Origin of the sequence: Hymenobacter translucens (genome assembly GCF_020685205.1) — a bacterium.
GTDB lineage: Bacteria > Bacteroidota > Bacteroidia > Cytophagales > Hymenobacteraceae > Hymenobacter > Hymenobacter translucens.
Map to the genome: position 1 here is coordinate 1 of NZ_JAJERB010000004.1, position 56,750 is coordinate 56,750.

Consider the following 56,750-nt stretch of genomic DNA (forward strand, 5'->3'; position numbering starts at 1 on the left):
AGACCTAAGACCTAAGACCTAAGACCTAAGACCTAAGACCTAAGACCTAAGACCTAAGACCTAAGACCTAAGACCTAAGACCTACCTCACCGTAAAGTTGCGGGAGATGTTGAAGCCGAAGTAGATGTCACCTTTGCTCCAGCGGCCGGTGGTCTGAGGAATAAAGTAGGGCTCAATCATTTCCTGGGCGTTGGCGAAGTGCAGCTGAAACACGTGCCCCCCGGTTTCGATGTCGAAGCCCAGGGCCAGGGAATTGCGGTAGTTGTCGGCGGTGTGGCCCGGCAGGAGGTAGAAGTAGTCGGCCGTGAGGGCCACGCGCTTGGTGAGCTTTTGCCGGGCCGCAAAGCCCAGGGCATACACGTCGTTTTCCTCCGGTCGGGTGCTGACCAGGTTGCGGTGAATAAGCGTGGGCGCCAGCTGCACCGATAGCGCCGGGCTGAACTTACGGGCAATCAGAGCCTGGTAGGTGTAGGTGAGGCGGTTGCCGAAGCTGCGCTCCTGGTCGGGGTAGCGCAGCGTGTTCAGCGCCGAAGAGGCCAGCAGCGTTACCGTTACGGGCATGGCGCGCGGGCCGGTGCCCTGGCGTACGGCCTTGTACTTGACAAACCCGTCGTAGGTCTTCTGGAACGAGCTGCGCCCGATGCCCACCGTTACGCGGTCCGTGATGCCGTACTCCAGCCCCAGGCGCAGCGCGGCCTGATCGAGCCCGAAGAAGTTGTAGGCCCCGCTGTTCAGGGCTCCGAACCGGTGCGAAATCAGAAAGATCATGGTGCCGCGGCCGGCCGTTTCCACCGACTGGGCGTTGATAACCCGGGTGCCTTTGAAGGTGGCGAAGGTGTAGTCGGTGCGGGTGCTGTCGACGGTTTGCTTGTCCAGATCAGCCAGCAGGTCGTCCTGGGCGTAGGCGGCGGAGCTGAAAAGCAGGCCAGCGGCTAGAAAAGCGGCCCGGAGCCACGAAGAAGCAGACTGGGGTAGAGGTAGCATCACGGAGCGGTGGTTTTAGCGGGAACGGGGCTGCACGACAGGTTCACAGTCACGTCGACCGTCTTGGCAATATTGTCGCGGACCAGGGCGGGAATCTCGATGTTGTAGTCGGCCGGGGCCACGCCGAATCTGGCCTGCACCAGCAGCTGGTTGTTTTTCAATTCCAGAGTGCCGGGCACTTTCACCCGGCGCTTTACGCCATGGATGGTCAGGTCGCCTTCCACCTGCACGCTCTGCGGACCGGCCGCCGTCAGCAGGGCGGGGCTGAAGTTGACGACCTTGCCGGCAAACGAGGCCCGGGGGTACTTTTCCGACTCCACGTAGTTCTCGTTGAAGTGCTCCTGCATCAGGCTGCGCTTGAACACGAAGCTTTTCATGGGCACCGTAAAGGCTACCTGCCCGGAGCTCAGGTCCAGCAGGGCCGCTACCTGGGTGTTCCGGGCCTCGATGTCCTCAACAGGCGTGGCTGAGAAAAACGTAATCAGGCCGCTGCGGGTGGAGTAGCGCGCCTGGGCCGAAGCCGGCACGACCAGCAGCAGCAGAGAGGCAAACAGGAAAAGCTGTTTCATGAAGGAACGACGTGAGAACCGGACGCGGAAGGCCACCCGCAGCGGGCTAGTTATTCTGGGCGCCGTTGCGGGCCCAGGTCCGGATAATGGCCACGTCGCAGGCGTTGATGCGGGGCGCGCCTACCGGCATAGGGTTGAAGCCGTTGCGGTGGGCTACTGTGCCGGCCAGCGTGCCGCTTAGGGCGTTGCGCTGCAGGGAGGCAAAGGTTTCCAGGTCAATGTTGCCGCCCAGGGAGTTGCCGCGGGTGTGGCAGCGGTAGCAGTTGGCCTGCAGGATCGGCAGCACGTTGGCAGAAAACAGGACCGCGGTGGTGTCGCAGGGCCCAATATTCGGCTTGGGCGGAAAAAGGTCCTCCTCGTTGTCGTAGGAACAGCCCGAAAGGGCCGAAAGCACGCTAAAGAACAGAGCACTCAGAAGCAGTAGGTAACGCATGGGGAAATGGGAGGGTAGGAACAGGAGGGCACCGCCGTAAACTAAATAAGAAAAGGCACTGAATTGTTAGAGCCGGACCGCAGCCCGGAGAAAAGCTACTGAATATTCCGCAGCCGGGGCGCAAGCTCCGGGCCAGGCTGCAGCAAAAAGGCCCGGCTGCAGCGCAGCCGGGCCTTTTTCAAAGCGTGTAAGCCGAAGCTTATACCGTCGTGGTCGACAGTTTCGGCGCGTCGGTGCCGGTCAGGTCGGTCGAGGTAGTCGTGCCCCGCTCCCGGGCCTCCTTGCGGCCGTAGGTATCGAGGATGATAGGCGTGGCGATGAACAACGACGAGTAGGTGCCGAAGATGATACCCACGATCATCGTGAACGAGAACGAGCGCAGCGTCTCGCCGCCGAAGATGAACAGCACGACTACTACCAGCAGTACCGTGGTGAACGTAATCATCGTGCGGGAGAAGGTGCTGTTCAGGGCCGGGTTTACCACCTGCGCAAACGTCAGGTTGGGGTTTTCCCGCAGGTATTCCCGGATCCGGTCGTAGATAACTACCGTGTCGTTCATCGAGAAGCCGATGATGGTGAGCACGGCGGCCACGAAGATCTGGTCCATCTCGTAGTTCAGGCCAAACAGGCGGGCGAAGGGGAAAGCGGCAATTACGAGCAGAGCGTCGTGGAACAGCGCGATTACGGCCGCCATCGAATACTGCCACTTCTCGAAGCGGAACAGCACGTACACGAAGATGCCCAGCAGAGTCAGGCCCAGGCTCAGCACCGAGGTGCGCTTGATGTCGTCGGCGATGGTAGCGCCTACTTTCGAGGTGCTCTGCACCACGGGTCGGTCGGCACCGTACTGCTGCAGGCCCTTGTCGAGGGCGGCGCGGACTTTCTGGTCGGCCGCTACGCTTTCATCGGCCGAGAGGTAGCTCGTGGTGATGCGCAGGCGGTTTTCGGCGCCAAACGTCTTCACCTCCGTGCCGGCGTTCTGGAAGTCATCGGCCAGGGCCTCGCGCACTTCGGAAGCTACTTCCGGCTTGGCGAAGTCAACCACAAAGCTGCGGCCGCCGCGGAAGTCGACGCCCAGGTTAGGGCCACCCTGCACGGCCATCAGCGCGAAGCCGGCCACGATAACCACGGCCGAGGCGATGTAGGCAATCTTGCGCTTGCCCACGATGTCGAAGTTTACATTCTTGAACAGGTTGCGGGAAAGGAACGTGCTGAACGTGATGTTCGACGTTTCCTTGCCGCGGGTCAGCCACTCGATGATGAGGCGCGATACGTACACGGCCGACAGGAACGAGGTCAGTACGCCGATGCCCAGGGTGATGGCGAAGTTCTGCACCGGACCCGTGCCGAAGAAGCCCAGGATCACGGCAATCAGCATCGTGGTCACGTTGGAGTCGAAGATGGCCGTAAAGGCGCGGGAGTAGCCCTTGTTGATGGCATCCTTTAAACTCAGACCGTGGTCGAGCTCTTCCCGGATCCGCTCAAAGATCAGTACGTTGGCATCTACCGAGGAGGCAATTACCAGGATCAGACCGGCAATACCGGGCAGGGTGAGGGCGGTGCCGAACTGGGCGAGCACGCCCATAATCAGGAACATGTTGAACAGCAGGGCCAGGTCGGCTACCAGACCGGCGCGGCCGTAGTAGATAGCCATGAACACCATGATGATGACCAGACCAGCCAGCGACGAGTAAAGGCCCTGGTTGATGGCCTCACGGCCGAGCGAAGGACCTACGACGGCCTCTTCCACGATGCGGGTAGGGGCGGGCAGCTTGCCCGACTTCAGCTTGGTAGCAAGGTCCTGGGCTTCCTCGATGTCGAAGCTGCCGGAGATGCTGGAGTTGCCGCCGGCAATTTCCGACTGCACCACGGGGGCCGACTGCACCAGGTCATCGAGTACAATGGCTACCTGGCGCTTGGGCGTCTCGGAAGCGGCAGCGGCGGTGATTTTCTCCCACTTGCGGGCACCAGCCGGGTTCATCTGCATCGATACCTCGGGGTGGCCGGTCTGGTCGTAGTCCTGGCGGGCGTCCGAAACGGCATCACCACCAAGCGGGGCCACCGCGTCCTTCGACTTGCGGATGGGGTAGAGCACGAGGAACTCCTTGCCGTCGATTACATCGGGCTTGAAGGCCCACAGGAAGGTCAGGTTGGCGGGCAGCGAGGCGCGTACTTCGGGCAGGGCCAGCAGGTCGTTTACCTTGGCCGTGTCGCGCAGGTTGGCGGCAATGGTGCCGGGGCCGGTGGCGGTCAGGTACTTGAACAGGCCCTGGCCCTGGTTGGCCGCAGCGGCAGCCGTGTCCTGGGCAGGAGTCTTCTTTTTAGCCAGCTGGCTGGCCAGGGAGGTGCTGTCGCCTTGGGCAGCGGCGCTGTCGGTTGCGGCGGTAGTGGTAGCGGGCGTGGCCGAGGTTCCGTTGGCTTTCTCACGGGCTACGATCAGCTCGTTAGCGGCGCTCAGGTAGGGCGAGAACTCGGCGGGCTGCCATACTTCCCAGAACTCGAGCTTGGCCTGGCCCTGGAGCAGCTTGCGGATACGGTCGGGGTTGTCGACGCCGGGGAGCTCGATCTGGATGCGGCCGGTGCCCTTTACCCGCTGGATGTTGGGCTGGTTTACGCCGAACTTGTCGACGCGGGTACGCAGGATGGTGAAGGCGCGCTCAATGGCTTCCTCTACTTCCTTGTTGATGGCGCCGATGATTTTCTCGTTCGACGAGTTGTAGTCGATGCCGCGGCTCTTGTTGGTGGTGTTGGCGAAGATGCGCGACAGCTTGTCGCCGGGCGCTACTTCCTGGTAAGCCTGGGCAAACAGGGCCGTGAAGGGCGTCGACGCGTTGGTCTGCTGCCGCTGCTGGGCCAACGCCAGCGCCTTGTTGAAGTTCGGGTCCTTGGAGTTGCCGGCCATAGCCCGCACAATCTCCACCGGCGACACTTCCAGCGTCACGTGCATGCCGCCTTTCAGATCGAGGCCGAGGCCCAGCTCGCTCTGGCGAACATCCTTATAGGTGTAGTCGACGCCGAGCACGCTTACTACGGGGGCGCGCCACACCGAATCAAGGTAGTGCTGACGCTTAGCCTGGTCGATCTGACCGTTACGGGTGGCATAATCCGCCGCCTGCTTCTGCACTCGCCGCGACACCATCGTGAACGAGAGGAAGTAAATGCACAGCACCGATACCACGGCCGCTAGTGCGATAATAAGACCTTTATTACGCATTGAAAAAATGAAATGAGGTACTCTGAAAAATGCAGGGAAAGGGGCTGAGCAAGGTCAGCCGCGGGGTGCGCCGGGGGCGCGAAGCCAGGAAAAGGCGCGGGGTGCCCCGCCGTTACGGAGCGTGGGGCGAAAGAGCGGCTATCAGGAGCCGGGTCCGGAACAGGTTGGGCAGGGCGCACGGCCGGGCCCGGGCAACGGAAAAAGCCAGCACCCGGCGGGGCAGCAGTCCGGCCAGAAAATCAGTTTCGGGCAGCCAGGCCTGGGCGGCCGGTGCCACCCACAGCGCCAGGGAAGCCGTGGCCTCCAGCATCACCTTCTGCTTTACCACGGCCACCTTGGGGGCCTGGCCCACCCGCGTCACCTTGCCCGAAGGCAGGCGGAGCGTAGCCACGGCCTGGTGGTTCAACGACAGCACGAACAGCAGGGTAGCCGTCAGCAGTGTGAAGCGCAAGCGAGGCAAAAACGTGGTCAGGGAAAGCAACATTCTCAGAGCAATGGCTACAAATATAGCCAAATTGGCTGCCCAACGCAAAACCGTCGGCGCGGCAATTGCTGGGCGGCCGCAGGTGCCCGTAAGAAAGAACGCCCGGCTGCGGGGCCGGGCGTTCTTTCTTACTATATAAGGAGTGGTAAGCGTGCCTGAACTAGCCGGCCTGGTTGCCGGTAAGGACTTTGCTGCGCAGAAAGGTGGTCAGCACGTCCAGGCCCTTGTCGAAGTGGTGGTTGTTGGGAATGATGATGTCGGCGTCGTGCTTGAAGGGCTTAATGTACTTCTCGTAGGTGGGGGCCACGTGGTTGGTGTAGCGGTACAGTACGTCTTCCATGTCATAGCCCCGCTCGTCCCGGTCGCGCACGATGCGGCGCATCACTTTCACGTGCTCCTGGGCATCGATGTATACTTTCAGGTCGAGCAGCCGGGCCACTTCCTCGAAGTAAAACACGAAGATGCCTTCCACCACCACGATGGGTGCGGGACGGAACACGAGGTCCTTGGGCTCCACGTTGGGGTTGTTGAAGGTGTACTCCTTGCGGCGCACCTCTAGGCCTTTGCTGATTTGCAGCACGTCGGCGGCGTAGGCAGCCGAGTCGATGGAAGCGGGCAGGTCGAAATTGGTGACGCCGTTGTGGTCCACCTGCTGGGTTTCGCGCGGGTGGTAGTAGTTGTCCTGGGAAATCAGACAAATCTGCTCCTCGGGGAAAGAAGCCAGCAGGCGGCGCAGGAAGGTAGTCTTGCCGGAGGCGCTGCCGCCCGTGATACCGACGATGAAAGGATGTTGCATGGAGTAGAATCTGGCCCGTACCGGCAGGGCAATCGTGCAAATTTAGAAAAATAGCCGGTGCGGCAGGCAGTAAAACTCCCGGGTCCGGGGCCCGGACCGGAATTTTCGGCAGCCGGTGCCTACGAGCCCGGTGCCGCCTGTCGGAGAAAGGCCACCAGCCCGGCCACGGCGCGGGCCCGGTGGCTGAGCGTGTTCTTCTGAGCCAGGGACATTTCCGCAAACGTGACGTCGTGCCCGGCCGGCTGGAAGATAGGATCGTAGCCGAAGCCTTCGGCGCCGTGGGCAGTTTCCGTGATGCGGCCGTCAACGGCGCCTTCGAACTCGTGCTGCTGCCCGTCGGGCAGAATAAGGGCTACCACGGTCCGGAACCGGGCGCGGCGGTTGCCCTGGCCCTGCAGCTCGGTCAGGATGCGGGTCATGTTGTCGGCGGCGCTGCGCTGGGGGCCGGCGTAGCGGGCCGAATACACACCCGGCGCCCCGTTCAGCGCTTCCACTTCGAGGCCGGTGTCGTCGGCAAAGCAGGCGGTGTGGTAGTGCTCCCACACGTATTCGGCCTTCTGCCGGGCGTTGCCCTCCAGGGTGTCCCGGGTTTCGGGCAGCTCCTCGGTGCAGCCGATGTCGCGCAAACTCAGCAGCTCGATGCCGGCGGGCAGCAGGGCCCTTACCTCGGTCAGCTTGTGGTCATTGTTGGTAGCAAAGCAAAGGCGCATGGATGGTAAAGTTAGGAGGTAGTAGACGAGTGAAAAGGCGGGCCTGGTCTTGCCCCTGCCAGGGCACGCAGGCCGGAAACCGGGGCAAAGGTAACGGCACAAAAAAACCGGCGCTGCCCGCCGGTCTGCTTCAATTAAGCTTATAAAACGGTTCCCGCTACCGGAACATCGATTTGATGCTGCCCCAGGAGCGCTGCACGGCGCTGGGCGTCTGGGAGAGAACCGTGGTGTAGCTCTGGTCGCCGGTGGAGGTCCGCACCAGCAGGCGGTAGGTGAATGGCCCGCCTCCGGCGCCGGGCGTGCCGCGGTACACATTCGCGTCCACGTACTGGTAGCGGCGCTGCCCGTTGGGCGAAATGGCGGAAAGCCGGGAGTACGTTGATTCGCTGCTGGCTTTGCGGTAGATTTCAAAACCCTGCACGCCGGCTTCATTGGCCAGCTCCCACTCCACGCGCACGTTGGTGCCGTCGTAAGATGTCTGGAAGAATGTGACGGTGGCCGCCAGGGCCAGGGTGGTGCACAGTCCGAGCAGGAGCAACAGGAGCGTAGCTTTTCGGGTCATGTGGCGGTGAAAAAAGGCACTTTAGGGTGGGGAGGGCCTAGTCAGGTATCAAAAATAACGAAATTCCGATAAGATGTTCTTTCTAGCAGAGAAATATACAAAACTAGGGGCCGGGTTTTTGAAATTCCGGCGTAACGTGTACTTTTGCAGTCCCTTCCGCAAAACCGGCAGGAAACGAAGGTATTAACCGGCAGCCCCGACCATGAAAAAAGACACTCATCCTCAGTATCGCGAAGTTGTATTCCAGGATACCTCCAGCGACTTCAAGTTCGTGACCCGCTCTACGATGAGCTCGAACGAAACCATCACGATGGAAGACGGTAAGACCTACCCCGTCATCAAAGTGGAAGTTAGCAGCGCTTCGCACCCCTTCTACACCGGCAAAAACGTGTTCATCGACACCGCCGGCCGCGTGGAGAAGTTCCGCACCCGCTACCAGAAGAAGTAATTTCCGAGCCGCAAGCTGTAAGCCTCAAGCTGCAAGCTGCTGTTCTACAAGCTCCCGCCAGCAGCAACGCTGGCGGGAGTTTTTGTTAGCAGCGCCGAACTTTTCCTTTGCGGCCTTCCGTGTTGGCTTGCAGCTTGTAGCTTGCAGCCTGAAGCCTTTTCCGCCATGAACATCCTGCTTTTCGACGACCCGGCCATTCGCCCCAACCTGCTGCCCTTCACCTTTACCCGCCCGGTAGCCGCGTTGCGCTGCGGCATTCTCACTATTGCCGAAAAATGGGAGCATTGGCTTGGGGAGCCGGCCAACTACCTGACCGAAGCGTACTTGCAGGCCAAGTACCCGGCCGGCCCCACCAGCGGCCCCGCCCTGGTCATCAACGGCGCCGTGTGCCCCGACGAGCCCCTGGTCCGGCAGATTCAGGCCCTGGCCCCCGGCCACGCGCTGGTCGACGGCAGCCTGCTGGTGGCGGCCCGCATCGAAGACGCCGCCCAGGTGGCCGAGCTGATTCAGAACGGCTTCTCTGCCGTAGAGGAAGTGGTGGAGCCGGTCGTCGCCATCAGGGAGGTATGGCACCTGTTTCTGCAGAACGGCGCCCAGATCCGGCAGGACTTTGCCCGCCTCACCGAAGGCCGTACGTCTCAGCCGGTCGGCGACGCGCATACCATCGTGTATGCCCCCGAAAACATCTTTATCGAGGAAGGCGTCAAGATTCGCGCGGCCATCCTGAATGCGGAGGACGGCCCGATTTACCTGGGCAGGAACTCCCAGGTGCACGAGGGCGCTATCATCAAAGGCCCCCTGGCGCTGGGCGAAGGCGCCCACATCAACGCCGGAGCCAAGATGCGCGGCGACAACACCATAGGACCCCACTGCAAAGTGGGCGGCGAAGTCGGCAACAGCATCCTGATGGGCTTTTCCAACAAGGGCCACGACGGCTATCTTGGCAATTCCGTCATCGGAGAGTGGTGCAACCTGGGCGCCGACACCAACACGTCGAACCTGAAAAACAACTACGCCCCGGTTAAGATCTGGAGCCACACCGCCGGGCGCTTCGTAAACACCGGGCAGCAGTTCTGCGGCCTGATGATGGGCGACCACAGCAAGTGCGGCATCAACACGATGTTCAACACCGGCACGGTGGTGGGCGTGGCGGCCAACATCTTCGGAGCGGGCTTTCCGCGCACCTTTATTCCCTCGTTCAGCTGGGGCGGCCCGGCCGGCTTCGAAACCTTCCGCCTGCCCAAAGTGGCGGAGGTGGCCGAGCGGGTGATGGCCCGGCGCAAGCTGGCCTACGACGAAACCGAGCAGGCCATCATGCGCCACGTGTACGAGCAGACCGCCAAAGACCGGGCCTGGGAGCGGACCGCCGGAGCGGCCGAAGCCAAGCCTACCACCGAGCAGTAGCCATGAGCAACCCGCAGCCTCTGCAGGGCCCGAGCCTGGCGCTGGCCGTCTTCCTGACGGCGGCTTTGTTTGGGGGCGCCTTTTTCGCCTTTTATCAGTCCGTTACCGCCGGTATCGTGGCCGAGATAGTAACGGCCGCCGGGGTCTGGGCCCTGCTGCAGTTTCTGCGCCGCCCGCTGCCCACCGGTACCAAAGTTTTTGGGGCCCTGCTGATTGCCGGTTTAACGCTGGCCGTGCGGGTCGGCCTGCTGTTTGTTTTGCGCACTTACTGGGCCTAGCGTATGCGTTTTGTTCATATTCCCGGGCAGGTGGAGGTAAAGCGGGTGCTGGTGCAGAGTGTGGAGCGCAACCACGTGGCCCACGCCCAGCTGTTTCGCGGGGCCGAAGGCTCGGCGGCCCTGGCGCTGGCGCTGGCCTACGCCACGTTTCTGAACTGTGAAAGTCGGGAGCCGGGCGACCAGGATTCCTGCGGCCGCTGTCCGGCCTGCCAGAAAACCGACAAGCTCGTTCATCCCGACCTCAACTTTATCCTGCCCGTCACGACCACCAAGGCCGTGCCTAAGGATGCCGTCAGCAGCAAGTTCGCGGCCGACTGGCGTGCGTTCGTGCTGGAAAACCCCTATCGGGGCCTCAACGACTGGATGCAGCACATCGGGGCCGAGAACAAGCAGGGCAGCATCTCCAAAGAAGAAAGTCTGCAGCTGCTGCGGCTGGTGTCGCTCAAGGCCTTTGAGGGACAGTTCAAGATCGTGGTTATCTGGTTGCCCGAGCTGATGCACCCGGCCGCGTCCAACGCCGTGCTTAAGCTACTGGAAGAGCCCCCGGCGGCTACCGTGTTCCTGCTGGTTAGCTACGCGCCCGAGCAGCTGCTGCCAACCATTATCAGCCGGGTCCAGCCCGTAGTGGTGCGTCCGCTGTCGGAGCCTGAAATCACCGATTTCCTGCATGACGAGCACCAGGTGCCCGAGGTAAAGGCCCGGCAGATTGCCCAGATTGCCGACGGCAACCTGGGAGCAGCCCTGGCCGCCCGCGAGACGTCCGCCGCCGACAACAACTACTTCGACTTTTTCACGGAATGGATGCGCCTGTGCTTTCAGGACAACTTCAAGGTGGTACTGGAGAAAAGTGACGAGTTCCAGAAGATGGGCCGGGAAAACCAGAAGGAGTTTCTGCACTACTCGCTGAGCCTGCTGCGCAAGGTGCTCCTCTTCGGCATCGACACCCAGTTGGTGCCCCATTTGCCCGCCAACGAGCAGCAATTTGTAAGCCGCTTCAGCCGGTTCGTAACCATGCGCAACGCCGATCAGCTGACCAAGGAGCTCAACGACGCGCACTACCACGTGGAGCGCAACGCCAACCCGAGGATGGTATTCGTGGATACCTCGCTGCGCGTGGCTGAACTGCTGAAAATGGCCTCCTGAGGCTGAAAGCGCTGAAAAAGTATAGTTGCTAAACAACTATAGCCCACGCTAAACACCGTATAGCCACTCCCCCCGCGCTGCCCTTCGTAACTTTGCCCGGGCCAACGCCGGGACAAGAAACAAAATCGGCGGAGCCCGGCCAAAAGCTGCTTCCGGCTCGGTCCTGATCTGAATCCCGCTACCTGACTTTACCTATGAGACCTATTCGTATCGGTACCCGCGGCAGCCGCCTGGCTTTGTGGCAGGCCCACCACGTGGCCGCCTGCCTGGAGCGGGAGCAGCTGAGCACCGAAATCGTCATCATTACCACCAAGGGCGACGTCGTGCTCGACCGCAGCCTCGACAAGATCGGGGCGAAGGGCGTGTTCACCGAAGAGCTGGAAATAAGCCTGCGCACCGGCGCCATCGATATAGCCGTGCACAGCGCCAAGGACGTGCAGAGCTCTATCCCCGACGACCTGGAGCTGCTGGCGTTTATGGAGCGGGAAAAGGTAAACGACGTGGTCGTGAGCTACGACCCAAACTTCTCCCTGGACCAGCCGGACATCATCTTGGGCACGAGCAGCACCCGCCGCAAGGCCATGCTGCGCCGCTATTACCCGCAGGCGACGGCCGCTGAAGCCCGCGGCAACCTGCAGACCCGCCTGCGCAAGCTTGAAGAGGGGCAGTACCACGCCCTGGTGCTGGCCTACGCCGGAGTGCACCGCATGGAGTACGACTCGCTGATAACCCACGTGCTGCCTGAAACCCAGTTCATTCCCGCCACCGGGCAGGGCAGCGTAGCGGTAGAGTGCGCCCGCAGCCTGCGTCCGGAGCTGAAGGCGACGCTGCAGCGCATCCTCGACCATCCCGCTACCCATACCTGCCTGCGGGCCGAGCGGGCGTTTCTGCGCACCATGGAAGGCGGCTGCAGCATTCCGTCTTTTGCCCTGGCTACGCTTGACGTCACCGGCACGCTGGCCTTGCGCGGCGGCCTGATCAGCCTCGACGGGCAGGAGTATATCGAAGAGCAGTTCAGCACTTCCGAGCTAACGGAGGGCCCCGAAGCAATGGGCGTGGCTCTGGCCGAAAAGGTGCTGGGCCGCGGCGGACGCCAGATTCTGGACGCCATCCGGGCCGAGCGGGCCGTGTAACTTAGCGCCGGGTAAGGGCTGCCTCGTCAGCAGGCCGGGCCGGACCCTTGACTTTCTCGCGAATCCAGTACAGCAGCAAAGCCAGCACGGCTCCGCTGGTGTCGGCCAGCATGTCTTTCTGGGCATCCCAGATGTCGCCCTGGCTGCCCAGGAAAGCTGCGCCGGCGGAAGGGTCGCTCAGGTCGGCGTAAATCCACTCAATCAGCTCGTAGGCCATGGCCACCGTGCAGATGGCAAACAGGGCAAACAGGTAGGCAATGCTCCGCACCCGGATGGCCCGGTACCGGTCAAGCAGCTCCAGGATGGCAAAAGCATAAAAGCCCACGCTCACGTGCGCCACCCGGTCGTACATATTGCGCTTAAAGCCGAAGAGCTGGTTAAACCAGTCAAACGGCACCCGCTCGAAAGTATAGTGCCCCCCAATGGTGTGCAGGAAAATCAGCACGCTCATCAGCCCGTAAGCCAGATTGGAGAACCGGATTCCCCGCCGGTACAGCACGGCCAGCCCCACCACAATGGCGACAATAGGTGCGTTTTCGGCAACCCAGGTGCCCCGCTCGTACGGATTGATGGCCAGCGCGACGAAGAGCACCAGGTAAGCCAGCAGCAGGAGTTTGGGAAGCCAGGGCGAAGAAGCCGGAGTAGGAGCGGACGGTGACATCAGGCGGGGATAGGTAAGCTGGTCGGCCTGAGTACGGCAATTCAGCGAAAACGCTATGTTGTATCCCAAAAAAACCGTCCTGACTGCGGGCGTACTTTCGTGTGAGCCGTAGTGTACAGACCCTATTTTCAGCTGAGCTACGCGCCCGGCCGGGGAAACCCGCTAATTTCGCGGCCAGCCTTACCTAAATACGTCGTCCTTATGAAATTCATTTTTCGCCTGTCGGTACTGCTCAGCGTGTTCGTGCTGCTGGCTGCCTCTGTCGCCGTGGCCGCTAAAAAGCCGAAAAAAAGCCGGAAGGACCAGGTCGTTACCATCAGCACATCACAGGGCGACATCCGGCTGATTCTGTTCGACCAGACGCCTCTGCACAAGGCCAACTTCCTGAAGCTGGCGGAAAGCGGCTTTTACACCGGCACCACGTTTCACCGCATCATCCCGGAGTTTATGATTCAGGGCGGGGATGCCAACTCCAAGGACGCCGAGCCCGGCAACGACGGCATGGGCAGTCCGGGCGAGGCCACGATTCCGGCCGAGATTCTGCCCGAGCTCAAGCACAAGTATGGCGCGGTGGCGGCTGCCCGGCAGGGCGACTTTGTGAATCCGCAGCGGGCCAGCAGCGGCTCCCAGTTCTACATCGTGCAGAACCATAACGGCGTGCCCCACCTCGACGGTCAGTACACCGTATTCGGGCAGGTTATCAGCGGCCTCGACGTTATCGACAAAATTGCCACCCAGCCCAAAGGCGCCCGGGACCGGCCCACGACCGACATCAAGATGACGGTGAAAGTCGAGAAGCTGAAAAAGAAGAAAATCACCCAGCTCTACGGCTACACCTACGAATAGCGACCAATGAGCTTCCGTATCCTGATAACGGGCTCCAACGGCCTGCTGGGCCAGAAGCTCGTGTACCTGCTACATCAGCAGCCCGGGGTCGGGCTGATTGCCTCTTCCCGGGGAGTTAATAAGCTGGCCCACCTGCTCCCGGACGTGCGCTTCGTGCCGCTCGACGTAGCCGACCGCACCCAGGTACTGCAGGTGCTGGCGGAGCTCAAGCCCACCCACGTCATCCACACAGCCGCCATGACCAACGTGGACGAGTGTGAGCTGAACCATGAGGGCTGCTGGATGCAGAACGTGACGGCCGTAGAAAACCTGGTGGCGGCTTGTGAGCAGCACCAAATTCACCTCATCCACCTCAGCACCGACTTTATCTTCAGCGGGGAGCATGGGCCCCTGGCGGAAAACGACGAGCCGGCACCGGTGAATTTCTACGGGGAAAGCAAGCTGGCTGCTGAACGGGTTATCCAGGCCTGCACCGCGCCCTGGGCCATTCTGCGCACCGTGCTGGTCTATGGCACCGCCCACGACTATGGCCGCACCAACATCGTAACCTGGGTGCGCGACTCGCTCCGGGCCACCAAGCCGATCAAAGTGGTGGATGACCAGTTCCGGACCCCCACCCTGGCGGAGGATCTGGCCCTAGGCTGCTGGCTGGCGGTGCAGCAGCACGCTACCGGCATTTTTCATATCAGCAGCAGCGAAGTTCTTACTCCCTACCAGATGGCGCTGCGGGTAGCCGACTATTTTCAGCTGGACGGCCGCCTGATCGAGCGGGTTGATGCCGGCAGCTTCACTCAGCCCGCCCGGCGACCTTTGCGCACCGGGTTCATTATCGACAAGGCAAAGCGGGAGCTGGGGTTTCAGCCCCGGACGTTTGAGGAAGGAATTGCCCTGGTGGCGCGCCAGATGGAGCCCTAGGTAGCCGGCTGAACCCTTCGAAATGGGTATGACGCAAAAAAACCGCTGGCAAAACCAGCGGTTTTTTTACACACCTATTGCAACAATAAAAAATCTTAATAACCCTTCACTGTAATTGGTCACCAGTAGGTTTCAGGTTACTGGCGTGAGCTTTTGGGGCTCCTAATTCTGTCTGCTAATCAGTTAATCGTCTTTCTCTTTTTCGTTTGATTCAGCCTGAATGGTGCCGACCAGAAAGCCGTCAACCAGCATGGCGGTACCATTGCGCAAAGCCGCTGCCCCCACCAGGTAGGAGACGATTTCTCCATCCAGCGTCTGGAACCCTTCCGGTACGGGCAGAACAACCGTCTTTTGCAGCGTCGCCATTTCTAGCACGAGGCAATAGAGCGCTAAGCCCTGGTAGTACTTGGTGAGTAAGGTTGCCATACAAGCTCCGGTTGAGCGTCAGCAGAACAGTGGCGGCCGATAAGCTGTAACTCCCTGTTGACATGACAATATTACGGCAGTCCCTGGCCGAGAGAAAGGATGATATTCCCTGAATCGTGACTAGGATAATCCTGGTTTTAATATGAAAAAATCAATCTTGTCGGACGGGGTATCTGCTATATAGGTAGTGTAAAATCCAACTCTGGCTTATAAACACCACGGATTGACCCCCTCATCCTGTGCTGGGAGAAAAGGCAGTTATACCGGTTCAGACCCTTAGCTGTGACATATACCCTACCCTCGGGGCCGGCTGGCCAGCTGCTGTAGGGCCAGAGTTGTGAGCAGGATCAGGAGCACCGGGAACACCACCAGCCACCAAGCCGTGGGGGTCAGCCGCACCAACGCCAGCGTCCGGCCCCAACTGGGCACCTCGGGTGGCAGCCCTACGCCCAGAAAGGATAACGTGGTTTCCAGCCCGATAAGGCCTGCAATACTTAATGGGAAGCTTGTTTTGACCGGCCGTAAGGCATTGGGCAGCACATGTCGGACCAGAAGCCGAAGCTCCGGAATACCGGCCGCCCGGGCAGCCTCCAGGTAGGGGAGCTGTCGAACCCGGGCTACCTCAGCCCGCACCAGCCGCGCCGTACCCACCCACGACGACAACGCCAGTACCAGGACTAGTGTGGGCAGGGAGGGCTCAACCACGGCAGCCAGCGCCAGCACCAAAACCAGCCGGGGTATGGACGACACAAGGGTTATGCATGCCTGCAGCAGGGAATCAAGCGGGATAGGGACCGGAGCGGACAGCCGTTTGACCTGCAGAAGAATTCCACCAACCATGAAAAAGCCAGTGGGGATAGCCAGCAGATACAGCATGCGGTAGGAACCCCAGTAGCAAGGCAGCGCAGCCAGAGTAAAAAGTACAGCCGCTCCCGCCGCCACCAGCCAGCCGGTCTTTACCCGTAAGCCACTGTTGCCCCAGAAACCTGCGCTGCTTCCGCTGCTGATACCGGCCAGGGCCGCAAGCAGGGCGGCGGGCAGACTGACCAGCAGTGCCGTGCGGGTGCCGTACAACAATGCCGTCAGCACGTCCCGGCCATACGGATCGGTGCCGAGCAGGTGGCCCGGGTGGCTAAACTGACTTACCTGGGGCGGCATGGCAATGTTGGTCAGGTCAACGGTATCAGGAGAGAAAGCCAGCGGCAGGTAGGGTACGGTCAGGGCCACGGCCAGCAGAAGCAGCAGCCAGGTTAGCGCCAGCCCGGCCCCCCAGCGTCGAGCCCTGGTCATGAAGCGGGGCGCAGACGAGGGTCTGCCAGCTGATAAAGCCAGTCGGTAAGGATATAGGCTGCCAGCCGGATTGTGGCCAGAAGCAGCACGCCAGCCAGCAGCACGGGAAAGTCGCGGGCAGCAGCTGCCTCGGCCAGCGCCCGGCCCATTCCCGGTCGGGCAAAAACGGTTTCTACGACCACCGTCCCGGCAACCAGCGCCGGCAATAGCTCGGCCAGAACCGTCAGAAACGGCAGCCAGGCATTGCGCAGAGCATGTTTTTGCTGGACCCGGGAAGTCGAAAGTCCCTTCGCCCGGGCCGTTGTAGCGTAGGCCTGACCAAGCTCGTGCTGCAGGGCTGCATCCAGCTGAAGAGCCAGCCCGGGCGTGGTTACCAAGACCAGGCAGGCCAGCGGAAGCGCAAGATAGTACAGGTAGGTGCCGAGCTGCTGCCACCAGACCGCTTCCGTAGCAATCCGCCCCTCCCCATACGCCGGAAACCAGGCCAGCACGTCGGGGTTAGCCAGCAGCAGGAGCAGGAGCAGCGCCACTACGAATAGCGGAAGGATATCCAGGAGGGAAAGAATACTGCGCAGAGCCGCCTGCCAGCGGGGGCGGGTAAACACGCCCAGGGCCAGGGCCAGCGTAGTAGCCAGAACCGCAGCGCCAACTGTCAGGGGTAGGGTGTGCCGCAGCGAATCAAGCAGCACGGAGGTAACCGGCTTACTGTCGCGGTAAGAAAAGCCGAAGTCGCCCCGGCTTAACTGCTTCACCCAGCTGTGATACTGGTTGGCCGTTCCATGCCACTGCCAGCGGCGGGCAGCGTTCGGGTTCAGGTAGCTCCGCTCAAGCGTAATATAAAACAGGGGAGCATCAAGTCCGTAGCGGTGCCGCATCCGCTGCTCGGTCGCGCGGCGCTGGCTGGTCGGGTCGGTAAGGCCGATGGCATCAGCCTCCAAAGAGGGCAGCGGGGGAGCGGCGCCCAAACCCCGGCTCAGCAGAAAGATGAGGGACAGAACCAGCCACGCGGTGGGCACCAGTACAACTACGCGCCGCCACAGGTAGATACCCATATTAGTGGCTGTCGTCCGGCCGGCTGGTAATAGCCATTACGTTATACCCGGGCGGCAGCCCGGAAATCTGCAGGTTGGCTAGCCGGCTGGCCGCCACAATCTGGTAGCGGTTAAAGTACAGCACGGTCAGCGGACATTCAGCCTGCAGCAGTGCCTGAAGCCGGCGCAGCAGCCGGGCCTTGCGCTGCGGGTTCTGCTCGGTAGTAATCGACTTAATCAGCCGGTCGGAATCCGGGGTGCCAAACCGCGTGAAATTGCCGCTGCCAATGCTTTCCGTGTGCAGAATTGGCGCAAAGTTGTAAACGAAGGGGTTTCCCGTCATGCTCCGTAGATACAGATCATACTCCCCGGCCCGGAGCCGGCCCGATAGCACCGAAGACTCCGTCGGATGCAGGGTTATCGGAATACCAAGCTGGGCTGCAGCCGCGCGTAATTGTAAGCCAATTGCCTCGTAGGTGGGCTCGCCGGCCCGGTAGCTTAGTCGCAGGGCCAGCCGCTGCGGGCTCTGACCGGGCCGCTGCCGCTCCCAGCCCGTAGCAGTGCGCTGCCAGCCGGCGCGTACCAGCAAGCGGCTGGCCTCCGTTGGGTCGAAGGCAAAAGGGCGCAGGCTGTCGTTGTAGAAGGCTTTATTTTCCGGATTGATCAGTCCGACGCTCCGATAGGCATGCCCCTGCTGCGTGGCCTGGATAAGCTGGGGGACGTCAAATAGGTGGCTGATGGCCTGGCGGGTAAGTCGGTGTGCCAGCAAGGAGCTGCGGGTATTAAATCCGGCCACCGTCATGTCGTAGGAAGGAGCCGTGTAAAAGGACAGCTCCGGGTGCCGGGCCGAGTCGGCCTGCAGGCGGCCAAACTCCCGGGCCGGCATACGCGGGTACAGGTCAACATCTGCCCGCCGCATGGCCAGCAGGGCCGTAGCGTCATCCGGGATAACGTGAAACTCGATTTGCTCGGGACGCGCCTGGAGCTGGGGGGCGGTTTGCTGCAGGGCCTGACCCCACCACCGGGGCTTGCGCCGGAATTCCAGCTGCTGCCCGGTTTTCCAGCTCGCCAGACGGTAAGGCCCGGAGCCCGGCAGCGCATCCGGGTGTTGCCCGATCTGCGCCGCTTTATAGCGCTGCACGAATGGGGCAACGTCAGGGTAGTGGCGTAGGGCGAGGCTGTCTTGTTGCAGAGCGGCGAGCGGAACCGCACCCAGCTTGTTCTGCGGGTCGAGATAGTGAGCCGGCAAGATGGGGAAATCACCGGAAGCCAGCACCAGCTCTGGGGCGGCTCCTTCGCACACCAGCGTAAACCGGCGGGAGTCGAGCGGGTCGGGTTGCAGGGCAGTAATAAACCCAAACTGGGCGCGGACTTCCTCGTTGGGAAGGTCGGGGCAGTTCATTACCTTGAGGGTAAACTCCACATCCCGCGCCAGAACAGGCTGACCATCGTCCCAGCGGGCAGAGTCGCGCAGGCGGTAGGTAATCAGCGTCCGGGCGCCCTGGTGCCGAACGCTTGGCATGGACTCAGCCAGCAGGGGAACAAAGCGCTGCTGTTCGTAGTCGACCGTTAGCAGGCTTTGGTAGAGCAGGTTTACGCCCTGTCGGGCATTTTCATTAGGCTGAGTGAGCGGGTCAAGCGTTTCGGGGTCCCGAATCCAGCGTACCCGAAGGGGAAGCTCCCGGCTGGCCGGGGAAGAGCTGCACGAACTTGCTTCCGCAAAAACAACCAGCAAAAAAAGGCTTGTAAAGAGTCGAATCATAGGCTCGGGAGGCTGCGGAGGCCGGGCAAGTTAGCCAAGATTCATTTTCGCTGGCTTAGCTACAGGTAGGGCTAGCCCCGGTCACCCCAACCAGTGTTACCGCTGTCGGTTGGCGGAGTCGTTGGGGGGACAACGATAGGGGGGGTATCACCATCAATCTGACTGGGGGACGTAGTCGGCGACCCTGTCAGCGTGGCAATCTGGAGAATAATGATGGTTAGGAGCTCGAACATGATGCAGTGGTGGAGGTCAGGTGATTGAACTACACAAAGTTGCGGTTAGTGCTCCCGGGCAGAAAGGACAAAGCTACCCAAAAAAAGACAAGGACTTAACTTGTAAATATTTATAACTTATAAAGATATTTTTATAAAAACCAAACAGGCTGGTTCACAAAGGGGTTAGTATGAATTTATATCTATGAAATATGTGTACAATTGTGACATTAAATAAAGTATTAAGGTGTAACCGTCCAGTTTGCAAAGAACTATAGTCGTGCAGCGCCTAACAAGGAAGAAATTCCTTTTTGGGTGACATCGATTTTAGCGCTTGTATTGCCTCTATTACTAGTTATAAAGCAGGATTTGCGTAGTTTGATATGGAAGAACTGAGAAATTTAGCTCGAATTGTGACAGGGCGCCGCTTACAGACTCTCCCCCTGGTTGACTTTAATATAAAGGCCGCCAACAAGGAGCTGCAGCTGCTGAACCTGCTTAAGGAAGACGACACCAGCACCCAAAACCAGATCAGCAAACAGCTTTACAACAAGAAGCAGGGCGACAGTGTCGCGTTCCGGAAGCTGAAGTCGCGGGTCGAGCATAAGCTCCTTAACCACCTGTACTTTCTAGACCATACCGACCCCCGGCACAGCGTGTCGCGGCGCTTCGAGCTCCAGTGCCTGGAATTGTTTCACCAGAGCAGCGTGCTGCAGTGGGAAAGTGAATATTCCCTGGCCGAGCGGCTGCTGCGCAAATGCCTGCGCCTGGCCCAGGAAGGCGAGTTTACCCGCTATATCGTGCTGGCTTTAAACGAGCTGCGGGACCTGTACGCCGAGAAGCGGGAGCCGGCCCGTTACCGCGCCACCATGGAACAGCTCAAGCACTACCGGCAGGTGCAGGAGTGGGAGGAAGAAGCCTCGCAATTGTACTGGGACACCAAGATGATTATGATCCGGTCGGTAAAGCTGCGCTCAACCCTGCTCGACGATCTGCCCGGGTACATTCAGAAGCTGCAGCACCTGCACGAAAAGGCCCGGACCTTTTCAACCTTCTACTATCACTACCGGATGCAAATAACCCGGGAGGAGATGGTCGGCAACTTCGACGAGATTATCCGCATTACCAGCGCGGTTGAAGAGCAACTGGCGGCGGGGAAGATCAACAAAAAGCGGTTTGACAGCCGTTACAACAAGTTCATGAACATTTACGCCCTGCTCCGGAACCGGCAGGCGCAGAAAGGGCTGGAACTGGCCGAAGGATACTTCAAGGACTTTCACCCTTCATCGGGCAACTGGTTTTACTTCCTGGAGCATTACCTGCTGCTGGCTTTGCACGCGGGGCAGTATTCGCAGGCCCACGAATTGATGCGCCTGGCCCACAAGAACACCTACTACTCCAAGCAGCGCGTGGCGGCTCTGCAGCGCTGGGACCTGTACGAAGCCTATCTGCATTTTATCTCGCCCGAAGCTTCGTCGCTGCGCCTGATGCACTTTGCCCAGTTCGTGCAGACCGTCCCGGACTATAGCCGCGACAAGCAGGGCTACAACGTGGCCATCCTGATTCTACAGTTTCTGTATTATCTGCGTCGCAACGACGAGGAAGCCCTGCTGATGCGTCTGGAAAGCCTGCGCAAGTACGAGCAACGGTGGCTGCGCGACCCGGCTACGCTGCGGAGTCAGCTGTTTTTGCGGCTGCTGGTGCTTACGGTGAAGGAAAATTTCCGGGCCGAGGTCTGCGAGAAAAAGGGCCAAACGTTACTCGCCCGGTTGCAGGGAGCCCCACAACCGGGCGAGGCGTATGCCGAGACCGAGATTATTCCGTATGAAGATCTGTGGGCTCTCACCCTAACAATCCTGCGTAATCATACAGCCGAGCCGGCTGGTGCTAGAAATAAGCTTAACGGAGAGTAACGTACCGATATAGATTAGGGACGGGCGGCCTGGGCACCGGGCGTGGAGGCGGGAGCAACGCCGGCAATGGTCATGTAGCGCTGAAACTGGACCTCGGTGAGGACCGTCTTGAGCTTCTCCGTGTATTCTTCTTGTACGACGCGCAGCTTGTCCTGCTGCATTTTTGGATCATCACTGTACATGGTGGCAATTTCCTGTTCCTGCACCAGGCGCTCGTAAGTGAAGCGGCGAACCTGCGCCGTACGGGCATCATCAAGCGAAATCTGCGAAGCCAGCTTACGAGTGGCCTCGGTGGCCTGGGCGCGCAGGTCACCGGCGAAGGAGGGGACGGCCTGCAGCGTCTGGAAGCTAACGGCCAGCATTACGAGGAGTACGAGCTTTTTCATAGCGAAGAAGATTGATTGGGTTATTGTGTTTCGATGAGGCAAATAAAGCTATTAATTATTAGACTAGTTCAATTCCGATAAAAATTATTTTCTTAATAAAAGAACCATTATAATTATTTTTATAAAAATGTAAGCACATCAATATGAATCATTGAAACAGATAAACCCCAGCTTACCAAGATGTAAATTCTTGACAAACTGGGGTTTATGTAGAAATGAGGCGCCGATTTGCTACAATAGCGCTTGCATCGGTGAAACAGGGTGTAACTGGACTACACCGGTCTACTTGCCGGTCACTTTAAATTCTGTTCTACGGTTCAGCTGCCGTCCTCCTTTCGTAGAGTTGGGGGCTACAGGCTGCGTATCGCCGTAGCCAGCGAAGGAAAGCCGGCCCTGGGCGACACCTTTCTGGAGTAGATAGTCGACGACGGCCTTGGCCCGGCGCTGGGAGAGGTCCTTGTTGTAGGCGGACTGGCCCACGTTGTCGGTGTGGCCGGAGATTTCCAGCCGGAGGTTGGGTGTTTCCGCCAGTAGCTTCTGCAGCCGCTCGAGCTCGGCCGTGCTTTCCTTGCGCAGCGTAGCCTTGTCGAAGTCAAAGAAAATATTGTTGAGTACCACCTTGACGCCCACATCCAGCTTTTTTAGGGCAATGTCCTTCGTGACCTGAGCATAGGCTGCCCCCTCGGGCAGGTCGAAGTTCTCGGAGTGAAACAGGTAGCCCTCCTGCCGCACCACGATGCCGTAGTTGATGCCCGAGGGCAACGACACCAAATAGCGACCCGACTGGGCATTGGATCGGAAAGACGCAATAATGGCATTGCGGGAGTTGTCGACCACGTCGATAGTGGCTTCCAGGGGCTGCTTGGAGGCTTCGTCGGTGACCACGCCTTTCAGGATAGTAACCTGAGCCGTGGCAATGGCGACGGGCGGAGCCAGCAGCGTTTCCTTTACCGGCTGGGCGCGGGAAGCCAGAAGTTGATCTTCCTGGGAAAGCAGCGGCTGTTTCTCCGGACCAAGAAACGTTACCTGGTAGATGTCCTTGCTGCCTTCGCCGGCGTCGCGGAACGAGGAATAGTAGCCGTGCCGACCCGAGGCCGATATTACAAAGAACACGTCATCGTCGGGAGTGTTGATCGGCCAGCCCAGGTTCTCGGGCACGCTCCAGCGGCCGTTCTCGAACACTGACTTAAAGATGTCGTAGCCCCCCATGGAGTTGTGGCCTTCAGAACTGAAGTACATGGTTTTGCCGTCGGGGTGCATGAACACGCCTTCCTCGCCGTAGGGCGTATTGATAACGGAGCCCAGGTTTTGTGCCTTGCCCTTGCCTTCAATCTCAATGCGGTAGATGTCCCGGCCCCCGAGCCCGTCTTCCTTTTTGTCGCTTACGAAAAACAGGAAGCGCCCATCCGGCGAGTACGAGGCCGACGACTCGTGGGCGTTGCTGTTGATGCGGGAGCCCAGCTTTTGCGGCTTGCCCCACTTGGCCCCGCGCAGCTCAGCCTGGTTCAGGTCACCCCCATTGTCTTCCACGTACACGAGCATGCGCTGTCCGTCGGGCGAGAGGCCCACGGTAGCATCGTGGCCTTCGGTATTGATTGGAGCACCCAGGTTGGTCGCCGGGTTCCAGCCGCGGGCGGAGCGGGTGCTTTGGTAGACATCTTCAAAAAAGCCACCTGTTTGAGGGTCCGACAGGCCTCCGCTGGAGTTGTCGCGGCGGGAGGTAAACAGAATAACGGATTCATCCGCCGTAATAACCGGGCTGTACTCGGGGTAGGGCGAGTTGATGGTGGCGCCAATATTATCGATAAACACCCGCACCGGCTTTTGCATAAGCTTACGGCCGTTTTCGCACTCGTGTATCTTCTTGGTGATGTCGCCCTGGTCGTAGCCGGCTGCTTTGCCGGCAGAAGGCTGAGCGGCCTTGTACTCGGCAATGGCCTCGTCCCACTTGGCATTCAGATGCAGACCGTCGGCCAGCAGGTAGTGAATGCGCGGGTCCCCGGTAGGATTCAGCTGGTAGGCTTTCTGCAGGTAGGGCAGGGCCCGGCTCTTGTACTCCGAGTGCAGGTAGCTGTCGCCAATGCGCAGGTTGAGGCGGAAGTTGTCGGGGTTAAACTTCTGGGCCACCAGGTAGTGCTGCAACGCTACCTCGTAGCGGCCCGGGTCCGACTCGTAGGCTTCGTCACCGAGCTTGAGCTCCCGTTGGGCATTCTTAAGTCCTTCTTTGTCGCTGCCAAAACGGTCCTTGCTGAACTCCACGCTCTGGGCGTGGACGGCCGCTGCCAGCAGCAGGGCCCCACAGGTAGAAAGAAATCGGAAAGCTAAACGCATAGATAAGGGAAAAGCGCAGGTAGGATCAAAAAAGAAAAAGCTGACGACAGGATCAGGAAAGACTTACCGGGTTACTCACAGCCAGCAGCGGCAGCGTAGTTGGTGGCCGTCTGGAGACCCAGGTCGGAGGCTTTGCGCCAGTCGGCGCAGGCCCCGTTGGCGTCGCGCAGCATTTCGCGGGCATTGGCCCGGTTGAGGTAGGCTTCGGCGTAGTCCGGGTTCAGGGCAATGGCCTTGTCGGCGTCGGCAATGGCTTTTTTGTAGTCCTCGAGCTTGAAGTAGGCGGCGGAGCGGTTGTTCCAGGCGAAGGCGTAGCTCCCGTTCAGGTCCACGGCCTTGCTGAAGTCCTCAACGGCCCCTTTGAAATCTCCACTCTCAAAGCGGGTGCTGCCACGGTTGGTGTACGCCGTGGCGTTGTCGGACTTCTTCTGCAGGTAGTCGTTGTAATCGGCCAGGGCTCCTTTGAGGTCTCCGGCCCGGCGGCGGGCGGCAGCGCGGTTGAGCAAGGCCGGCAGCAGGTCGGGCTGGAGGCTGAGGGCCTTGGAGTAGTCCTGCACGGCGGCCGAGAAATTGCCCAGCTGCCGCTGGGCGCTGCCCCGGTCATGGTAGGCGTAGGCGTAGCCGGCATCGGCTTTCAGGGCCTGGTCGAAGTCGGCCTTGGCGGCCTGGTACTCGCCCTTTTCGAAGCGCAGCGCTCCCCGGTAGTACCAGGCGGGGGCATAGTCGGGTTTTACCTCAGCGGCTTTGCTGTAGTCCTGCTCGGCTTCGGGGCGCTGGCCCAGGGCTTCGCGGGCCTGACCCCGGCCAAAGTAAGACCCGAACCCGGCCGGGTCGAGCTTAATGGCCTGGTCGTAGTCCTGCACGGCCGGGGCATACTCCTTGAGCTCGTAGCGGGTGGTAGCACGGTTGTAGTAGGCCTTGGCAAAGTCGGGACGTACTTTCAGGGCCTGGTCGAAGTCCGCCAGCGCAGCCCGGTAGCTTTTCTGGTTGTACTTGGCTACTCCGCTGTTATAGAGCTTTTCGGCCAGCTGGGCGGGGGGCAGGGTGCTGGCACGCACCGTATCGACCTGAGCCTGCACGGCGGCTCCGGAAAGGCCGAAGGCAGCCGTAAGAAAGATGGTTCTGAGCATAGCGCAAAGGCGGCATGTGCCGGCCGTCGCTAAATGTAATTTATTTGCGCGAAGACCGCACGGCGAACAAGCCTTTTATCGGTGAACTGGGACTTTCCGGTTGCTGCTGGTTCGGGTTGAGACAGGTCGGTTCGGCCCCATGTGAGATTTCCCGCGGCCAGCATCGAGTGTCCGTAAGCACTTACAGCATGGGAGAGGACGCAGAAACCTTTCCCGCGCATTGGCACTTATACATTGCGTATTTTTGTGCGGCCCCCGGGCTTACCTCTTATTTTTCACCTTTCACGTTTATATACCAATGGCCACCTACCCTGAATATATGGTAGCTCCTATCCGGCAGGACCTCGTGGAGGCCGGCTTCGAGCAGCTCATGACCCCTGAAGAAGTTAGCTCTGTACTCGAGAACACCAGCGGCACCGTGCTGCTGGCCGTGAACTCGGTGTGCGGCTGCGCCGCTTCCAAGGCCCGCCCGGCCCTTAAGCTGGCCGTTTCCAGCGCCGAGAAAAAGCCTGCCAAGCTGGTAACGGTTTTTGCCGGCATGGAAACCGACGCCGTTGCCGAGGCCCGGCAGCACCTGCTGCCTTACCCGCCTTCCTCGCCCTGCATTGCCCTGTTCAAAGACGGCGAGCTGGTGCACATGATTGAGCGGTACCACATCGAAGGCAACGACATGATGCGCATCGTGGACAACCTGCACGGTGCCTTCGAGGAGTATTGCTAGCGTTTTTAGGTCTTAGGGACTTAGGGCTTAGGTCTTAGTGCAGACGCCCAATGAGAAAAAGAAAAGGGCCCGCAACCGAAGTTGTGGGCCCTTTTCTGTAACCTGACGTCAGCAGGGCAGTAGCACCCTAAGACCCTAAGACCCTAAGACCCTAAGACCCTAAGACCCTAAGACCCTAAGACCCTAAGACCCTAAGACCCTAAGACCTACAGCCCCAGCGACTTGAAGAAGGCTTCCTGGTTGGGCTCCCGGCCGAGAAACTCCTTGACGAGATTGTACTCCTCGTCGGTGCCGCCCCGGGCCAGGATCATATCCCGGTAGCGCAGGCCGGTTTTCTTGTCCATTACGCCGTTCTTCTCGAACACGGAGAACATGTCTTCGGCGTACACTTTCGACCACATGTAGCCGTAGTAGCCGGCGCCGTAGCCGGTGAGGTGGCCAAACGAAGCCTGCATGTTCGTGCCTTCCACGTAAGCGAAGGGCGTCAGCTGGTTTTGCAGGCGCTTCATCACGTCGGTAGTGGTTTCGGTGCCGTTCGGGTCAAACTTGTCGTGCAGGGTCATGTCGAGCGTGCCGTACAGGATCTGCTGCGAGGCGCCCAGGCCCGAGCCCACGTTGCGGGCGGCCCACATCTTGTCGTAAAGCGGCTTGGGCAGCACCTCGCCGGTCTGGTAGTGCTTGGCAAACGTCTTCAGGGCGTCGTAGTTCCAGGCCCAGTTTTCCAGAATCTGGGAGGGGGCCTCTACGAAGTCGCGCTTTACGCTCGTGCCCGACTGGCTCGACAGCTCGGCGGTGGTGAGCAGGTTGTGCATCACGTGGCCAAACTCGTGGAAGAACGTTACCACCTGGCCGTGGCTCATCAGCGCGGGCTTGCCGGCCGTGGGCGGGTTGAAGTTGCAAAGCAGCACAGCCTGGGGAAGCTGGTAGCCCTTGGGCGTAGCCTTGCCGCTGCTCACGCCAAAGCAGGCGGCGTGGGTGTACTTGTTGTCGCGCGGGAACAGGTCAATGTAGAATCGGCCGATAAGCTTGCCGTCGCGCTGCACTTCGAACATACGGGCGTCGGGGTGCCACACCTTCGGGTCCTTCACTTCGTTGAACTTCAGCCCGAACAAAGACTGGGTGGTCTGGAACAGGCCGTCAATAACCTTGTTTGCCTCGAAGTACTCCTTGATCTTCTCCCCGTCGAGCTGGTACTTGTCCTTCATCAGCAGGTTGCTGTAGAACGAGGTTTCCCAGGGGTTAATGGTCTTGGCGCCGGGGTCCTTAGTATAGGCGCGCTTCACCGTCAGCAGCTCCTCGAGGTCCTGCTGGCTTTTCTGCTTGACGCGGTCCACGAGCTTGGTTTCGAAGGCCCACACCGTTTCCGGGTTCTTGGCCATGCGGCTGCTGGTCTGGTACGCGGCGTAGGTTTTAAAGCCCAGCAGCTGCGCCTTTTTCTGGCGCTCAATCAGCAGCTTTTTCAGCACGTCCAGGTTTTTGTCGGCCGCGCGGTTGTTGTAGAGCGTGTAAAGCTGCTTGCGCTGCAGGTCCGACTCGGCGTAGCGCATAAACGTGCTGTAAGCCGGACCGTCGAGGCCGATGCGGTAGGCGTCGCCGGCGCGGGGGCGGCTTTTCTTATAGTCCTCGGGCAGGCCTTTCATGTCGGCCTCGTTCACGAGCAGGAAGCCCTGGTCTTTGGCGATGTTGCCGCCGAATTCCAGGCTCAGGTCACCGATCCGGTCGTTGATGGCCTGCAATTCCTTGCGCTTCTCGGGCGTCAGGGCAAAGCCGTTGCGCTCGTAGTCCTCGATGGTCTCCCGCAGGAACTTCTTCCGCGGGCCGGTCAGGGCCTGGGCTTCCTTGGTTTTGGAGTAGTCCTTGACGGCCTTGTAAAGCTGCTCGTCCAGCTCCAACTCATTGCCATACTTACTGATAATGGCCAGGCTTTTCTGGGCCTGGTTGCGGATGGCCGAGTCGGGGCTGGCGTTGTAGAGGATGCTGATGGGCCCGGCCACCCGGCCAATGTTGTCGCCCAGGTCGTCGAGGGCAAGCATCGTGTTGGTGAACGTCCGCTTGCCGGTCGGAACCTTGTAGATGGCATTCAGGGCCGACTTCGTGGAGCCGATGATGCCGGTGGTAGCCTGGGCAATGTCGGCCTTGGTGGCTTTCTGAAAGTCGATAACCTGGTTGAAGCCCGGCGTGAGCGGGTTGGCTGCGGGGGCCTGCGGACCGGCGGCAACCGCCGTAAAGCCGCTACCCAGCGCTGCGGCCAGAGTCAGGGCAACCCAGGCAGTAGAGTACGTCATACTCATAAGATGAAGTGGGAAAAAAGAAAGAAGGTCGGGCAAGGTAGCCACAATTCGAAAGACGCGCTGCCCGGCCGAAAGCTGCAAACCTGAAAAGCAAAAAAGCTGTTCCCGACGGGCGGGAACAGCTTCTAAGGCTTGGAGCAAGTGGCGTTTAGTTGGCGTACTCGCTCAGGAACTTGATGCGCATCAGCCGCACGTCTTCCTCGGTGTAGTCGTCGGTGCCCAGCTCACCCAGCGCTACCGCAATGTTGTCGGTGCTGGCCTGCAGGAAGTAATCGGTGATTTCGTCCTGCCGGTCCTGGTCGAGCACTTCGTTGATGTAGTAGTCGAGGTTGAGCTTGGTGCCGGAGTAGCAGATGTGCTCAATCTCCTCCATCAGCTCCCGCATGTCGATGCCCTTGGAAGAGGCAATTTCCTCCAGGTCCATCTTCTTGTCGATCTGCTGAATGATGTAGATCTTGATCTTGGACTTGTTGACGGCAGACTTCACCACCACGTCGGCGGCGGTCACGATGTCGTTTTCCTCGACGTACTTCTGAATCAAGCTCAGGAAGGGCTGGCCAAACTTCTGCGCCTTGCCCTGGCCGACCCCGCCCACGTGGGACAGATCTTCCATCTTGATGGGGAAGGTAGTCGCCATTTCCTTAAGGCTGGGGTCCTGGAACAAGACGTACGGCGGCAGGTTTTTCTCCTTGGCCATCTTCTTGCGCAGGCTCTTGAGCATCTCGAACAGCGTGGCGTCGTGCCCGGCGGCCTGCTGCACCTCTTCCTGCTCCTGCTCCTGCTGCACTTCCTCGTCGAAGTTGTGGTCCTTGGTGAGCTTGATGGAGTGGGGACTTTCGATAAAGTCCAGGCCCTTCCGGGTGATTTTCACCACCCCGAAGTTGTCGATGTCCTTTTCCAGGAAGCCGTTGAGCAGGGTCTGCCGGAGCAGGGAGTGCCAGAAAGCGGCGTCGTGGTCTTTGCCCTGCCCGTACACCGGCAGCTCGTTGTGGCCGTAGCTTTCGACGTGGGCATTGTTCATGCCCATCAGCACGGTACCGATGTGCTCGAGGCCGAAGCGCTGCTCGGTGGCAACCACCGCCTGCAGCGCCATCAGCACCTCATCCTTGGCCTCAAACCGCTCCTTGGGGTGGCGGCAGTTGTCGCAGAAGCCGCAGTCCTTCTCGAAATGCTCGCCGAAGTAGTGCAGCAGCTGCTTGCGCCGGCACACGGCCGAGTCGGCGTAGTTGGCCATTTCCTGAAGCAGCAGCTTGGAGTTGTCGCGCTCGGTCACGGGCTTGTCCTTGTTGAACTTCTCCAGCTTCACGATGTCGTCGTAGCTGTAGAACATCAGGCAGTTGCCCTCCAGGCCGTCGCGGCCGCCGCGGCCGGTTTCCTGGTAGTAACCCTCAATGCTCTTGGGCGTGTCGTAGTGAATCACGAAGCGCACGTCGGGTTTGTCGATGCCCATGCCGAAGGCAATGGTGGCCACAATCACGTCGGCTTCCTCATTCAGAAACGAGTCCTGGTTCTGCATCCGCACCTGGGGGTCGAGGCCGGCGTGGTAGGGCAGGGCCTTCACGTCGTTGACGCGCAGCAGCTCGGCAATTTCCTCCACCTTCTTGCGCGACAGGCAGTACACGATGCCGGCCTTGCCCTTGTGCTGCTTCACGTACTGAATCAGCTGCTTTTTGGTGTTGTGCTTGGGCCGCACCTCGTAGTAGAGGTTGGTGCGGTTAAACGAGGTTTTGAACACCGACGCATCGTCCATCTGCAGGTTCTTCTGGATGTCGAGCTGCACCTTGGGCGTGGCCGTGGCGGTGAGGGCAATGATGGGCACGTGGCCGATATTGTCGATGATGCCGCGAATCTTACGGTATTCAGGACGGAAGTCGTGACCCCACTCCGAGATGCAGTGGGCCTCGTCGATAGCGACAAAGGAAATAGTGGCCTTCTGCAGAAAGTCGATGGTTTCGTCTTTGGTCAGGCTTTCCGGGGCCACGTAGAGCAGCTTGATGTCGCCGCTGATAACGTCCTTCTTGACGCGGTTTACTTCCGACTTGGACAGCGTGGAGTTCAGGAACTGGGCATTGACCCCGAACGCGTTAAGCTGATCCACCTGATTCTTCATCAGGGCAATGAGGGGGGAGATGATGATGGCGGTGCCGGGCAGTACCAACGCTGGCAGCTGGTAGCACAGGCTTTTACCGGCGCCGGTGGGCATGATGACGAAGGTGTTGCGGCCCTCGATAACGTTCTGGATGATGGCCTCCTGGGTTCCCCGGAACTGACCGTACCCAAAAACTTCTTTTAACTTGCCTTTCAGATCGGCTACCGGCTTCACTGCTTCTTTGACGGCTGGAATGGAATTGCTCACTTGCTCGTAGAGGATTGAGATTCGAGAAACGCCCCAGTGCGTTGCAATCTCAATCTATACAAATTTAGATTGAAAGCACAGAACGACCTCAACCTTATTGCAAAAAAAGTGCTTTTCGAAGAAGCCGAGGCCATTCAGGGCGTGGCGGCTGCTTTGGATAGCACTCCCGACTTCGCCAACTGCGTAAAGGCCATTCTGGCGCTGCGGGGCCGGGTCGTCGTAACCGGGGTAGGCAAGAGCGCCCACATTGCCGGCAAGATGGTGGCCACGCTGAACTCGACGGGTACGCCGGCCCTGTTCATGCACGCCGCCGACGCCATTCACGGCGACCTGGGCATGATTCAGCCCGAGGACTTCGTCATTGCCATCAGCAAAAGCGGCGACACGCCCGAAATCAAGGTGCTGGTACCCCTGCTCAAGCGCAAAGGCGTGCCGCTGGCAGCCCTGGTGAGCAACGCCGACTCCTACCTGGCCGTGCAGGCTACCTACGTACTGCACGCCCCCGTAACCCGCGAGGCCTGCCCGCACAACCTGGCGCCTACCACCAGCACCACCGCGGCCCTCGCCCTGGGCGACGCGCTGGCCGTGTGTCTGCTCGAGGCCCGGGAGTTTACCACCGCCGACTTTGCCCGCCTGCACCCCGGCGGTACGCTGGGCAAGAAGCTCTACCTGAAAGTAGGCGACCTGAGCCGGCAGAACCAGGCCCCGCAGGTCACGGAAAACGCCCCGCTGCGCGACATTATCCTGGAGATATCCGGCAAGCGCCTGGGCGCCACCGCAGTGCTCACTGAGCCCGCCGGTGCCCTGCTCGGCATCATCACCGATGGGGACCTGCGGCGCATGCTCACCAACTTCACCCGGCTCGAAGACATCCGGGCCCGCGACATTCTCACGGCCGGGCCCGTCACCATCGATGTGGAGGACTTTGCAGCCGAGGCCCTGGCCCGGATGCAGGAGCGCAACATCACCCAGCTTATTGTGCTCGAAGACGGCCGTTTCAGCGGCTTTATTCACCTGCACGACCTGCTGCGCGAAGGACTGGTATGAGAAGCTGCGGCGAGGCCAGCCGGCGTTTACGTTTTGAATGCGCCAGCCTGCGTCAGCTGAACCGCTGCTTCTTGGCTACTCATCCGGAGGCTTCCTGTCCACCTCAGTACTTCCCGCTACCTTTGTCTTTCTTCCGGGTCCGGTATCCCTTCCGTCCAGGCTTTTGAAGTACTCTGCTATGCAAGAAAATACCTACCTCGTGGTCATGGCCGGTGGCATTGGCAGCCGCTTCTGGCCTTTTAGCCGGACGCACAATCCCAAGCAGTTTCACGACGTGCTCGGCGTAGGACGCTCGATGCTGCAGCTGACCGTGGACCGTTTCGAGGGCATCTGCCCGCCCGAAAACGTGTTCATCGTGACGCACCGCGACTACCGCGAGCAGGTGCAGCAGCACCTGCCCCAGCTGGCCCCCGAGCAGATTCTGATTGAGCCAATCGGCCGCAACACGGCGCCCTGCATTGCCTACGCCAGCTACCGGATAGCCCAGCACGACCCGAAGGGCGTCATCATCGTGTCACCGGCCGATCATGCGGTGCTGCACGAAGACGAGTTCCGGCGCGTGATAACCCAGGCCGTAGCCGGCGCCCGCACCAACGATATCCTGCTGACCCTGGGCATCCAGCCCTCCCGCCCCGACACCGGCTACGGCTACATTCAGTACCTCGACCAGGATGAGGCCGGCCATGCCTTCCCGGCCGGCTTTAAAAAGGTGAAGACCTTTACCGAAAAGCCGAATCTGGAGCTGGCCCGCATGTTTGTCGACAGCGGGGATTTTCTGTGGAACTCCGGGCTGTTCGTATGGCGGGCCGACGTTATCATTCAGGCCTTCCATCAGTACCTGGGCGACATTGCCGAGGTATTCGACGAAGGCGTGGAGCTGCTGGGAACTCCGGCCGAAGAGGAGTTTATTGCCGAAGCCTACTCCCGCTGCCGCAACATCAGCATCGACTACGGGGTGATGGAAAAGGCCGACAACGTGTTTGTGCTGCCCGCCGACTTCGGCTGGAGCGACCTGGGCACCTGGGACTCGCTGCACCGCATCGGGGAGCGGGACGAGCACGGCAACGTAGTCGACGGCGACGCCTTACTTTATGACACCCAAAACTGCGTGGTGAAAACTCCGTCGGAGCGGCTGGTCGTGCTGCAGGGCCTGGATGGCTACATCGTGGCCGAGTACGACAACGTGCTGCTGATCTGCAAGCGCAGTGAGGAGCAGCGCGTCAAGGACTTCGTGGCCGACGTGCGGACGAAGAAGGGGAACGGGTACAATTAAGAATTCGCTTTTGGCGAGTTCCGCTCGTTGGGCGGTATCTGATTCGGTTTGAAACAAAAAGGCCGTTCAACTCCCGGGTGGAGTAGTTGAACGGCCTTTTCAATTCTTAATTGCTAATTGTTAATTCTTAATTGGCGCAGCCGAAAGCCGCTGGCGAAGGACTTCAAACAACATGATTCCGCTGGCGACGGACACGTTCAGGCTCTGAATCTGGCCGGCCATGGGAATGCGCAGCTTGGCATCGGCCAGCTTGAGGTACTCGGGCGAGATGCCGTCCTCTTCAGATCCCATCAGAATGGCGACCGGACCGGTCATGTCCACGGCGCCGGCTTCGAGGCTGGCATCCGCCTTCTCGGTGCAGGCTACTACCGTCACGCCCGACTGCTGCAGAAACGTGATGGTGTCCTTTAGGTTGGGCTCCCGGCAGACCGGAATCAGGTTGAGGGCGCCGGCCGAGGTTTTCAGCGCGTCGCCGTTGATCTGGGCTGCGCCCCGGCTGGGTACCACGATGGCATGCACGCCCAGGCACTCGGCATTACGGGCAATGGAACCGAAGTTGCGCACGTCGGTAATCCGGTCGAGCAGCAGGAGCAGGGGCGTTTTGCCCTCCTCGTACAAGCCGGCCAGAATGCTGTCGAGCGGCTGATAGTCGATGGGCGACACGAAGGCCACGGCACCCTGGTGATTTTTACGGGTCAGGTCGTTGAGCTTCTCGATGGGCACCAGCGACATGGGAATGTTGGCCGCTTTGGCCAGCTCACCAATCTCCTGGGTCATGCTGTTCTTGGTGGCGCGCAGCAGGTAGATCTTCTCCAGTGTGCGGCCGGCCGTCAGGGCTTCCAGGATAGGACGCAGGCCAAACAGCATCTCAATGCTGCGGTCGGCGGCCGGGCGGTGCGGGTAGCGGGGCTTGTAGTCGCCCCGCGGCTCCCGCCGGTCGTCGCCCCGGCCTTCGCTACGGTTGCCACCCCGGTCATCCCGGCGGGGCTCGGCCCCCCGGTCGTCGCGGCTTACCGGGCGGTTTTCGTTGTCGTAGTATTGACGGCGCTCATTCAGCGGGCGGTCGGGGCGGTCTGTCCTTTTCTCCATTGCTCCACAGTGGCATACCAGAGCTGTTCGTACTCGGGCCGGCGCACCAGTTCATAGTGTTCGGGAGCAAAGGTACTGGGTTTGGGCCGGAACGTATAGGTGCCGGTTCCCACGGCCGGGGTGCGGTAAACCCAGCGCTCCTCCCCACCGCCGCGGTACACCACGTCAGGCGGACCCAGCACAATGTAGAGCATGCCCCGGTCGGTCATCCAGCCGGCCTTGTGCGCAGTGAACAGGCGGTTGGCTTCGGCCACGCGGGCGTAGTATGTGCGAATCAGCTGTCGGGCAATGGTCTGCTGGCCGGTGGCCGTTTTCAGCCAGAACTGGTCTACCGCCCGCTTGGTTTCGGCCGCTTCCCGCATGCTGCGCCGCTCGGTGGAGGTCGTAATGTAGATCAGAGGTTGCAGCAGGTCGTTGGGGGTGCTGACCTCGGGATACTGGCTGTCCTCCACCAGAAGTCCCAGCGCCGGGTTTTCGGAGCCCACGCGCAGGCTATAGACCCCGGCGGCAGCAAGGCGGGCCAGCTGCCCGGGGCGTAGCAGCAGGGAGTCGCGCACGGTCAGCGTGCGGGAAGTAGGCGGCTGAGTGGCCGGGTTGGTCATGGGCGGCAGGGCCGGGGCAAAGATGGCCGCCAGCTGCTTGAGGCTGGCGGGCAGCTCGGGGCCAAACGAATTCACCCCGAAGGATTCTCCGGTCCGCACGTAGCGCCGCAGCAGCGGCTCACCCAGGGAGTCGGTCAGAATAAACGAGCGGCGCAGATGGTCGGTGGTTATAGTGAGCCAGGCTTCCCCATCGGTTTCGCCCCCGGGCTGTTCTCCCCCCGGCTGGATGCTGATCACCTGTCCGGGAGCCAGGCGGCTGGCCGGCAGGCTGAACTCCACCCAGGCGGCTTCCCCGTCGCGCCGGGTGCGACGGCCCAGGCGGCGCACCGAATCCTGCCAGACAGGGCGGCGGGCATCATAATCAGGCCATACAGTAAGCCAGAGCGCCTGCCCGGGCCGGAGCACCGTGGCCTGCGGAAAGCGCAGGTACACCCGCACGCTGTCGGCCTCCCGGCGGGTATCGGCCAGCACGCGCCGCGCCGACTGGTACTGGGCGGAAAAGTCGCGGCGGGGTGCCGCCCCGGCCTCGGGTGCCAGGCTTACTTCCCAGAACAGCAGTGCCAGTAGAAGTAAAAAACGTTGTTGCAGAGGCATTGCGCCGAATAAGTTAATTGGATGGGCCAGAGCGAAGGTAACCGGAGAACCCGACTAACGCTCTCAGTGCCCTATTCATACGCAGCCGATCTGAAGGGACGCAAAAAAGCCGGTCTTCTGTTGAAAGAAGCCGGCTTTTTTGCTGCCAGAGCCAGGGAAGCTCTAGCGCGGATAGTACTTATTGAGCAGCTCCGCGGCCTTGGAAGCCCGCTGCTGGTCGTTAAGCTGGGAAGCCGCCTGGTACACGCTCTGCAACGCCAGCAGGTTGGTTTGCACCTCCGTGTCGAACAGGGTACTGTTGTGCGAGTAGTAATAGGCCAGGGACTGCTCGGCCCGGTTGACCATCGTATCCATCAGCTCATTTGCCTTTTTCGTTTCGCCCACTGCCACCAGCGGCAGCACGAACTGAGGCGAGTAGTAGTCGTAAGGAATGCTCTTGTCGGGCATCACGGCAAAGCACCGGTCAATAACCTCCTTGGCCTTGGCCGTGTCGCCTTCGGCGAGGTAGGCATTGGCCAGACGGGAAAACTTGTCGCGGTAGTTGGCCGGGAAGCGCAGGTTGTTTTCGTCGTAGAAGATGTTCGGGTCATTCAGGCCCCGGAAGCTGAACGTGCGCATCATATTCTGATACATCAGGTCCTTGGCCACGTAGCCCTCGGCGTTGCCGCGGGGCTCGTAGTTCGGGTCGCGGGCCGGCAGGATGCGGTAGGCAAGGCCTTCGAGCTGAAAGTAGGGCTGCAGGTTCATGAAGTCGGCCGTGTTCACCGTGCTCGAGAAGTAGATGGGCCGCTTCCAGTTGTTGGTCGCCAGCATATCCAGAATCACGAGGTTCTTTTTCTCGATGGCACCTTTGCCCATGTCCCACTCCATGCGCGACACCAGCTGGCCCTTGCGGTCGGGCGCCAGCAGGTTCATGGCCTTCACCGCCGTCGTATCCACGTTGAGGTAGAACTTGCGGGTAGGATACGACAGCAAGGGGCGGCCGCTCTGGGTCTGCACCTGCAGCAGGGGGCTGTTCTGCTGTACCAGCTGCACAAACTCCTGCAGGTTCACTTCGTTTACCGCCGGGTTTTCCACGTAGGGCAGGTAGTCGTTCGTGCCCTGGGCGTAGTGCTGGTTCTGCATCGAAATCGGCAGAGGCTCCGACTTATAGGAGCGGCGCTTCATCTGGTCGATGTACCAGTCGGTATTCAGGTAGCTGAGCACAGCCACCCGCACGTCGGTCCGGACGCCTTCCACTTCCTGGGCGTACCAGAGCGGGAAGGTGTCGTTGTCGCCGTTGGTGAACAGGATGGCGTTCGGAGCGCAGGAGTTGAGCAGGTTGCGGGCCGAGTCCACCGAGTTGTAGCGGTCCGACCGGTCGTGGTCATCCCAGCCCTGGGCTACCATCAGGCCGGGGGCCAGCAAACCCAGCAGCGTCACCACGCCCGCCCGCAGGCCATCTGACTTCAGCACCGGACGCAGCAGGTCGGCCAGCGCCAGCACGCCCAGTCCGATCCAGATGGCAAAGGCAAACGTGGCCCCCGTGAAGGTGTAGTCCCGCTCCCGGGGCTCGATGGGCGGCTGGTTGAGGTAGAATACAATGGCCAGGCCGGTAAACAAAAACAGCAAGCCTACGATGAGGGCGTTGCGTCCGTCGCGGCGGGCGTGGTAAAACAAGCCCAGCAAACCCAGGATCAGGGGAATGGCGAAGAAGTTGTTGCGGGCTTCACTGTCGGCAATCCGTTCGGGCAGGCCGTTCTTGCCGCTTTCCCAGGGAGCCAGTACGCCGGAGTTCTGCACGTCGCCTTCACGGCCCACGTAGTTCCACAGGAAGTAGCGCCAGAACATATGACCCATCTGGTAGCGGAACATGAAACTCAGGTTCTGGCCCATCGACGGCTTGACGCCCTCCTGAATGTCAACCCACTTCTTGTAGTTGTAGATGTGCTCCGGAGCCGGGCTGTAGATGCGGGGCAGCAGCATCTTGTCCTCGTCGCGGTAAATGGTTTCAAGGCGGTTTTCAGCTACCACGTACTTGTCGCCCTTGCGCACGTAGCGCGGGGCACCTTCCTTCTGGTCGATGGCCTCGGCGTTGAACTGGGGACCGTAGAGCAGGGGCCGGTCGCCGTACTGTTCGCGCTTGAGGTAGCTCACGAAGCTGAGCACGTCCTCGGGGTTGTTTTCGTTGATGGTGGGGTGGTAGCTCGACCGGATCGGGATGATCAGGTACGACGAGTAGCCGATCAGGATGAAGACCAGACTCAGCAGGGCCGTGTTCAGGACCCGGCTGCGCTGCCGGATGGAATAGCGAAAGCCCAGCCACAGCAGCGTGCCGAAGACCAGCACGAAAAAGATAATGCCGGAGTTGAACGGCAGGCCGAAGCTGTTTACGAACATGACCTCGAGGCTACCAGCCAGGGAAGGAAGTCCGGGTATAATGCCGACCATAATCACGCCCACAATGACGCTGCTCACCAGAAGCGTCAGCACGGCGCCCCACAGCGTGGGAGTATTGGTGCGACGGTAGTAGTAGACCAGGCCCAGGGCCGGCAGGGTGAGCAGGTTCAGCAGGTGCACCCCGATGCTCAGGCCTACCACGTAGGCAATCAGGATCAGCCATTTGTCGGAATCAGCTTCGTCGGCGCGGTTGTCCCACTTCAGCATAATCCAGACGACCACGGCCGTGCATAAGGACGACATGGCGTATACCTCGCCTTCCTCGGCATTAAACCAGAACGAGTCGGAGAAGGCGAAGGCCAGGGCCCCAACGGCGCCGGCACCCAGAATCAGCAGGCTCTGCCCGAAGGTGGGCTCCAGCAGCCGGTCGTCGCCGGGAGTTGTGCGGGCCAGCACCATCTTCTTGGCCAGCATCGTGATAATCCAGAACAGGAACAGCACCGAAAACGAGCTGCTCAGCGCCGACAGGGCGTTCACCAGCACTGAGACCTTCGTCACGTCGCCAAAGGAGAGCAGCGACATCAGGCGGCCCAGCAGCAGGAAGGTAGGCGCCCCGGGAGGGTGGGGAACCAGCAGTTTGTAGGAGCAGGCAATGAACTCGCCGCAGTCCCAGAAGGAGGCCGTGGGCTCCAGGGTAAGCAGATACGTGAGCGTGGCAATGGCAAACACAAGCCAACCCACCAGATTATTCAGGCTTTTGTAACTCCGCATATTTACTTTTTCAAAGAAGGGCCAAAAGTAGGCAATAAATCCGGCCGTACCGCACCGGCACGGGCACCGCGGCTGTCGAAGAATCCCGGGGTCCCCGGGCTGCGGGCCTTGCCTTTCGCAACGCTTCCGCATGGCCCGCTGGTATGGCCGCCAACCTGGGCCGGCTTGCGTATCCGCAATGGGCAGGCAGCAAAAAAGGCAGCCAGGGTCTCCGGCTGCCTTTCGAATACATCGGCTGAAGCCGGAGGTTAGTTCTGAAGAATCAGGCGCTTGGTGCTCATTACTTTGTCGCCGACGACCAGGCTGTAGAAGTACATGCCGGCGGGCAGGTCGGTGAGGTCCACATGAATGACGTCCATAGCCGATTCGGGCTTCAGAGCGAGGGTGCGTACTTCGCGGCCCAGCACGTTGGTCAGGCGGAGCTTGTAGTCCTGGCCCTGCTGGCCAACCGATACCGACACCATGCCCTTGGAGGGATTAGGGTATACGCTAAGCGTAGGCGTGTTCGGCCGGGCCTGCTCCGCCGGCGTGGCGTTGGAAACCGTGATAGTGCCAAACTGGCCGAAGCCGGGCCCTCCGTGGGCCGTGCAGTGGTAGGGGAAAGCCCCGACGGTGTTGAATGTAATTGACCGGGTAGGGTTGGCGGAATTCATCTGGAAGGTCGCCCACGCGCCGTTGTCCGAAGCCGTCGGGTGACTTGAAAACCCGACGTACTGCCACGTAACTACATCCCCGGGCCGGATGGTAACGGCCTGGGGCGAGTAGAAATTGTCCCCTACCTGAATGGTAATGGTAGCTGCCAGGGCGGAAAGCTGCCCGAGCAGTAAGCCAATTAGAATAAATAAGCGGGTAGAGGTTTTCATGGCATTCAACGTGCGTTGGTCCGGTCCACAGGGTTCCGGTGCTGTTCAAATATACGGATGGGCGAAGCGTGACAAACCAGGCTGGGGCGTCCGACTTACCCGGTAAAGTCAAGTACCGTGCCTTTTTCCGGTTTCTGATAAAGCAGATGCTGTTTTAGAGCCAGGGGTTGCACAAAGGTTTAATCTGCGTCAGCACCTAAGGAAGAGACTGGGTTCTTCTGTCTCTGAAAGCTAGCCCTAAAAGTTGGTTGCTTACTATATAAGACGAACAAAGTTTTCAGGAAATCCTCTCAGCAGTAGCGGATTTCCTGAAAATTAAATGTCCGGGTTTGTCCGTCAATCTCCACCAGCAGCCGGCCAGCTTCGTCGACGTCGACGATTCGGCCCTGCACCTGCTGCCGGTCTACCTCAAAGCAGTGCAGTTCCTGAAAGCGGTAAAGCAGGCGGCGGTACTCGTGTTGCAGGGCAGCGCTGTGCCCGCCCCGCAGCTGCAGATAGCGCCGCTCCAGGGCTTCGAGCAGGGCCGTGGCCAGCGGAGCCAGCTGGTAAACCTTGCCGGTAATGTGGCTTAGCGACGTAGCGGTAGGGACGGAAAACGTCTGCTGGTTAACATTTAATCCTATTCCGACTATACTATGTTGAATCTTAGCGCCGCTTAATGTGTTTTCAATCAGAATGCCGCCTAGCTTTTGGTCTTTGAAAAAGATATCATTGGGCCACTTCACCCGAAGCGCGGTGGAAGTGCCCAGCAATTGCCGGGCCCAGTCGTGCACGGCCAGCGCCACAGCCTGACTTAGCTGAAACTGGTCGGCAGGAGCCAGGAAAGCAGGCTTCCAGACCACCGAAAGCGTCAGGTTTTCGCCGGGAGCCGCTTCCCACTGGTTGCCTCGTTGGCCCCGGCCGGCCGTCTGTTTGTCGGTAATAACGGTGCAGCCGTCCGTGGCGCTGTTTTTGACGAGCAGCAGCTGGGCCTCGGTGTTCGTCGAGGCGCATTCGGTCAGCCAAACAAGCTGTTGGCCCGTGAAAAGGGTTTGGGGGGAAATAGCCTCCACCTGATTTACGTACTTTGTGATGTTCAAACCTAATAATACCCTATGAAAAGTACCCTGGTTCGACAGGATTCAGACAGATTGGCAGATGTAGTGGTGCGCGGCATGCAGGATAAGAAAGCCGTCGACATCGTGGTCCTCAATCTTCAGGAGCTCAAAAACGCCGTTGCCGATTATTTTGTCATCTGCTCGGCCTCGTCCGACACTCAACTCGACGCCATTGCGCGCTCCGTGGAAGAGGAAGTGGAAAAGGCAATGGGTCAGAATCCCTGGCAGACCGAAGGCCGCACCAACCGCGAGTGGGTGCTGCTCGACTACGTGGACGTCGTTGTGCACGTATTCCTGCGCGACCGGCGCCAGTTCTACGCGCTCGAGGAGCTGTGGGGCGATGCCGAAATCAAACACATTGAAGAAGAAACCGCCGCTCTGTAAAATATTACGGGGCCGCGCGCGTCTTATTCCTAACAAACCCTTGGGCGGCGTGTTCCGCCTTTGTTTTCGTTTAGCAATTCGTATTCATGCCTGATATAACCCCCAAGAAGAAGAAACCCATGCTGCCTGCTCCCGGTCCCCGGCCAAGCATGCAGATGTGGGCACTGGCTGGATTGGTAGTGTTCATCCTTGGGGTGATCTACTTCAATCGCAGCAATTCGACCATTGAAATCAAACAGCAGCAGTTCAAAACCATGCTGCTGGCTGGTGACGTGCGTGATGTGACGCTGGTAAACGACCGGATGGTGGAGGTGACGCTGAAGCCGGAAGTGGCCCGCGGCCCCAAGTACAAAGCGGAGCTTACCCGTCGCGGCCCGCTTACCTTGGAGCAGGGCCCGCAGTATAGCTTCCGGGTAGTGGACGGCAAGACGTTTACAGAGTTTCTGGAGCGTACGCAGGCCGGGCTTCCCGAGAGCCAGCAGATCGGCCTGAACGTAGCCCCTGACCGCCAGAGCTACGGTGACCTGATTACGAGCTGGGGCTTTATGCTGCTGCTCTTCGTGGGCTTCTGGTTCCTGATGCGCCGCATGAGCGGTGGGGGTGGACCCGGTGGTCAGATCTTCAACATCGGCAAAAGCCGCGCGGCCCTTTTTGAGGGTGGCGACAAGGTAAAGGTGACGTTCAAGGACGTGGCCGGCCTGGAAGAAGCCAAAGAGGAAGTAGAGGAAATCGTGGAGTTTCTGCGGAACCCGTCTAAGTTCACCGTCCTCGGTGGCAAGATTCCGAAAGGAGCCCTGCTGGTCGGTCCTCCCGGCACCGGCAAAACTCTGATGGCGAAAGCCGTGGCCGGCGAAGCCGACGTGCCTTTCTTCTCGCTTTCCGGCTCCGACTTCGTCGAGATGTTCGTGGGGGTAGGAGCCGCCCGCGTGCGGGACCTGTTCAAGCAGGCCAAGGCCAAGGCGCCCTGCATCATCTTCATCGACGAGATTGACGCCATTGGCCGCAGCCGCAGCCGGGGCAATGTGCCCGGCGGCAACGACGAGCGCGAGAACACCCTGAATTCCCTGCTGGTGGAAATGGACGGTTTCGGTACCGACTCCGGGGTTATTATCCTGGCCGCTACCAACCGCCCCGACACGCTCGACTCGGCTTTGCTGCGTCCCGGCCGCTTCGACCGGCAGATCAGCATCGACAAGCCCGACATCAACGGCCGCACCCAGATTTTCGACGTTCACCTCAAGCCCCTGACTTTGGGCCCCGATGTAGATGCGCGTAAGCTGGCCGCCCAGACACCTGGTTTCGCCGGCGCCGAAATTGCCAACGTCTGCAACGAAGCCGCTTTGATTGCCGCCCGCCGCGACAAGAAGATGGTGACGATGCAGGACTTCACCGATGCCGTAGACCGTGTAATCGGTGGCCTGGAGAAGAAAAACAAAATCATTTCGCCAAGTGAGAAGCGGATTGTGGCTTACCACGAGGCTGGCCACGCCATTGCCGGCTGGTTTCTCGAGCACGCCGACCCGCTGGTGAAGGTTAGCATCGTACCCCGCGGAGTGGCGGCTCTGGGCTACGCGCAGTACCTGCCCCGGGAGCAGTTCCTCTACAACACTGAGCAGCTGACGGACGAGATGTGCATGACCCTGGGCGGCCGCGCCGCCGAGGAGCTGGTATTCGGTAAAATCTCCACGGGGGCCCTGAGCGACCTGGAGCGCATCACCAAGATGGCCTACTCCATCGTGACGATGTATGGTATGAATGCCAAGCTGGGCAACATTTCCTATTATGACTCGAAGGGGCAGAATGAGTACGGCTTCTCCAAGCCCTACTCGGAAGCCACTTCGCAGATGATTGACGAGGAAGTGCGCACCATTATCGAAAATGCCTACATCCGCACCAAGGAGCTGCTGACCGAGCGTCGGCACGAGCTGGAGGTGGTAGCGAAAGAGCTACTCGAAAAGGAAATCCTGCTGCAGGAAGATCTGGAGCGCCTCGTCGGCAAGCGTCCGTTCGACAGCCAGACCACCTACCAGGCCCACATGGCCGGCACGGACCGCAGCGAAACGCTGAGTGAGCGGAAACAGGAGCACCCCCTTCCGCTTGGCAATGACCTGCCGGACCTGAACCTGCCCGGCGTGGATTCCAAGCCGGAGTCAGGCAGCAACTCCGACGTATCGAGCGGCAGCGCCGTGACTCCCCTGTAGCTTTCGCCACTGATGTAAAAAAGCCAGCCTCACGGGGCTGGCTTTTTTTATGGGCCCTTTGCGGGCAGGCGGCAAGCTTGCTGGTTCGTTCTATCTTTGAACCCCTCTGGGGCCGGAGCTGTCCGGCCCGCTGTGGTACTACTATGTCTGATTCCGCCCGCGAAAGTATCCTGCGCCGTATCCGCGAAGCCCTGCAGCAACCCTCCCCGGTGTTGCCCCGGCCGGAGCAGACTTCGTCTGTGCATCCGCCGGCCGCCGAGGACCTGGCCGTGGCTTTTGCCGAAAGCTTCGTGCGGGTAGGAGGCGTGTTCTACTACTGCGAGTCGGAAGAGCATTTCTTTGACCAGCTCTTCACCCACAAGAAGGACAAGAGCCTTGACAGCCTGTACGTGTGGGAGCCCGAGCTGAAAAAGATGCTGCACGCCGGCGGAATCGGGTTTGTCGGCGACGAGAAGGACTTCCTGAAAAAGGCCGACGCTGGCCTGACGACCTGTGAGGCCCTGGTGGCCCGGACGGGCAGCGTGCTGGTGAGCGGGGCGCATGCCGGCGGGCGCCGCCTCAGCATCTACCCCGACCAGCACCTGATTCTGGCCCGCACCTCCCAGGTGGTAGCCGATATCGGCGACGCCCTGACCCTGCTGCGTGGCCGGTACGGCGCCAAGCTGCCTTCGATGATTTCGCTGACGACCGGGCCGAGCCGCACGGCCGATATTGAGAAAACGCTGGTGCTCGGTGCCCACGGCCCGCGCAGCATCGTGCTGTTTTTACTGGATGACGCTCCCGACCCAACTGCCTGACCTGGCTTTGCCCGCCGGCAAGCAGGTGTACTTTGCTTCCGACTTTCACCTCGGCGCTCCCACCGCGGCCAGCTCGGCTGAGCGGGAGCGGCGCATTGTGCGCTGGCTCGACAGCATCGCGCCGGATGCGGCGGCCATTTACCTGCTGGGCGACATTTTCGACTTCTGGTTTGAGTACCGCCACGCCATTCCCCGGGGATTTATCCGGCTACAGGGCAAGCTGGCGGAACTGACGGACGCCGGTATCCCGGTCACGTTCTTTACCGGCAACCACGACATGTGGATGTTCGACTACTTCACCAAGGAACTGGGCATTCCGATTATGCGCCACGCGGTAAGCCAGCGGATAGGAGGAAAGATGTTCCACATCGGGCACGGCGACGGGCTCGGCCCCAAAGACCACGTGTACAAGGTGCTCAAGCGCGTGTTTGCCAGTCCGGTGGCGCAGTGGCTGTTTGCCCGCCTGCACCCCAACTTTGGAATTGGCATTGCCAACGCCTGGAGCCGGCGCAGCCGCATTCAGAACGCCGAAGCGGACGCCAAGTATTTCGGGGATGATGAGTGGCTGCTGGTCTATTGCCGGGAGCAGGAGCAGCGCCAGCACCACGACTACTACGTGTTCGGCCACCGTCACCTGCCTCTCGACGTACCCGTAGGCCCGGGCAGCCGTTATGTGAACCTGGGGGAATGGGTCAATTATTGCTCCTACGCGGCCTACGATGGAAAGCAGCTGGAACTACGGCATTTTGAGCAAGGGCAGAAATAAAAGCGCAGCGCTTAGAACGCAGAAGAAGGCACTGCGTCTGGCAATGGTCTTGGTTCTCAGCTGTCCGCTCTCAACGCTGACGCATGCCCAGACCACGGTGCCGGCTGCGGCCTCCGTTGCTCCCGCCTCGAGGGTAGCCCCCGTTTCGACCCCGGCGCCGGTGGCAGCCCCCAACGCCGCCGTGCCTTCTTCGGCCACCTGGGCCCTGGTGCAGACGATTAAGCTGACGCAGCCCGGCTCGGCCTCGCTCGACCGGCGCGGCAACCTGTACGTGACCGACCGCGACGATAACATTCACCAGTACGGCCCCGACGGGCAGGCCCTGAACACGTTTTCGCCCCCGCTGCCGGGGCATACCGCCCAGCTCGAAGCCTGGAACACCACCAAGATCCTCGCGTTCTACGACGACCGGCAGGAGATTTTGCTGCTCGACCGGTTCATGAGCCCCATTGGCCAGTTTCGCACGGCCGAGTTTATTGACGGCATGGTGCGGGCTGCGACCCTAGCGCCCGATGACCGGATCTGGCTGCTCAACGAAAGCGACCTGACGCTCCGCCTATTTGACCCCACCCAGCAGCGTCTCGTCCGCAGCACGTCGCTCGATCTGCTGATTGGCCGCACCCGCCCCGACTTCCGTTTTCTCCGTCAGTACCAGAACAACCTGTATCTGCTCGACCGCCAGAGCGGCGTGTATGTATTCGACAACCTGGGCACCTATCGAAAAAAACTGCCCTTCCTGAACCTGAGTGCCATTGGCTTCCGGGGAGACGAGCTGTACTTTCTGGCCGACGGCGCCCTGCACTTCTTTCACCTCTACAACCTGACCGAGCGTACGATGCCGCTGCCCGTCGTGGTGGGCGACGTGCGTCAGATTCTGATTGGGGAAGGATATGTATATGCGCTGAATCCCGACGGGGTGCAGGTTTTCCGGTGGTAGCATTACCCGGGTTAGGAAAAGCACCGGAGAAGGACCGGAAACAGCATTGACCGGACTGGATACGCCGGCTGTTAACTGCATCTGCGGGGGGTAGTTGTTTACTGCCACCTATCCGGTTGCACGTTTGGGCAACAGGAAACGAGTTTCGGTTATCTTTAGCCAATGACTCACCCGTGCAGCGCCCACCCTGCTACTTCAGCCCCCTGACCGATGCTACGTTTCCGCCGGGCGGGTTTCTGCTATTCCTTTCTAACTGCTCTGACGCTGGTCCTGGCGACGGCATTAACCCCGGCGCGGGCCCAAACGGCTGGAAGGGCACTGCCCGAAGGTAAAATTGCTCCGGCCGTTTTACGACGTATTCCGATAGGCTCCCAACTCCCGCGGCTCTGCATCCAGGTGCGGAACCGGGCTGCCTTTGAAACCTGGGCCCGGCAGCATCTGCCTGAACTGACTATTGCAGTGGTGCCCGGTCAGAGCGACCTGCTTCAGCTAACGGGCCTGGTCGCCGGGGAGCTGCCGGTGCTTTCGGCCTGCCCCTGGGTTGTTTTCGTGGACCTGCCCGACCGCCGCGCCCGCGAAGAGCGGCTAGTGCCCGGGGCCAATCTGACGGTCAACCGGGTGGCGGCCCTGCACGAGCAGTTTCCGGCACTGACGGGGCAGGGAATGGCTGTTTCAATCAAAGAAAGACCATTCGACCCCGCTGACCCTGATTTGAAAGGCCGGGTGCTGAACCCCACTGCCATTCCGGGTCCGGCTACCGTGCATGCTACTACCATGGCAAGCATCGTGGCCGGGGCGGCAAACACCGGGCCCAATGGGCGGGGCGTTGCCTGGCAGGCCAGCCTTGCAAGTTCGGATTTTGCCCGGCTGCTCCCCGACGATGCCCAGCCGCTGCTGCAGGCCGGTATATCAGTGCAGAACCATTCCTACGGCGTCGATATTGAAAATTTTTACGGGCTGGAATCCCGCGCCTACGACCAGCAGACAATCCAGGTGCCGACGCTGCTCCACGTCTTTTCCTCCGGCAATGCGGGCCGCGACGCCAGTGCCGATGGACGCTACCGCGGGCTGGCGGGCGCGGCCAACCTCACCGGGCAGTTCAAGCAGTCGAAGAATACGCTTAGCGTTGGCGCTACCGATGCTTCGGGTACAGTATCGCTGCTCAGTTCCCGGGGACCGGCCTACGACGGGCGAATCAAACCGGAGCTGGTGGCCTATGGCGACGGCGGTACGTCCGATGCGGCGGCACTCGTTTCAGGGGCCAGTGTTCTGGTGCAACAGGCTTATGGTCAGCCCCGGGCGGGCACGCTGCCTCCGGCCGCACTGGTAAAAGCCGTGTTAATCAACAGTGCCGACGATACCGGCCGGCCCGGCCCCGACTTTGTCGCCGGCTTCGGGCAGGTCGATGCGCTGGGTGCCGTGCAGACGATAACCGAAAACCGGTTCACCAACAGCACCGTGGCCACCCAGGCCACCCGGGCGGTTCCCGTTTCAGTCCCGACCGGAACCTACCTACTAAAAGCCACCCTGGTCTGGCACGATGCCGAAGCACCGGCCGGTGCCGCGCAGGCGTTGCTCAACGACCTCGACCTGGAGCTGGTTAACCTGGCTTCGGGGCAGCGCTGGCAGCCCTGGGCGCTTAGCTCGTATCCGCATCCCGACTCCTTGGCTCTGCCCGCGCGGCGGCGCCCCGACCACCTCAACAACGTCGAGCAGGTCACGATAACCTTGCCTGCCGCCGGGGCCTACGAGCTGCGGGTACGGGGGCAGAGCCTGATGGGCGCCTCCCAGGCGTTCAGCATTGCCTACGAGCTGGAAAGCGGCCTGACTTGGGTTCAGCCGGGTAAGACCAGTCACTTCCGGCCTCTGGAAACCAACATTCTGCACTGGCAGTGGCGCGGTCCGGCCACCTCTGCCCGACTGGAGTACCAGCCCGTGGGCCGTACCGGCTGGGAGCTGCTGAGCGGCAGCGTGAATCTAAGTCAGCAATACTACGTGTGGCGTGTGCCGGATACGCTCACGCTGGCCCGGGTACGGTTGGTGGCCGGCAGCAACGTGTATCACTCCGACACCTTCAGCATTGCGCCGCCTTTGCTTACCGGGTTTGGCTACGTGTGCCCCGACGCGGTGGCACCCCGCGAAGCGCTGCTTCACTGGAACGCCCTGCCCGGCGTGGCGCGCTACCAGGTCTACCATCTGCGCGGGCTTTACCTGGAACCCCTGCTACAGACCGCCGATACGGCGGTGGTGCTTACCCAGGGCCAGCTGGGCGTGCGCCAGTACGCCGTAACGCCGATCCTGCAGGGACGGCCGCTGGAGCGCAGCCGCACGGTCGACTTCATCGGGAATGGCATTGGCTGCTACATTCGCTCCTTCGTCGCCCGCGAGGCCGCTACCAGCCTTGTTCGTTTCGATCTGACGCTGGGGAGCGTGTTCCGCCTCCGTTCGGCAACCCTGGAAAAGCTGGGCCCGGATGGTTATCAGCCAGTCCAGACTTTGCAGCCAGTCGTGGAGTTGGAGATGGCTTTCACCGACCTAAATCCCGCTTCGGGACCCAATACCTACCGCGCCCATGTGCTCGACGTGGCTGGCAATTCCTATTACAGTCAGCCCGAGACCGTTCAGTACGTAGCCTCGGATGATGTACAGGTTTACCCGAACCCGGCCCCGGCCGGTACCGCGCTGCAGGTTATTCAGGGTGAAGGTGGGGCAACGCAGCTGCAGCTTTACGATCTGCTCGGCCGCCTCGTCCGGGAAACTAGTGGCGAAGGGCAGGTCAAGCTGCTTGACACCAGCGGACTGAAAAAAGGCGTATACGTGCTTCGGGCACGTACTGCCAGCGGGCAGGCGTTGCAGCGCCGGGTGGTGGTCCTGTAATCAGGCAATACGATAAGGCACCTGAGGTATGCCTCGCTGAATAGGGAATAAACAGTTCGTGAGCCTGGTCGACCGAGCCGGCCGCCACGCCCCAAGGCAAGGGCGTGTGATGCGCCTTTTCGGATTCGAAGACCAACTGCGTAGTGCCGATGCCTAAATTCTGACGCACGAAAAAAGCCCGACCTAGGCAGGTCGGGCTTCTTCTGCATAAGCTTCGGAAGCTTAGTACACGTAGCGCAGAGCGGTTACGTCGTTGGTGTTGAACGGACGGTTGCTGCCCGAGCCAATGCAGGCCAGCATCCAGGAGTTGGGATCAGCGCCGGTGGGAGTGCCGGGAATGTGTACGGCACCTACGGTGCTGGCGCCTTCGTTGTAGTACGAACCGCCGCAGCTGTACTGACGGTTCATGTAGTCGGTGTGACGGAAGCCGATGCAGTGGCCGATTTCGTGGGCAAGGATAGTAGCAATGTACGTGCTGGCGTTAGCCGTGCCGATTGCGCCCGAATTCACTTTAATAGAGTTGTATGGATTGCCATACGAGGGGAATCCAGCCGAAGCCAGGTAGGTAGAGCCTGAGGGAGCCTGCGTCAGTACGATATTGCCACCCGACGAAACGCGGGTAAAGCGAATCAGCAGACCCTGGGCATTGTAGCGACGGATAGCCTCGTCGGTAGCCGTCACGTAGGCTGAAGGTAAGGTAGTCGATACGCGTACGCTTATAGTGCGGCCCGAGCCTACGCTCACCAGGTTGTTGGTGCGGTACTGCTCTTCCTCACCTACGCGCATCAGCTTGTAGTCAGGCTTGCTTTTCAGGTCAGCATCCGACAGGAAGATGTCACCTTCCACCAAGACGCCGCCTTCAACTTTTACCGCGTTGGTTTTGCTGAAGCCCAGCTGCTGGATCTGGCTGATGGTTTCAGCCGACAGCTCGTCCTGAGCTAAAACTTCTTCTTTCTTCGAGCAGGAAGAGAATGCTGCCAGGGAGAAGGCAGCGATAGTGAGGGTTGGTAGAATTTTGGGAAATTTCATACTGGTTTTGGTTGGGTTGTAGAATGGTTTGGTGAAGATTGGATGAATTATGCGCAAAATTTGGGGAGAAAAATTGTGAATGTCAATGTATTTATAATGTAACTTTAAAATTAATTCAAAGTATGCGCGCAAGTGCGGGTGCAATCCTTAGGTAAGAGGCATTTTAAGGCTAATTGAATAATAGCAGGTTCCTGTAATCCGAAGTGCCAGTAGCCGGCAAGCCCGGCTACTTCGAACTCGTCGGTAGCAGCGGGCTCAGGACAGGAGCTGGATCAGCCGGATTTTCGTGGGCCATATAAGGGAAGTCAGAGATGCAGTCACCGAGCGAGCTGTCAGGTTTACCGGCGACTTAGTCTGACTTCAGCTCCCAGGCCGGCCGCACAGTGGCAGCACGCGTAAAAACCGCTCCACACCAAACTAGGGGCCGGTTCGGGAGCCGGGCAAAGGCCTTGACGAATTGCGTATATTTGTTGAAAACCGATTCTGTGCGGACTTTGCTTCCGCCTCACGATATATCTTTCAAGCCGTGGCTTGTACTTCTTGTTCCTCCGGCGGCGGCTGCTCTACCGACAAGGTAGGCGGCTGCGGCTCCAAAGGTGGTTGTAGCTCAGGAGGCTGCAACCGCCTCAATGTATTTGACTGGCTGCAGGACGTTGACCTGCCCAGTGACTTCAAAGAGTTCGACATTGTTGAAATCCGCTTCAAGGGCGGCCGCAAAGACTTTTTCCGCAACGTCAACCGCATTCCCCTGGTCACCGGCGACGCCGTCGTGATTGAGGGTGGGGGCAATGGCTGGCACCTGGGCCACGTGTCGCTGAAAGGCGAGCTGGTGCGGCTGCAGATGCGCAAAAAGAAGGTGCCCACCGACTCCAAGGACATCCGCGACATTCTGCGTGTAGCTACCGAGCAGGACGTGGAGCGCTGGGAGGCCGTGCGCGACCTCGAAACCGGCACCATGTTCCGGGCCCGCTCCGTGGTGGACGAGCTCAAGCTGAAGATGAAGCTCTCCGATGTAGAGTACCAGGCCGACCGAACCCGCGCCACGTTCTTTTACTCGGCCGAAGACCGCGTCGACTTCCGCGACCTCATCAAGCGCCTGGCGGACGAGTTCCGGGTCCGGGTGGAGATGCGGCAGATTTCGCTGCGTCACGAAGCCGGCCGCCTCGGCGGTATCGGCTCCTGCGGCCGGGAGCTGTGCTGCTCCACCTGGCTTACCGACTTCAAAAGCGTAAGCACCACCGCCGCCCGCTACCAGAACCTGAGCTTGAATCCGGCCAAGCTTTCGGGGCAGTGCGGCCGCCTGAAGTGCTGCCTCAACTACGAGCTGGACACTTACCTTGACGCGCTGAAGGACATTCCGCAGGTGCAGCGCCCCCTGCTCACCGAGAAAGGGGAGGCCTTCCTGCAGAAAACCGACATCTTCAAGAAGCGCATGTGGTTTGCCCTGCGCGGCGACAACAACTGGGTGATGCTGGACACGGCCCGGGTGCGGGAGATTCAGGACATGAACAAGCGCGGAGAAAAGCCCGAAAGCCTGCTGCCCCCGATGCGCGAAGAAGACCGCGAGCCGGAGGTGTCGGCCATCGTGGAAGGCAACCTCGACCGTCTGGACGACAAAGTAAAGTCGGCCAAGCGCGGCAAGCGCAAGAAAAAGAAGGAGGGGGCACCGGCCGAAGAAGGTGCCTCGGCATCGGCGCGGCAGTCGGCACCCCGGACCATTCCGTCGAAAAACACCATTGCCCGCGAAAAGCCCAATGATGTGGCTCCCGGGGCTGACTCTGAGGCACGCCGCCCGCGTGGTGCGGCTGCCCGGCCGCTGAACCGGCGCAACAACCGCGGCCGGACCGACGGGGCCGCCCCGGACGGCACCTCGCCGGAAGGCCCGCGTCCGGAGGGTGGCCGCCGGGAGGGTTCCCGTCCGCCCCGCAACCCCGACAGCCGCCCGCCCCGCAGCGCCGCTCCCGGCAGCGGCGGTGAGCGACCGGCTGCCGAAGGCTCGGGCGAGCGTAGCCCGCGCACCGGCCGCAGCTCCCGTCGGGGTTCCCGTCCGCCCCGGACCGGGGGCGGCGAAGGCTCTTCCACTCCTGCCCCCAGCGCCTCCTGAGTATGACCAACGTATTTCGCTTACTGCTGCTGGCTGTGCTGCTTCTGAGCTTGCCGGCCTGCGACCCGAACGGGGTGTATGAGAAGAATATCGACTTCGATGAGTATACCTGGGGCGTGCAGGTGAAGCCGGCCTTCACGTTCGAGATTCAGGATACCACCCAGCGCTACGACGTGTACTTCAACGTGCGCAACGCCTCGGCCTACGGCTACTATAACCTGTACCTGAAGCACACCCTTACTGGCCCCGACCAGAAGCCGATTTCCCAGCTGCTGCACCATATGCTGCTGATGGATCCCCAGACCGGAGAGCCCCGCGGCGACGGTACCGGTGACATCTTCGACCATTCCTTTCTGGCGTTGCGCAACCAGCAGTTCCGGCAGGCAGGCACGTACAAAATTGTGCTGGAGCAGTACATGCGGCAGGAGCAGCTGCCTGGCATCATGGCCGTGGGCGTGCGGGTAACCAAAGTAGCCGCTCCGGCGAAGTAGTCGGTTCAATCAAATTGTAAAGCCCCCAAATTGGAAAGCCCCGCTGGTGTAAACCGGCGGGGCTTTTTGTGGGTGGACAGGCCGCCGGAAAAGAAAAAATCCTGTTCCGGCTGAGCCAGAACAGGATTTTGCTAGTAACGACAATGACAGTCGTTCAGGACCAGCGGACTATTGGGTGATGCGTACATTGACAGCATTCAGGCCCTTTTTGCCCTGCTGTACCTGGAACTCTACGCGGTCATTGTCACGAATAGGCTGCATTAAGCCCGAAGCGTGCACGAAAACGTCTTCACCACCGCCATCCGGCGTGATGAAACCAAAACCTTTGGTTTCATTGAAAAACTTTACAATACCGGTGCTCATACTAAAAAAAATGGGGTGATGTGAAAGAATGGCGTAAAGGTAAGGCTTATTTTGAGTAGGACCGGGAAACCCGGCGTTTCCGCCGCCGGTGCCGGTGGCGGGATTTGTAAAAAGGGCGCTTACACGCTGGAAAGAGGCTATTTAGGGGGTAGTAAATATTTCAAATAATAATTAATCGGCCTGAATTATCGAGCCAAAGTCCGGTTTTGCAGCTACTTAGTCGGAAAAAGCAAAAAGCCCCGGCCCTACGCAGCACGTAAGACCGGAGCCCATAGTAGCTCGGCAGTAAGTCGCGGTAGGCGGGGAGTTAGATGCGCTCCACTTTTACCGCGTTGAGGCCTTTTTTGCCTTCGATGACATCAAAGCTAACCCGGTCGTTTTCCCGGATTTCGTGAATCAGGCCGGTCTGGTGCACAAAAATCTCCTGGTTGTCATCATCCTGCACGATAAAACCAAAGCCCTTAGCCTCATTGAAAAATTTTACTTTACCCGTTTTCATAATTAGGTATTGTAGAAGTGTTGTGGTGAAAGAATGGCGTAAAAATACAGGTATTTACTATCCGCGTTTCAGCGCCCCGCCGAGAAGGTCTAAAAAAAGTGCGACCCGGCTGCCCACGGCCTGGCTGCGGCCGGCCTGCTACCTCAACTATCAACCGGGGGGTGCGTAAGTCTCTGGTACTACGCTGTTGCTTTTTCAGCTCACCTTACCATCCTGCTTATGTCCACTACTCCCAATCAGCAAGCCCAGCCCGGCCAGGGCGCTTCGTCTGCCCCAAACCAGAACCCGGCCCAGGACGCTGCCGCCAAAGGCGACGACCAGGCCGTATCGGTTTCCGGCGACGACCTGGTATCCGCCGAAATGAATGCCGGTAACGGCGGCGTAGACGCGGAACAGGGCGCCACCGAAAACCGGGAAGCCGACCCCAAGAACCTGCACTAAGTCGGGCTTGAAACAAAAAATGCCCCTTCTTAACGGAAGGGGCATTTTTTTGCCTGCTACCCGAGCCTAGGCGCTTGGGGTGAATTGCTGTTGATAGTCCTGGGCGAACTGACTGATGGTGCGCGGGGCGCAGCCGCTGAGCCGCTCCACGTCGTCGGTGACGCGGGCGGCGTAGCCGGCTTTGCAGAGGGCATTGAGTTCGAGCAGGGAGTCGCGCAGCCAGGCCGGAGCCTCCGCCATGCCCTCCCGCGCCGCTTCCTCAGGCACATCCACATACTGAATGGGGCGGCCACTGGCCTCGCTCAGCGCCTGGGCCACCGCCTGCACCGACAGTGCCTCGGGACCAGTTAGCTCATACGCCTGGCCCTGGTGCTGGGTGATGTCGGCAGTGAGAATGGAGGCGGCCACGGCGGCAATGTCGCGGGCATCGATATAGGATACCTGGCCTTCCCCCAGGGGCAGGTAGATGCGGCCCTGCTGGCTGATGGACTCACCGTGATGGTGAACGAAGTTCTGCATGAAGCTGGTGGGGCGCAGCAGGGTGAAGGGAACCCCGCTCTGGGCCAGATAGTCTTCTACTTCGCGGTGCCAGCGCCCCAGCTGGATGCCCGGCTCGGCGTCGGCTCCTGAGGCGGAAAGCTTCACGATATGCTGCACGCCGGCCTCCCGGGCCACGTCGATCAGGCGCTTGCCCTGCTCCACTTGCTCCGGCGAAAAGGGCGTGAGCAAAAAGACCCGCTCTACGCCGGTGAGGGCCACATGCAGGGAGGCCGGACGGTTGAAGTCCAGCTCGACCAGCTGAATTTCGGGGTAGAGCTGCCGGAGCCGGTCGCCCTTGATGATCGAGTGAACCCCGGCGCGGACCTGCGCCCCCCGGTTGGTAAGGGCCTTCACGACCTCGGAGCCTACCGTGCCGGTGGCGCCCGTCACGAGAATTGGATGTGCCATAAAAACAAAGAAAAAACGGTTCGGAAAGAGGCTAACGGCAAAGCCCCGGGTTGCGGTCAGGCTCTGACGTTTGAATAGTAACCGCCGCGCCTACTTTTTGTGCATGGCTTTATACAGCTTGCCTTTCTCATTGCTGAGCACGAAGTCGGTGTTGTTAAGGAAAACCAACGCCTCGGCCTGTCCGCTGGAAGGCACCGGCAGGCAGCTTTTCCGGCCGTCGAACAGCTTGCGGCCGGGCTGGAGCTCAATCAGGTACACGTGGCCGTAGCCGAGCAGGGCCACCGTGCGGCCGTCCGGGCTGATGTCGGCCGCCGTAATCCAGGTATTGATCTGAATGCTGTCGACCAGGGCGGCTACGTGCATGCCGGGCAGGGCCGGCAGCTTGTACTGCTTTACCCACTGGCTCTGGCTGCGGTTTTTGGTGAACAGGTACAGGCTGTCGTTGTGAAAGAAAAAGGCTTCGCAGTCAAAGTTGCGGTCCTTTTTCTTGGGCGGAAAAGCTTTCTGGTCGGGGTAGCTGAAGGCAATGGTATCGATGCGGCGGTAGTCGGGGCCGCTGAGGCGGTAGATGGCCAGCTTGCGGCGCTTGTTCTGGTTGTTGCCGAAGTCGCCGATAAAGAGGTGGCCTTTGTCGTCCTGGGCCAGGTCCTCCCAGTCGATGTTGGTCAGGTTGCCCAGGTCGAGGGTGGAAAGCAGGTCACCCTGCTGGGTTACCTTGTAAAGGGCGGAGGTGTTGCCCCCGTCGCCGTGGGTCCACAGGTCGCCTTCCTCGTTGGCGATTTCCAGCCCGGAGCTTTCGACCACCTTGCCTTTATGCAGGTGTCCGATCTGCTTGATGGTGTAGTCCTGACTGATCCGGTCGAAGTTGCCCCGGCCTTCGTCGCTGGCGCAGCCGCACACCACGGACTGCAGAAATATCAGAATCGGGAACAGCTTGTCGCGGAGCAGAAAGAGCATAGGAAAAGAAAAAACGGGGACCTGATTCGGGGGAAGCAAACCAGTCGTGTTACGAAACGTGCCGGCCGACGGGCATGCGCCAAGCCGGGCAAGGAAGGAAATTCGCTTCAAACAACCGCGCGGCCGGGTCGGGCCATCAGCTGCCGGCCCCGACTGCTTTTTTCCGGCGTACAACGGCCGGCCAGGGATATCTGCTTATAATATAGGTAGATAATGATTTCAAATAGCTGCTGGCACCTACGGGAAGCCTGGCAAAAAGCGGTATATTGTGCGAGTTTGCACCTTGTCCGTTCGGTTTGCCTATGCGCTTTCTTTACTTCTTTCTGCTTGCTTTAAACCTGGGAACCGGGTCGGCCCTGGCTCAGAATTCCTCTCAGCCCGAGCTTTCGCCCCCCGTCCAGCCCGCCGATACCACCCGCCCTCAGCCGCTGAGCCAGGTCGGGGTGCCGACCCGGCCCGGCATGCTGCTGTTGCGCAAAGCAGCCATGCCCCGGGTGGTCGTGCCGTTGTCGCTGATTGGTCTGGGCCTGATCAGCCGCAATGAAAATGTGTTTGATGAAGCCAAGGAAGGATTTCAGAAGCAAAGCCAGAGCGTGTTTCGCGGCTTCCGCACCAGCCTCGACGACTATTCCCGCAAGGGGCCCATCGTAGCGGCGTATGCGCTGCAGGTAGCCGGTGTGAAGGGCGAGCGGGGCGTAGTGCCGTTCAGCATCATCTGGGGACTCTCGCACGCGTTGAACTCCGGCATCGTGTGCAACCTGAAGAACGTGGTGGCCGAAGCCCGCCCCGACAACCCAACTGACCTAAGCTCGTTTCCCTCGGCCCATACCGCCGATGCCTTCATGACGGCCACGCTGCTGCACGAGCAATACTACAAAACCAACCCCTGGATCAGCGTAGGCGGCTACTCGATGGCGGCAGCAACCGGGGCTATGCGCATCATGAACAACCGGCACTGGGTTACCGACGTGCTGGCCGGCGCCAGCATTGGCTTTCTGTCGGCGGAGGCGGTATGGCACCTCTACCCGGCTGCCGCCCGCCTGCTGCCAACCAAGCTGGGTCAGAAGCTGCTGCTGGTGCCTACCTACGCCCCGGGCGGTACGATGGGCTTCACGATGGTAGTGCGCTAGAAACGAAGCGCGCTTGTAAGGTCGTGTGCCGATGGGCCGGCAGAGCCGGTAGCCCGGGCCTGCGCAGCCATTCGCTCGGAGCAATCAGCGCAGCATAAAACAAAAGAAGCCCCGGCGTATGCGTGCGTCGGGGCTTCTTTTCTTTATCCGGCCCAACTACGCACGGTCGGCTTCGTCCTGCGCCTTTGTCGTGGCAATTGGCATCGTGGATTACGGCTTCAGATAAGGGCGGAGCTTTTCCAGGTTGGCGGGATCGAGGATGCGGATCTGCCTGAGGTCGTCGGGGGAACGGAAGGGGCCGTGCTGCTGGCGGAAGGCTACCAGCACCCGGGCCAGGCGCGGGCCTACGTAAGGATGTACCCGGAGCTCTTCAAATGAGGCGTTGTTGACGTCGAGCGGGGCAGCGCTGAAGGAGGGTGCTACAAACGTGTACTTGCGCAGGCTGTCGATGAGGTCGGGGGCCAGGCCGTAAATTTCCCCCACCTGTTCTTCGCTGACGAAGCCGCCCAGGCGCGTCCGGTACTGCACCACCCGTTTCGACAAGCCCCGACCAATGCCCCGGATCTGCATCAGCTGGGTGGTGTCGGCCGTGTTCAGGTCGAAGGCCGTCAGGTGGGTGGGCTTGCGCGGAAACCGATCCGGGAACCTGGAGGCGAACGGCTGGCCCCCGGGCCGGGGGCCA

50 protein-coding genes (1 of these 50 running past the window's edge) are annotated in these 56,750 nt (G+C 60.4%); 21 read left to right on the forward strand and 29 right to left on the reverse strand.

Going from position 1 to position 56,750, the window contains the following annotated elements; translation table 11 throughout:
- Positions 1-81: 81 nt before the first annotated feature.
- The 8 genes from LJY25_RS10190 to LJY25_RS10225 form a co-directional block, all read right to left on the reverse strand.
- Positions 82-984, reverse strand: coding sequence for a DUF5777 family beta-barrel protein (locus LJY25_RS10190; protein WP_227608616.1), 903 nt, complete (start codon positions 982-984; stop codon positions 82-84).
- Entirely contained in the window at positions 984-1,553 is a 570-nt protein-coding gene (locus LJY25_RS10195) for a YceI family protein (protein ID WP_227608231.1), read from the reverse strand. Before LJY25_RS10195 ends, LJY25_RS10190 begins: the two co-directional genes overlap by 1 nt.
- Before the next feature lie 46 nt (positions 1,554-1,599).
- Positions 1,600-1,986 (reverse strand): hypothetical protein, encoded by a 387-nt coding sequence (locus LJY25_RS10200; protein WP_227608232.1) that lies wholly within the window; start codon positions 1,984-1,986, stop codon positions 1,600-1,602.
- A gap of 199 nt (positions 1,987-2,185) precedes the next feature.
- On the reverse strand, positions 2,186-5,200 hold the full coding sequence (gene secDF / locus LJY25_RS10205) for a protein translocase subunit SecDF (protein WP_227608233.1): 3,015 nt from the start codon (positions 5,198-5,200) through the stop codon (positions 2,186-2,188).
- A gap of 112 nt (positions 5,201-5,312) precedes the next feature.
- Positions 5,313-5,684 (reverse strand): hypothetical protein, encoded by a 372-nt coding sequence (locus tag LJY25_RS10210; RefSeq protein WP_227608234.1) that lies wholly within the window; start codon positions 5,682-5,684, stop codon positions 5,313-5,315.
- A gap of 160 nt (positions 5,685-5,844) precedes the next feature.
- Entirely contained in the window at positions 5,845-6,480 is a 636-nt protein-coding gene (locus LJY25_RS10215) for a uridine kinase family protein (RefSeq protein ID WP_227608235.1), read from the reverse strand.
- A 119-nt stretch (positions 6,481-6,599) separates the two neighbouring features.
- Positions 6,600-7,190: a non-canonical purine NTP diphosphatase gene (locus LJY25_RS10220; RefSeq protein ID WP_227608236.1), complete on the reverse strand. Its 591-nt coding sequence runs from the start codon at positions 7,188-7,190 to the stop codon at positions 6,600-6,602.
- A 157-nt stretch (positions 7,191-7,347) separates the two neighbouring features.
- On the reverse strand, positions 7,348-7,752 hold the full coding sequence (locus tag LJY25_RS10225) for a hypothetical protein (RefSeq protein WP_227608237.1): 405 nt from the start codon (positions 7,750-7,752) through the stop codon (positions 7,348-7,350).
- A 202-nt stretch (positions 7,753-7,954) separates the two neighbouring features.
- On the opposite strand from LJY25_RS10225, the gene LJY25_RS10230 reads away from it, so the two are divergent.
- The 5 genes from LJY25_RS10230 to hemC all read left to right on the forward strand — a co-directional run bounded on the left by LJY25_RS10230 (position 7,955) and on the right by hemC (position 12,158).
- The gene (locus LJY25_RS10230; RefSeq protein WP_227608238.1) at positions 7,955-8,200 is read left to right on the forward strand and encodes a type B 50S ribosomal protein L31; all 246 of its coding nucleotides are present in this window, start codon (positions 7,955-7,957) and stop codon (positions 8,198-8,200) included.
- 165 nt (positions 8,201-8,365) lie between these two features.
- The gene (locus LJY25_RS10235; protein WP_227608239.1) at positions 8,366-9,604 is read left to right on the forward strand and encodes a GlmU family protein; all 1,239 of its coding nucleotides are present in this window, start codon (positions 8,366-8,368) and stop codon (positions 9,602-9,604) included.
- Between the two features lie 2 nt (positions 9,605-9,606).
- Entirely contained in the window at positions 9,607-9,882 is a 276-nt protein-coding gene (locus tag LJY25_RS10240; protein WP_227608240.1) for a hypothetical protein, read from the forward strand.
- 3 nt (positions 9,883-9,885) lie between these two features.
- Positions 9,886-11,025, forward strand: a complete 1,140-nt coding sequence (locus tag LJY25_RS10245; protein WP_227608241.1) for a DNA polymerase III subunit — start codon at positions 9,886-9,888, stop codon at positions 11,023-11,025.
- 194 nt (positions 11,026-11,219) lie between these two features.
- The gene (gene hemC / locus LJY25_RS10250) at positions 11,220-12,158 is read left to right on the forward strand and encodes a hydroxymethylbilane synthase (protein ID WP_227608242.1); all 939 of its coding nucleotides are present in this window, start codon (positions 11,220-11,222) and stop codon (positions 12,156-12,158) included.
- 1 nt (position 12,159) lies between these two features.
- On the opposite strand, the gene LJY25_RS10255 is transcribed toward hemC, so the two are convergent.
- Positions 12,160-12,819 (reverse strand): DUF2238 domain-containing protein, encoded by a 660-nt coding sequence (locus LJY25_RS10255; protein ID WP_227608243.1) that lies wholly within the window; start codon positions 12,817-12,819, stop codon positions 12,160-12,162.
- A gap of 201 nt (positions 12,820-13,020) precedes the next feature.
- On the opposite strand from LJY25_RS10255, the gene LJY25_RS10260 reads away from it, so the two are divergent.
- On the forward strand, positions 13,021-13,665 hold the full coding sequence (locus tag LJY25_RS10260; RefSeq protein WP_227608244.1) for a peptidylprolyl isomerase: 645 nt from the start codon (positions 13,021-13,023) through the stop codon (positions 13,663-13,665).
- A 6-nt stretch (positions 13,666-13,671) separates the two neighbouring features.
- Positions 13,672-14,580: an SDR family oxidoreductase gene (locus tag LJY25_RS10265; RefSeq protein ID WP_227608245.1), complete on the forward strand. Its 909-nt coding sequence runs from the start codon at positions 13,672-13,674 to the stop codon at positions 14,578-14,580.
- Positions 14,581-14,763: 183 nt separating this feature from the next.
- On the opposite strand, the gene LJY25_RS10270 is transcribed toward LJY25_RS10265, so the two are convergent.
- The 4 genes from LJY25_RS10270 to LJY25_RS10285 form a co-directional block, all read right to left on the reverse strand.
- Complete coding sequence (locus tag LJY25_RS10270) at positions 14,764-15,006, reverse strand: hypothetical protein (protein WP_227608246.1); 243 nt, start codon at positions 15,004-15,006, stop codon at positions 14,764-14,766.
- A 294-nt stretch (positions 15,007-15,300) separates the two neighbouring features.
- A complete protein-coding gene (locus tag LJY25_RS10275) occupies positions 15,301-16,296 on the reverse strand; it encodes an ABC transporter permease (protein ID WP_227608247.1) in 996 nt (331 codons plus the stop codon).
- Complete coding sequence (locus tag LJY25_RS10280) at positions 16,293-17,348, reverse strand: ABC transporter permease (protein WP_227608248.1); 1,056 nt, start codon at positions 17,346-17,348, stop codon at positions 16,293-16,295. Before LJY25_RS10280 ends, LJY25_RS10275 begins: the two co-directional genes overlap by 4 nt.
- A gap of 1 nt (position 17,349) precedes the next feature.
- Positions 17,350-19,062 (reverse strand): ABC transporter substrate-binding protein, encoded by a 1,713-nt coding sequence (locus tag LJY25_RS10285; protein ID WP_227608249.1) that lies wholly within the window; start codon positions 19,060-19,062, stop codon positions 17,350-17,352.
- Between the two features lie 652 nt (positions 19,063-19,714).
- Here LJY25_RS10285 and LJY25_RS10290 point away from each other — a divergent pair.
- Entirely contained in the window at positions 19,715-21,214 is a 1,500-nt protein-coding gene (locus LJY25_RS10290) for a hypothetical protein (RefSeq protein WP_227608250.1), read from the forward strand.
- Between the two features lie 14 nt (positions 21,215-21,228).
- Here LJY25_RS10290 and LJY25_RS10295 read toward each other — a convergent pair whose 3' ends face one another.
- The 3 genes from LJY25_RS10295 to LJY25_RS10305 all read right to left on the reverse strand — a co-directional run bounded on the left by LJY25_RS10295 (position 21,229) and on the right by LJY25_RS10305 (position 25,061).
- Entirely contained in the window at positions 21,229-21,600 is a 372-nt protein-coding gene (locus LJY25_RS10295; protein WP_227608251.1) for a hypothetical protein, read from the reverse strand.
- A gap of 282 nt (positions 21,601-21,882) precedes the next feature.
- Positions 21,883-23,931 (reverse strand): OmpA family protein, encoded by a 2,049-nt coding sequence (locus LJY25_RS10300; protein WP_227608252.1) that lies wholly within the window; start codon positions 23,929-23,931, stop codon positions 21,883-21,885.
- Positions 23,932-24,002: 71 nt separating this feature from the next.
- Positions 24,003-25,061 (reverse strand): tetratricopeptide repeat protein, encoded by a 1,059-nt coding sequence (locus tag LJY25_RS10305; protein ID WP_227608253.1) that lies wholly within the window; start codon positions 25,059-25,061, stop codon positions 24,003-24,005.
- A 319-nt stretch (positions 25,062-25,380) separates the two neighbouring features.
- Here LJY25_RS10305 and LJY25_RS10310 point away from each other — a divergent pair, with 319 nt between their 5' ends.
- Positions 25,381-25,782, forward strand: a complete 402-nt coding sequence (locus tag LJY25_RS10310; RefSeq protein ID WP_317206591.1) for a BrxA/BrxB family bacilliredoxin — start codon at positions 25,381-25,383, stop codon at positions 25,780-25,782.
- A gap of 206 nt (positions 25,783-25,988) precedes the next feature.
- Here LJY25_RS10310 and LJY25_RS10315 read toward each other — a convergent pair whose 3' ends face one another.
- On the reverse strand, positions 25,989-28,067 hold the full coding sequence (locus tag LJY25_RS10315) for a M3 family metallopeptidase (RefSeq protein ID WP_227608254.1): 2,079 nt from the start codon (positions 28,065-28,067) through the stop codon (positions 25,989-25,991).
- Positions 28,068-28,221: 154 nt separating this feature from the next.
- Entirely contained in the window at positions 28,222-30,429 is a 2,208-nt protein-coding gene (recQ, locus tag LJY25_RS10320; RefSeq protein ID WP_227608255.1) for a DNA helicase RecQ, read from the reverse strand.
- 69 nt (positions 30,430-30,498) lie between these two features.
- Between recQ and LJY25_RS10325 the strand changes: the two genes are divergently transcribed.
- Both LJY25_RS10325 and LJY25_RS10330 read left to right on the forward strand, forming a co-directional pair.
- The gene (locus LJY25_RS10325) at positions 30,499-31,476 is read left to right on the forward strand and encodes a KpsF/GutQ family sugar-phosphate isomerase (RefSeq protein WP_262908742.1); all 978 of its coding nucleotides are present in this window, start codon (positions 30,499-30,501) and stop codon (positions 31,474-31,476) included.
- A gap of 178 nt (positions 31,477-31,654) precedes the next feature.
- Positions 31,655-32,749: a mannose-1-phosphate guanylyltransferase gene (locus LJY25_RS10330; protein ID WP_227608257.1), complete on the forward strand. Its 1,095-nt coding sequence runs from the start codon at positions 31,655-31,657 to the stop codon at positions 32,747-32,749.
- Positions 32,750-32,869: 120 nt separating this feature from the next.
- Here the strand turns inward: LJY25_RS10330 and rlmB are convergent, their stop codons facing one another.
- The 5 genes from rlmB to LJY25_RS10355 form a co-directional block, all read right to left on the reverse strand.
- Positions 32,870-33,838 carry a 23S rRNA (guanosine(2251)-2'-O)-methyltransferase RlmB gene (rlmB, locus tag LJY25_RS10335; RefSeq protein ID WP_227608258.1) on the reverse strand — a complete coding sequence of 323 codons (969 nt, stop codon included), beginning with the start codon at positions 33,836-33,838 and terminating at the stop codon, positions 32,870-32,872.
- Positions 33,802-35,034 (reverse strand): GWxTD domain-containing protein, encoded by a 1,233-nt coding sequence (locus LJY25_RS10340; protein ID WP_227608259.1) that lies wholly within the window; start codon positions 35,032-35,034, stop codon positions 33,802-33,804. The genes rlmB and LJY25_RS10340 overlap by 37 nt, the downstream gene beginning before the upstream one ends.
- Before the next feature lie 162 nt (positions 35,035-35,196).
- Positions 35,197-38,184, reverse strand: coding sequence for a glycosyltransferase family 117 protein (locus tag LJY25_RS10345; RefSeq protein ID WP_227608260.1), 2,988 nt, complete (start codon positions 38,182-38,184; stop codon positions 35,197-35,199).
- Between the two features lie 248 nt (positions 38,185-38,432).
- Complete coding sequence (locus LJY25_RS10350) at positions 38,433-39,047, reverse strand: T9SS type A sorting domain-containing protein (RefSeq protein ID WP_227608261.1); 615 nt, start codon at positions 39,045-39,047, stop codon at positions 38,433-38,435.
- A 290-nt stretch (positions 39,048-39,337) separates the two neighbouring features.
- The gene (locus LJY25_RS10355) at positions 39,338-40,126 is read right to left on the reverse strand and encodes a biotin--[acetyl-CoA-carboxylase] ligase (protein WP_227608262.1); all 789 of its coding nucleotides are present in this window, start codon (positions 40,124-40,126) and stop codon (positions 39,338-39,340) included.
- Between the two features lie 15 nt (positions 40,127-40,141).
- Here LJY25_RS10355 and rsfS point away from each other — a divergent pair, with 15 nt between their 5' ends.
- The 6 genes from rsfS (at position 40,142) to LJY25_RS10385 (ending at position 48,106) form a co-directional block, all read left to right on the forward strand.
- A complete protein-coding gene (rsfS, locus tag LJY25_RS10360) occupies positions 40,142-40,528 on the forward strand; it encodes a ribosome silencing factor (protein ID WP_227608263.1) in 387 nt (128 codons plus the stop codon).
- 86 nt (positions 40,529-40,614) lie between these two features.
- Positions 40,615-42,729, forward strand: a complete 2,115-nt coding sequence (ftsH, locus tag LJY25_RS10365; protein WP_227608264.1) for an ATP-dependent zinc metalloprotease FtsH — start codon at positions 40,615-40,617, stop codon at positions 42,727-42,729.
- A gap of 143 nt (positions 42,730-42,872) precedes the next feature.
- Positions 42,873-43,526: a LutC/YkgG family protein gene (locus tag LJY25_RS10370; protein WP_227608265.1), complete on the forward strand. Its 654-nt coding sequence runs from the start codon at positions 42,873-42,875 to the stop codon at positions 43,524-43,526.
- Positions 43,501-44,292 (forward strand): UDP-2,3-diacylglucosamine diphosphatase, encoded by a 792-nt coding sequence (locus LJY25_RS10375; RefSeq protein WP_227608266.1) that lies wholly within the window; start codon positions 43,501-43,503, stop codon positions 44,290-44,292. Before LJY25_RS10370 ends, LJY25_RS10375 begins: the two co-directional genes overlap by 26 nt.
- A 43-nt stretch (positions 44,293-44,335) precedes the next feature.
- A complete protein-coding gene (locus LJY25_RS10380) occupies positions 44,336-45,229 on the forward strand; it encodes a hypothetical protein (RefSeq protein WP_227608267.1) in 894 nt (297 codons plus the stop codon).
- A gap of 210 nt (positions 45,230-45,439) precedes the next feature.
- Complete coding sequence (locus LJY25_RS10385; RefSeq protein WP_227608268.1) at positions 45,440-48,106, forward strand: S8 family serine peptidase; 2,667 nt, start codon at positions 45,440-45,442, stop codon at positions 48,104-48,106.
- Positions 48,107-48,328: 222 nt separating this feature from the next.
- Here the strand turns inward: LJY25_RS10385 and LJY25_RS10390 are convergent, their stop codons facing one another.
- Positions 48,329-49,135, reverse strand: coding sequence for a M57 family metalloprotease (locus LJY25_RS10390; protein ID WP_227608269.1), 807 nt, complete (start codon positions 49,133-49,135; stop codon positions 48,329-48,331).
- A gap of 526 nt (positions 49,136-49,661) precedes the next feature.
- Between LJY25_RS10390 and ricT the strand changes: the two genes are divergently transcribed.
- Positions 49,662-51,239 carry a PSP1 domain-containing protein gene (ricT, locus tag LJY25_RS10395; protein WP_227608270.1) on the forward strand — a complete coding sequence of 526 codons (1,578 nt, stop codon included), beginning with the start codon at positions 49,662-49,664 and terminating at the stop codon, positions 51,237-51,239.
- A gap of 2 nt (positions 51,240-51,241) precedes the next feature.
- Entirely contained in the window at positions 51,242-51,730 is a 489-nt protein-coding gene (locus tag LJY25_RS10400) for a gliding motility lipoprotein GldH (protein WP_227608271.1), read from the forward strand.
- Positions 51,731-51,898: 168 nt separating this feature from the next.
- Here LJY25_RS10400 and LJY25_RS10405 read toward each other — a convergent pair whose 3' ends face one another.
- Together LJY25_RS10405 and LJY25_RS10410 are read right to left on the reverse strand one after the other, a co-directional pair.
- Positions 51,899-52,093 (reverse strand): cold-shock protein, encoded by a 195-nt coding sequence (locus LJY25_RS10405; protein ID WP_227608272.1) that lies wholly within the window; start codon positions 52,091-52,093, stop codon positions 51,899-51,901.
- Between the two features lie 307 nt (positions 52,094-52,400).
- On the reverse strand, positions 52,401-52,592 hold the full coding sequence (locus LJY25_RS10410) for a cold-shock protein (protein ID WP_227608273.1): 192 nt from the start codon (positions 52,590-52,592) through the stop codon (positions 52,401-52,403).
- Between the two features lie 219 nt (positions 52,593-52,811).
- On the opposite strand from LJY25_RS10410, the gene LJY25_RS10415 reads away from it, so the two are divergent.
- Positions 52,812-53,033 carry a hypothetical protein gene (locus LJY25_RS10415; RefSeq protein ID WP_227608274.1) on the forward strand — a complete coding sequence of 74 codons (222 nt, stop codon included), beginning with the start codon at positions 52,812-52,814 and terminating at the stop codon, positions 53,031-53,033.
- 66 nt (positions 53,034-53,099) lie between these two features.
- Here the strand turns inward: LJY25_RS10415 and LJY25_RS10420 are convergent, their stop codons facing one another.
- Together LJY25_RS10420 and LJY25_RS10425 are read right to left on the reverse strand one after the other, a co-directional pair.
- A complete protein-coding gene (locus LJY25_RS10420) occupies positions 53,100-53,981 on the reverse strand; it encodes an SDR family oxidoreductase (RefSeq protein ID WP_227608275.1) in 882 nt (293 codons plus the stop codon).
- A gap of 90 nt (positions 53,982-54,071) precedes the next feature.
- Complete coding sequence (locus tag LJY25_RS10425) at positions 54,072-54,938, reverse strand: hypothetical protein (protein WP_227608276.1); 867 nt, start codon at positions 54,936-54,938, stop codon at positions 54,072-54,074.
- Between the two features lie 302 nt (positions 54,939-55,240).
- Between LJY25_RS10425 and LJY25_RS10430 the strand changes: the two genes are divergently transcribed.
- Positions 55,241-56,068, forward strand: a complete 828-nt coding sequence (locus LJY25_RS10430) for a phosphatase PAP2 family protein (protein WP_227608277.1) — start codon at positions 55,241-55,243, stop codon at positions 56,066-56,068.
- A gap of 210 nt (positions 56,069-56,278) precedes the next feature.
- On the opposite strand, the gene LJY25_RS10435 is transcribed toward LJY25_RS10430, so the two are convergent.
- Positions 56,279-56,750, reverse strand: the 3' portion of a protein-coding gene (locus LJY25_RS10435; RefSeq protein WP_227608278.1) for a ComEA family DNA-binding protein. The gene runs 536 nt beyond the window's last position; only the last 472 of its 1,008 coding nucleotides appear in the window; the start codon falls outside the window, past its right edge; its stop codon occupies positions 56,279-56,281.

Excerpts from the sequence above, each read along its gene's own strand:
- LJY25_RS10190 (WP_227608616.1), bottom strand. The coding sequence starts at position 984 with ATGCTACCTCTACCCCAGTCTGCTTCTTCGTGGCTCCGGGCCGCTTTT.
- LJY25_RS10195 (WP_227608231.1), bottom strand. The coding sequence starts at position 1,553 with ATGAAACAGCTTTTCCTGTTTGCCTCTCTGCTGCTGCTGGTCGTGCCG.
- LJY25_RS10200 (WP_227608232.1), bottom strand. The coding sequence starts at position 1,986 with ATGCGTTACCTACTGCTTCTGAGTGCTCTGTTCTTTAGCGTGCTTTCG.
- secDF (WP_227608233.1), bottom strand. The coding sequence starts at position 5,200 with ATGCGTAATAAAGGTCTTATTATCGCACTAGCGGCCGTGGTATCGGTG.
- LJY25_RS10210 (WP_227608234.1), bottom strand. The coding sequence starts at position 5,684 with ATGTTGCTTTCCCTGACCACGTTTTTGCCTCGCTTGCGCTTCACACTG.
- LJY25_RS10215 (WP_227608235.1), bottom strand. The coding sequence starts at position 6,480 with ATGCAACATCCTTTCATCGTCGGTATCACGGGCGGCAGCGCCTCCGGC.
- LJY25_RS10220 (WP_227608236.1), bottom strand. The coding sequence starts at position 7,190 with ATGCGCCTTTGCTTTGCTACCAACAATGACCACAAGCTGACCGAGGTA.
- LJY25_RS10225 (WP_227608237.1), bottom strand. The coding sequence starts at position 7,752 with ATGACCCGAAAAGCTACGCTCCTGTTGCTCCTGCTCGGACTGTGCACC.
- LJY25_RS10230 (WP_227608238.1), top strand. The coding sequence starts at position 7,955 with ATGAAAAAAGACACTCATCCTCAGTATCGCGAAGTTGTATTCCAGGAT.
- LJY25_RS10235 (WP_227608239.1), top strand. The coding sequence starts at position 8,366 with ATGAACATCCTGCTTTTCGACGACCCGGCCATTCGCCCCAACCTGCTG.
- LJY25_RS10240 (WP_227608240.1), top strand. The coding sequence starts at position 9,607 with ATGAGCAACCCGCAGCCTCTGCAGGGCCCGAGCCTGGCGCTGGCCGTC.
- LJY25_RS10245 (WP_227608241.1), top strand. The coding sequence starts at position 9,886 with ATGCGTTTTGTTCATATTCCCGGGCAGGTGGAGGTAAAGCGGGTGCTG.
- hemC (WP_227608242.1), top strand. The coding sequence starts at position 11,220 with ATGAGACCTATTCGTATCGGTACCCGCGGCAGCCGCCTGGCTTTGTGG.
- LJY25_RS10255 (WP_227608243.1), bottom strand. The coding sequence starts at position 12,819 with ATGTCACCGTCCGCTCCTACTCCGGCTTCTTCGCCCTGGCTTCCCAAA.
- LJY25_RS10260 (WP_227608244.1), top strand. The coding sequence starts at position 13,021 with ATGAAATTCATTTTTCGCCTGTCGGTACTGCTCAGCGTGTTCGTGCTG.
- LJY25_RS10265 (WP_227608245.1), top strand. The coding sequence starts at position 13,672 with ATGAGCTTCCGTATCCTGATAACGGGCTCCAACGGCCTGCTGGGCCAG.
- LJY25_RS10270 (WP_227608246.1), bottom strand. The coding sequence starts at position 15,006 with ATGGCAACCTTACTCACCAAGTACTACCAGGGCTTAGCGCTCTATTGC.
- LJY25_RS10275 (WP_227608247.1), bottom strand. The coding sequence starts at position 16,296 with ATGACCAGGGCTCGACGCTGGGGGGCCGGGCTGGCGCTAACCTGGCTG.
- LJY25_RS10280 (WP_227608248.1), bottom strand. The coding sequence starts at position 17,348 with ATGGGTATCTACCTGTGGCGGCGCGTAGTTGTACTGGTGCCCACCGCG.
- LJY25_RS10295 (WP_227608251.1), bottom strand. The coding sequence starts at position 21,600 with ATGAAAAAGCTCGTACTCCTCGTAATGCTGGCCGTTAGCTTCCAGACG.
- LJY25_RS10300 (WP_227608252.1), bottom strand. The coding sequence starts at position 23,931 with ATGCGTTTAGCTTTCCGATTTCTTTCTACCTGTGGGGCCCTGCTGCTG.
- LJY25_RS10305 (WP_227608253.1), bottom strand. The coding sequence starts at position 25,061 with ATGCTCAGAACCATCTTTCTTACGGCTGCCTTCGGCCTTTCCGGAGCC.
- LJY25_RS10310 (WP_317206591.1), top strand. The coding sequence starts at position 25,381 with ATGGTAGCTCCTATCCGGCAGGACCTCGTGGAGGCCGGCTTCGAGCAG.
- LJY25_RS10315 (WP_227608254.1), bottom strand. The coding sequence starts at position 28,067 with ATGACGTACTCTACTGCCTGGGTTGCCCTGACTCTGGCCGCAGCGCTG.
- LJY25_RS10330 (WP_227608257.1), top strand. The coding sequence starts at position 31,655 with ATGCAAGAAAATACCTACCTCGTGGTCATGGCCGGTGGCATTGGCAGC.
- rlmB (WP_227608258.1), bottom strand. The coding sequence starts at position 33,838 with ATGGAGAAAAGGACAGACCGCCCCGACCGCCCGCTGAATGAGCGCCGT.
- LJY25_RS10340 (WP_227608259.1), bottom strand. The coding sequence starts at position 35,034 with ATGCCTCTGCAACAACGTTTTTTACTTCTACTGGCACTGCTGTTCTGG.
- LJY25_RS10345 (WP_227608260.1), bottom strand. The coding sequence starts at position 38,184 with ATGCGGAGTTACAAAAGCCTGAATAATCTGGTGGGTTGGCTTGTGTTT.
- LJY25_RS10350 (WP_227608261.1), bottom strand. The coding sequence starts at position 39,047 with ATGAAAACCTCTACCCGCTTATTTATTCTAATTGGCTTACTGCTCGGG.
- rsfS (WP_227608263.1), top strand. The coding sequence starts at position 40,142 with ATGAAAAGTACCCTGGTTCGACAGGATTCAGACAGATTGGCAGATGTA.
- ftsH (WP_227608264.1), top strand. The coding sequence starts at position 40,615 with ATGCCTGATATAACCCCCAAGAAGAAGAAACCCATGCTGCCTGCTCCC.
- LJY25_RS10370 (WP_227608265.1), top strand. The coding sequence starts at position 42,873 with ATGTCTGATTCCGCCCGCGAAAGTATCCTGCGCCGTATCCGCGAAGCC.
- LJY25_RS10375 (WP_227608266.1), top strand. The coding sequence starts at position 43,501 with ATGACGCTCCCGACCCAACTGCCTGACCTGGCTTTGCCCGCCGGCAAG.
- LJY25_RS10380 (WP_227608267.1), top strand. The coding sequence starts at position 44,336 with ATGGTCTTGGTTCTCAGCTGTCCGCTCTCAACGCTGACGCATGCCCAG.
- LJY25_RS10385 (WP_227608268.1), top strand. The coding sequence starts at position 45,440 with ATGCTACGTTTCCGCCGGGCGGGTTTCTGCTATTCCTTTCTAACTGCT.
- LJY25_RS10390 (WP_227608269.1), bottom strand. The coding sequence starts at position 49,135 with ATGAAATTTCCCAAAATTCTACCAACCCTCACTATCGCTGCCTTCTCC.
- LJY25_RS10400 (WP_227608271.1), top strand. The coding sequence starts at position 51,242 with ATGACCAACGTATTTCGCTTACTGCTGCTGGCTGTGCTGCTTCTGAGC.
- LJY25_RS10405 (WP_227608272.1), bottom strand. The coding sequence starts at position 52,093 with ATGAGCACCGGTATTGTAAAGTTTTTCAATGAAACCAAAGGTTTTGGT.
- LJY25_RS10410 (WP_227608273.1), bottom strand. The coding sequence starts at position 52,592 with ATGAAAACGGGTAAAGTAAAATTTTTCAATGAGGCTAAGGGCTTTGGT.
- LJY25_RS10415 (WP_227608274.1), top strand. The coding sequence starts at position 52,812 with ATGTCCACTACTCCCAATCAGCAAGCCCAGCCCGGCCAGGGCGCTTCG.
- LJY25_RS10420 (WP_227608275.1), bottom strand. The coding sequence starts at position 53,981 with ATGGCACATCCAATTCTCGTGACGGGCGCCACCGGCACGGTAGGCTCC.
- LJY25_RS10425 (WP_227608276.1), bottom strand. The coding sequence starts at position 54,938 with ATGCTCTTTCTGCTCCGCGACAAGCTGTTCCCGATTCTGATATTTCTG.
- LJY25_RS10430 (WP_227608277.1), top strand. The coding sequence starts at position 55,241 with ATGCGCTTTCTTTACTTCTTTCTGCTTGCTTTAAACCTGGGAACCGGG.